At 69.8% G+C, this 57,457-nt stretch carries 55 protein-coding genes, 1 pseudogene and 1 riboswitch (1 of these 57 cut by a window edge); of the genes and pseudogenes, 36 read left to right on the forward strand and 20 right to left on the reverse strand.

Annotated elements, in window-relative coordinates; all coding sequences use genetic code 11:
* Positions 1-139 precede the first annotated feature (139 nt).
* The 6 genes from ACFWPA_RS05430 (at position 140) to ACFWPA_RS05455 (ending at position 6,755) form a co-directional block, all read left to right on the forward strand.
* A complete protein-coding gene (locus tag ACFWPA_RS05430) occupies positions 140-1,060 on the forward strand; it encodes a carbohydrate ABC transporter permease (protein ID WP_378569785.1) in 921 nt (306 codons plus the stop codon).
* Positions 1,057-2,079: a carbohydrate ABC transporter permease gene (locus ACFWPA_RS05435; RefSeq protein WP_378569865.1), complete on the forward strand. Its 1,023-nt coding sequence runs from the start codon at positions 1,057-1,059 to the stop codon at positions 2,077-2,079. The genes ACFWPA_RS05430 and ACFWPA_RS05435 overlap by 4 nt, the downstream gene beginning before the upstream one ends.
* On the forward strand, positions 2,076-2,279 hold the full coding sequence (locus tag ACFWPA_RS05440; RefSeq protein ID WP_378508729.1) for a hypothetical protein: 204 nt from the start codon (positions 2,076-2,078) through the stop codon (positions 2,277-2,279). Before ACFWPA_RS05435 ends, ACFWPA_RS05440 begins: the two co-directional genes overlap by 4 nt.
* A gap of 114 nt (positions 2,280-2,393) precedes the next feature.
* Positions 2,394-4,616, forward strand: coding sequence for a transglycosylase domain-containing protein (locus ACFWPA_RS05445; protein WP_378508721.1), 2,223 nt, complete (start codon positions 2,394-2,396; stop codon positions 4,614-4,616).
* Positions 4,617-4,644: 28 nt separating this feature from the next.
* Positions 4,645-5,925: an MFS transporter gene (locus ACFWPA_RS05450; protein WP_378569786.1), complete on the forward strand. Its 1,281-nt coding sequence runs from the start codon at positions 4,645-4,647 to the stop codon at positions 5,923-5,925.
* 68 nt (positions 5,926-5,993) lie between these two features.
* Positions 5,994-6,755 carry an SDR family oxidoreductase gene (locus ACFWPA_RS05455; protein WP_378569787.1) on the forward strand — a complete coding sequence of 254 codons (762 nt, stop codon included), beginning with the start codon at positions 5,994-5,996 and terminating at the stop codon, positions 6,753-6,755.
* A gap of 103 nt (positions 6,756-6,858) precedes the next feature.
* Here ACFWPA_RS05455 and ACFWPA_RS05460 read toward each other — a convergent pair whose 3' ends face one another.
* Positions 6,859-7,428, reverse strand: coding sequence for a TetR/AcrR family transcriptional regulator (locus ACFWPA_RS05460; RefSeq protein ID WP_378508612.1), 570 nt, complete (start codon positions 7,426-7,428; stop codon positions 6,859-6,861).
* A 94-nt stretch (positions 7,429-7,522) separates the two neighbouring features.
* Between ACFWPA_RS05460 and ACFWPA_RS05465 the strand changes: the two genes are divergently transcribed.
* Both ACFWPA_RS05465 and ACFWPA_RS05470 read left to right on the forward strand, forming a co-directional pair.
* Positions 7,523-8,392: an alpha/beta fold hydrolase gene (locus ACFWPA_RS05465; protein WP_378569788.1), complete on the forward strand. Its 870-nt coding sequence runs from the start codon at positions 7,523-7,525 to the stop codon at positions 8,390-8,392.
* 33 nt (positions 8,393-8,425) lie between these two features.
* Positions 8,426-8,968 (forward strand): hypothetical protein, encoded by a 543-nt coding sequence (locus tag ACFWPA_RS05470; RefSeq protein ID WP_378569789.1) that lies wholly within the window; start codon positions 8,426-8,428, stop codon positions 8,966-8,968.
* 119 nt (positions 8,969-9,087) lie between these two features.
* Here the strand turns inward: ACFWPA_RS05470 and ACFWPA_RS05475 are convergent, their stop codons facing one another.
* The 5 genes from ACFWPA_RS05475 to ACFWPA_RS05495 form a co-directional block, all read right to left on the reverse strand.
* Positions 9,088-10,182, reverse strand: coding sequence for an inositol-3-phosphate synthase (locus tag ACFWPA_RS05475; protein WP_378508609.1), 1,095 nt, complete (start codon positions 10,180-10,182; stop codon positions 9,088-9,090).
* Entirely contained in the window at positions 10,175-10,735 is a 561-nt protein-coding gene (locus ACFWPA_RS05480; RefSeq protein ID WP_378508608.1) for a PadR family transcriptional regulator, read from the reverse strand. Before ACFWPA_RS05480 ends, ACFWPA_RS05475 begins: the two co-directional genes overlap by 8 nt.
* Positions 10,736-10,882: 147 nt before the next feature.
* A complete protein-coding gene (locus ACFWPA_RS05485; RefSeq protein WP_378569790.1) occupies positions 10,883-11,680 on the reverse strand; it encodes a DUF1707 domain-containing protein in 798 nt (265 codons plus the stop codon).
* A gap of 8 nt (positions 11,681-11,688) precedes the next feature.
* Positions 11,689-12,546, reverse strand: coding sequence for a DUF1707 domain-containing protein (locus ACFWPA_RS05490; RefSeq protein ID WP_378569791.1), 858 nt, complete (start codon positions 12,544-12,546; stop codon positions 11,689-11,691).
* A 9-nt stretch (positions 12,547-12,555) separates the two neighbouring features.
* The gene (locus tag ACFWPA_RS05495) at positions 12,556-13,374 is read right to left on the reverse strand and encodes a DUF1707 domain-containing protein (RefSeq protein WP_378569792.1); all 819 of its coding nucleotides are present in this window, start codon (positions 13,372-13,374) and stop codon (positions 12,556-12,558) included.
* Between the two features lie 147 nt (positions 13,375-13,521).
* Here ACFWPA_RS05495 and ACFWPA_RS05500 point away from each other — a divergent pair, with 147 nt between their 5' ends.
* The 3 genes from ACFWPA_RS05500 to ACFWPA_RS05510 all read left to right on the forward strand — a co-directional run bounded on the left by ACFWPA_RS05500 (position 13,522) and on the right by ACFWPA_RS05510 (position 18,384).
* Entirely contained in the window at positions 13,522-13,941 is a 420-nt protein-coding gene (locus tag ACFWPA_RS05500; protein ID WP_378569793.1) for a DUF5318 domain-containing protein, read from the forward strand.
* Between the two features lie 613 nt (positions 13,942-14,554).
* Positions 14,555-16,750, forward strand: coding sequence for a transglycosylase domain-containing protein (locus ACFWPA_RS05505; protein WP_378569866.1), 2,196 nt, complete (start codon positions 14,555-14,557; stop codon positions 16,748-16,750).
* Between the two features lie 17 nt (positions 16,751-16,767).
* The gene (locus tag ACFWPA_RS05510; protein ID WP_378569794.1) at positions 16,768-18,384 is read left to right on the forward strand and encodes a glycosyltransferase family 87 protein; all 1,617 of its coding nucleotides are present in this window, start codon (positions 16,768-16,770) and stop codon (positions 18,382-18,384) included.
* 2 nt (positions 18,385-18,386) lie between these two features.
* Here ACFWPA_RS05510 and ACFWPA_RS05515 read toward each other — a convergent pair whose 3' ends face one another.
* Complete coding sequence (locus ACFWPA_RS05515; protein ID WP_378569795.1) at positions 18,387-19,748, reverse strand: hypothetical protein; 1,362 nt, start codon at positions 19,746-19,748, stop codon at positions 18,387-18,389.
* Between the two features lie 171 nt (positions 19,749-19,919).
* Between ACFWPA_RS05515 and rpsF the strand changes: the two genes are divergently transcribed.
* The 7 genes from rpsF (at position 19,920) to vanS-O (ending at position 25,316) form a co-directional block, all read left to right on the forward strand.
* A complete protein-coding gene (gene rpsF / locus ACFWPA_RS05520; RefSeq protein WP_378508601.1) occupies positions 19,920-20,207 on the forward strand; it encodes a 30S ribosomal protein S6 in 288 nt (95 codons plus the stop codon).
* A gap of 81 nt (positions 20,208-20,288) precedes the next feature.
* Complete coding sequence (locus tag ACFWPA_RS05525) at positions 20,289-20,804, forward strand: single-stranded DNA-binding protein (RefSeq protein WP_378508600.1); 516 nt, start codon at positions 20,289-20,291, stop codon at positions 20,802-20,804.
* Between the two features lie 50 nt (positions 20,805-20,854).
* A complete protein-coding gene (gene rpsR, locus ACFWPA_RS05530; RefSeq protein ID WP_007537290.1) occupies positions 20,855-21,097 on the forward strand; it encodes a 30S ribosomal protein S18 in 243 nt (80 codons plus the stop codon).
* A 17-nt stretch (positions 21,098-21,114) separates the two neighbouring features.
* Entirely contained in the window at positions 21,115-21,567 is a 453-nt protein-coding gene (gene rplI / locus ACFWPA_RS05535) for a 50S ribosomal protein L9 (RefSeq protein ID WP_378508599.1), read from the forward strand.
* Between the two features lie 475 nt (positions 21,568-22,042).
* Positions 22,043-23,431, forward strand: coding sequence for a replicative DNA helicase (gene dnaB, locus ACFWPA_RS05540; RefSeq protein WP_378569796.1), 1,389 nt, complete (start codon positions 22,043-22,045; stop codon positions 23,429-23,431).
* A gap of 105 nt (positions 23,432-23,536) precedes the next feature.
* Complete coding sequence (gene vanR-O, locus ACFWPA_RS05545; RefSeq protein ID WP_378507560.1) at positions 23,537-24,223, forward strand: vancomycin resistance response regulator transcription factor VanR-O; 687 nt, start codon at positions 23,537-23,539, stop codon at positions 24,221-24,223.
* The gene (gene vanS-O / locus ACFWPA_RS05550) at positions 24,216-25,316 is read left to right on the forward strand and encodes a vancomycin resistance histidine kinase VanS-O (RefSeq protein WP_378569797.1); all 1,101 of its coding nucleotides are present in this window, start codon (positions 24,216-24,218) and stop codon (positions 25,314-25,316) included. Before vanR-O ends, vanS-O begins: the two co-directional genes overlap by 8 nt.
* Here vanS-O and ACFWPA_RS05555 read toward each other — a convergent pair.
* From ACFWPA_RS05555 to ACFWPA_RS05580, 6 genes are all read right to left on the reverse strand, one after another.
* A complete protein-coding gene (locus tag ACFWPA_RS05555) occupies positions 25,249-26,400 on the reverse strand; it encodes a glycosyltransferase (RefSeq protein ID WP_378569798.1) in 1,152 nt (383 codons plus the stop codon). The two genes, vanS-O and ACFWPA_RS05555, sit on opposite strands and share 68 nt — an antisense overlap.
* A complete protein-coding gene (locus ACFWPA_RS05560; RefSeq protein WP_378569799.1) occupies positions 26,400-27,008 on the reverse strand; it encodes a hypothetical protein in 609 nt (202 codons plus the stop codon). The genes ACFWPA_RS05555 and ACFWPA_RS05560 overlap by 1 nt, the downstream gene beginning before the upstream one ends.
* A gap of 32 nt (positions 27,009-27,040) precedes the next feature.
* On the reverse strand, positions 27,041-27,649 hold the full coding sequence (gene vanX, locus ACFWPA_RS05565) for a D-Ala-D-Ala dipeptidase VanX (protein ID WP_378569800.1): 609 nt from the start codon (positions 27,647-27,649) through the stop codon (positions 27,041-27,043).
* On the reverse strand, positions 27,646-28,686 hold the full coding sequence (gene vanO, locus ACFWPA_RS05570) for a D-alanine--(R)-lactate ligase VanO (RefSeq protein WP_378569801.1): 1,041 nt from the start codon (positions 28,684-28,686) through the stop codon (positions 27,646-27,648). The genes vanX and vanO overlap by 4 nt, the downstream gene beginning before the upstream one ends.
* Positions 28,683-29,735 carry a D-lactate dehydrogenase VanH gene (gene vanH / locus ACFWPA_RS05575; protein ID WP_378507566.1) on the reverse strand — a complete coding sequence of 351 codons (1,053 nt, stop codon included), beginning with the start codon at positions 29,733-29,735 and terminating at the stop codon, positions 28,683-28,685. Before vanH ends, vanO begins: the two co-directional genes overlap by 4 nt.
* 204 nt (positions 29,736-29,939) lie before the next feature.
* Positions 29,940-30,350, reverse strand: a complete 411-nt coding sequence (locus ACFWPA_RS05580; RefSeq protein ID WP_378569802.1) for a VOC family protein — start codon at positions 30,348-30,350, stop codon at positions 29,940-29,942.
* A 36-nt stretch (positions 30,351-30,386) separates the two neighbouring features.
* On the opposite strand from ACFWPA_RS05580, the gene ACFWPA_RS05585 reads away from it, so the two are divergent.
* The 9 genes from ACFWPA_RS05585 (at position 30,387) to ACFWPA_RS05625 (ending at position 41,919) form a co-directional block, all read left to right on the forward strand.
* On the forward strand, positions 30,387-30,737 hold the full coding sequence (locus ACFWPA_RS05585; protein WP_378569867.1) for a DUF664 domain-containing protein: 351 nt from the start codon (positions 30,387-30,389) through the stop codon (positions 30,735-30,737).
* Positions 30,738-31,043: 306 nt separating this feature from the next.
* Entirely contained in the window at positions 31,044-35,762 is a 4,719-nt protein-coding gene (locus tag ACFWPA_RS05590) for a DUF5979 domain-containing protein (RefSeq protein WP_378569803.1), read from the forward strand.
* Positions 35,763-35,883: 121 nt separating this feature from the next.
* A complete protein-coding gene (locus ACFWPA_RS05595; protein ID WP_378507570.1) occupies positions 35,884-36,024 on the forward strand; it encodes a hypothetical protein in 141 nt (46 codons plus the stop codon).
* Positions 36,025-36,055: 31 nt separating this feature from the next.
* Complete coding sequence (locus ACFWPA_RS05600) at positions 36,056-36,868, forward strand: class E sortase (protein WP_378569804.1); 813 nt, start codon at positions 36,056-36,058, stop codon at positions 36,866-36,868.
* A complete protein-coding gene (locus ACFWPA_RS05605; RefSeq protein ID WP_378507572.1) occupies positions 36,869-37,021 on the forward strand; it encodes a hypothetical protein in 153 nt (50 codons plus the stop codon). It begins immediately after the preceding gene.
* Positions 37,022-37,060: 39 nt separating this feature from the next.
* Positions 37,061-37,278: riboswitch (cobalamin riboswitch) on the forward strand.
* Positions 37,279-37,401: 123 nt separating this feature from the next.
* On the forward strand, positions 37,402-38,439 hold the full coding sequence (locus ACFWPA_RS05610; RefSeq protein WP_378507735.1) for a FecCD family ABC transporter permease: 1,038 nt from the start codon (positions 37,402-37,404) through the stop codon (positions 38,437-38,439).
* Positions 38,439-39,209, forward strand: coding sequence for an ABC transporter ATP-binding protein (locus ACFWPA_RS05615; RefSeq protein WP_378507573.1), 771 nt, complete (start codon positions 38,439-38,441; stop codon positions 39,207-39,209). The genes ACFWPA_RS05610 and ACFWPA_RS05615 overlap by 1 nt, the downstream gene beginning before the upstream one ends.
* Positions 39,210-40,220, forward strand: a complete 1,011-nt coding sequence (locus ACFWPA_RS05620) for an ABC transporter substrate-binding protein (RefSeq protein WP_378569805.1) — start codon at positions 39,210-39,212, stop codon at positions 40,218-40,220.
* Positions 40,221-40,455: 235 nt separating this feature from the next.
* Complete coding sequence (locus ACFWPA_RS05625) at positions 40,456-41,919, forward strand: glyceraldehyde-3-phosphate dehydrogenase (RefSeq protein WP_378569806.1); 1,464 nt, start codon at positions 40,456-40,458, stop codon at positions 41,917-41,919.
* Positions 41,920-42,005: 86 nt separating this feature from the next.
* Here the strand turns inward: ACFWPA_RS05625 and ACFWPA_RS05630 are convergent, their stop codons facing one another.
* Together ACFWPA_RS05630 and ACFWPA_RS05635 are read right to left on the reverse strand one after the other, a co-directional pair.
* Positions 42,006-42,962 (reverse strand): DUF808 domain-containing protein, encoded by a 957-nt coding sequence (locus tag ACFWPA_RS05630; protein ID WP_378569807.1) that lies wholly within the window; start codon positions 42,960-42,962, stop codon positions 42,006-42,008.
* Between the two features lie 158 nt (positions 42,963-43,120).
* Positions 43,121-43,849: a hypothetical protein gene (locus tag ACFWPA_RS05635; protein ID WP_378507577.1), complete on the reverse strand. Its 729-nt coding sequence runs from the start codon at positions 43,847-43,849 to the stop codon at positions 43,121-43,123.
* Positions 43,850-44,028: 179 nt separating this feature from the next.
* Between ACFWPA_RS05635 and ACFWPA_RS05640 the strand changes: the two genes are divergently transcribed.
* From ACFWPA_RS05640 to ACFWPA_RS05665, 6 genes and pseudogenes are all read left to right on the forward strand, one after another.
* Positions 44,029-44,640, forward strand: a complete 612-nt coding sequence (locus ACFWPA_RS05640) for a class I SAM-dependent methyltransferase (protein ID WP_378507578.1) — start codon at positions 44,029-44,031, stop codon at positions 44,638-44,640.
* 107 nt (positions 44,641-44,747) lie between these two features.
* Positions 44,748-45,170, forward strand: a complete 423-nt coding sequence (locus ACFWPA_RS05645) for a YciI family protein (protein ID WP_378507579.1) — start codon at positions 44,748-44,750, stop codon at positions 45,168-45,170.
* Between the two features lie 65 nt (positions 45,171-45,235).
* A pseudogene (locus ACFWPA_RS05650) lies at positions 45,236-45,478 on the forward strand (sigma factor-like helix-turn-helix DNA-binding protein); the annotation flags it as partial.
* Positions 45,479-45,719: 241 nt separating this feature from the next.
* The gene (locus ACFWPA_RS05655) at positions 45,720-47,432 is read left to right on the forward strand and encodes a cutinase family protein (RefSeq protein WP_378507580.1); all 1,713 of its coding nucleotides are present in this window, start codon (positions 45,720-45,722) and stop codon (positions 47,430-47,432) included.
* Positions 47,433-47,574: 142 nt separating this feature from the next.
* Complete coding sequence (locus ACFWPA_RS05660; RefSeq protein WP_378507736.1) at positions 47,575-49,086, forward strand: FUSC family protein; 1,512 nt, start codon at positions 47,575-47,577, stop codon at positions 49,084-49,086.
* A 73-nt stretch (positions 49,087-49,159) separates the two neighbouring features.
* Complete coding sequence (locus ACFWPA_RS05665) at positions 49,160-50,287, forward strand: NDMA-dependent alcohol dehydrogenase (protein ID WP_378507581.1); 1,128 nt, start codon at positions 49,160-49,162, stop codon at positions 50,285-50,287.
* A gap of 48 nt (positions 50,288-50,335) precedes the next feature.
* Here the strand turns inward: ACFWPA_RS05665 and ACFWPA_RS05670 are convergent, their stop codons facing one another.
* Positions 50,336-50,923 (reverse strand): DUF1707 domain-containing protein, encoded by a 588-nt coding sequence (locus ACFWPA_RS05670; protein WP_378507582.1) that lies wholly within the window; start codon positions 50,921-50,923, stop codon positions 50,336-50,338.
* A 50-nt stretch (positions 50,924-50,973) separates the two neighbouring features.
* Positions 50,974-51,594, reverse strand: coding sequence for a TetR/AcrR family transcriptional regulator (locus ACFWPA_RS05675; protein WP_378507583.1), 621 nt, complete (start codon positions 51,592-51,594; stop codon positions 50,974-50,976).
* Positions 51,595-51,665: 71 nt separating this feature from the next.
* Between ACFWPA_RS05675 and ACFWPA_RS05680 the strand changes: the two genes are divergently transcribed.
* Positions 51,666-52,487: an acyl-CoA thioesterase gene (locus ACFWPA_RS05680; protein ID WP_378507584.1), complete on the forward strand. Its 822-nt coding sequence runs from the start codon at positions 51,666-51,668 to the stop codon at positions 52,485-52,487.
* 65 nt (positions 52,488-52,552) lie between these two features.
* Here ACFWPA_RS05680 and mihF read toward each other — a convergent pair whose 3' ends face one another.
* From mihF to ACFWPA_RS05695, 3 genes are all read right to left on the reverse strand, one after another.
* Positions 52,553-52,864, reverse strand: a complete 312-nt coding sequence (gene mihF / locus ACFWPA_RS05685; protein ID WP_378507585.1) for an integration host factor, actinobacterial type — start codon at positions 52,862-52,864, stop codon at positions 52,553-52,555.
* A 169-nt stretch (positions 52,865-53,033) separates the two neighbouring features.
* Positions 53,034-53,198: a hypothetical protein gene (locus tag ACFWPA_RS05690; protein WP_378507586.1), complete on the reverse strand. Its 165-nt coding sequence runs from the start codon at positions 53,196-53,198 to the stop codon at positions 53,034-53,036.
* A gap of 79 nt (positions 53,199-53,277) precedes the next feature.
* Positions 53,278-53,694: a hypothetical protein gene (locus ACFWPA_RS05695; RefSeq protein ID WP_378507587.1), complete on the reverse strand. Its 417-nt coding sequence runs from the start codon at positions 53,692-53,694 to the stop codon at positions 53,278-53,280.
* A gap of 330 nt (positions 53,695-54,024) precedes the next feature.
* Between ACFWPA_RS05695 and pepN the strand changes: the two genes are divergently transcribed.
* The gene (gene pepN / locus ACFWPA_RS05700) at positions 54,025-56,514 is read left to right on the forward strand and encodes an aminopeptidase N (RefSeq protein ID WP_378569808.1); all 2,490 of its coding nucleotides are present in this window, start codon (positions 54,025-54,027) and stop codon (positions 56,512-56,514) included.
* A 43-nt stretch (positions 56,515-56,557) separates the two neighbouring features.
* A protein-coding gene (locus tag ACFWPA_RS05705; protein ID WP_378569809.1) for a winged helix DNA-binding domain-containing protein crosses the window boundary here: on the forward strand, positions 56,558-57,457 show its 5' portion. Its footprint extends 288 nt past the window's final position; 900 of the gene's 1,188 nt are visible here — the first part of the coding sequence; the start codon lies at positions 56,558-56,560; the stop codon falls past the right edge of the window.

Raw genomic sequence — 57,457 nt, forward strand, 5'->3', positions numbered from 1 at the left:
GGGGGTTGTTTTTTTTTAATACCCCCCCCCCGCGGCCCCGCCCCCCCGGGGGGGGGCCGCCGGCCCGGGGGTCACCCCCGGGGGGCGCGCCGACCCGCCCGCCCCGGAGCCCCCGAAACGCCGCCGCGACTGGCGGCCGATGTACCTGATCGCCCCCACGATGGTGATCCTCGCGATCGTCATCGTGTACCCGGTGGTCAAGGCGCTGATCCTGTCGTTCCAACGTAATCCCGGCGTCGACCCGGACACCGGACGGTTCGTGCAGGGCGGCTTCGCCGGGCTCGACAACTACCTGCTGTGGCTCACCGGCAACTGCGGCGAGGGCCGCGGCACCTGCCCGCCGGGCACCCTCGGCGCCGACTTCTGGCCCGCGGTCGGGGTCACGGCGCTGTTCACCGTCGCGATCGTCGGGATCTCCACCGTGCTCGGGCTGTGGATGGCCACGGTCATGAGCCGCAGCTTCGTCGGCCGATCCTTCCTGCGGGCGAGTGTGCTGATCCCGTGGGCCATCCCGACCGCGGTCACCGCCAAGCTGTGGTTCTTCATCTTCGCCGAGAACGGCATCGCGAACCGCCTGCTCGGCACCGACATCGCCTGGACCACCGATCCGTGGGCGTCCCGGTTCGCGGTGATCATCGCCGACGTGTGGAAGACGACGCCGTTCATGGCGTTGCTGATCCTCGCCGGCCTGCAGATGATCCCGCAGGACGTCTACGAGGCGGCCCGGGTGGACGGGGCCTCCGCGTGGCAGCGGTTCACCCAGATCACGCTGCCCCTGGTCAAGCCGGCACTGATGGTCGCGATCCTGTTCCGCACCCTTGACGTGCTGCGGATCTACGATCTCCCCGCGATCCTCGGCGGCACCTCCGGCTCCACCCCGATCTCGACCGTCGCGATCCTCACCGTCGCGGACATTCGGCAGAACAACTATCAGAGCGCGTCCGCGCTGTCGACGCTGATCTTCCTCGGCATCTTCGCGGTGGCGTTCGTCATGGTGAAGTTCCTCGGCGCCAACGCGGTGCGCACGCAGGACGAGCAGCGCAAGGGCGGTGATCACTGATGGGCCGGCACAACGTCCCGGACGGTGACGCGGCCGGAGTCACCGAGCGTGGCCCGTCCGCCCCGTACGAACGGTTCACCGACGAGGTCCCGAACTACTCGATGGAGACGACGGTGATTCCCGCCATCGCCGTGCTCGAGGAGCCGGACCCCGAGGTCCCGGAGACCGCAGCCGCGGTGCGCAGGCGCAGGCCGCTGGGGCCCGCCGTCCGCAACTACGTCGGGGTGATCGTCATCCTGGTGTGGGGTCTCGCCCCGTTCTACTGGATGGTTGTCACCGCATTCCGGGACAGCGCGTTCACCTTCGACACCACCCCGTGGCCGACGCACCTGACGCTGGACAACTTCCGGGACGCGCTCGCCACCGACAAGGGCAACGACTTCCTCGCGGCCATCGGCAACAGCATGATCATCAGCGCGGTGACCACGGCGGTCGCGCTGCTGCTCGGCGTGTTCACCGCATACGCGTTGGCGCGCATCCAGTTCCGCGGCAAGTACGTGGTCACCGGGATCATTCTCGCCGCGTCGATGTTCCCCACTGTCGCGCTGGTGACACCGCTGTTCCAGCTGTTCAGCGACATCGGGTGGATCGGGCAGTATCAGGCGCTGATCGTGCCGAACATCTCGTTCGTGCTGCCGCTGACCGTGTACACGCTCACCTCGTTCCTGTCCGACCTGCCGTGGGAGTTGGAGGAGGCCGCGCGGATCGACGGGGCATCCCGCGGGCAGGCGTTCCGGCTGGTGATCCTGCCGCTCGCGGCGCCTGCCCTGTTCACCACCGCGATCCTCGCGTTCATCGCGACGTGGAACGAGTTCCTCCTCGCGAGCCTGCTGTCCAACGACAGCACCGAACCGGTGACCGTCGCGATCGCCCGATTCGAGGGCCCGGACGCGTTCAGTCAGCCGTACGCGGCGATCATGGCGGCGGGCACCCTGGTGACGATCCCGCTGGTCATCATGGTGCTGATCTTCCAGCGCCGCATCGTCTCCGGCCTGACCGCGGGCGGCGTGAAGTCGTGACCGAGGCCAGACAGCTGGCGCGGCGGCGGCAGCAACTGGAGATGCTGATCGGGGTGCTCGGCTTCTTCACGGTGATGGCGTTCCTCGCGGCGGCGGCGGGCATCGTCCGCGGCGATGCCGGGGCGGTGCCCTCACTCGTGCTGCTCGGCTGCGTCGCCGCGCTCGGCGTCGCCGTCCGGACCTGGCGCCGCACCCGCTGACGCCGAGGCAACACGCGGGGTGGTCTCGCGGTGATGGACCTCGGCGCCGGGTGATGCCACGATGCCCGAGGACGGATTGTTTGCTGCCCGTCTGCCGGCCGAGCCCACGGGAGCATACGTGTGAGTCCATCGCCTGGAGCCACCCCGGAATCGACGACGCCCCCGGACGACGGCGACGGCGGTGCTGAGGCGGGGCCGCCGCGCGGGCGGCGCAGGCTGCTGTGGGTGGCGCTGACCCTGGTGGTGCTGCTGATCGTGGCGCCGGTGGTGGCGTTCGCGATCGGCTACTCGAGGGCGGTGGTGCCGCGGCCGTCGGACATGCGGACCAACCAGGTGTCCACCATCGTCGCCGCCGACGGCTCCCCGATCACCACGATCGTCCCCCCGGAGGGCAACCGCACCGAGGTCGCGATCGACGCGATACCCGAGCACGTGCGGATGGCGATCCTCTCGGCGGAGGACCGCAACTTCTACACCAATCCGGGCTTCTCGATCAGCGGCTTCGTCCGCGCCGCGCGGGACAACGTGCTCGGCAAGGACAGCGCGGGCGGCGGCTCCACGATCACCCAGCAGTACGTGAAGAACACCCTGGTCGGCGCCGACCGCAACGTGGTCCGCAAGATGCGCGAGTTGGTGATCGCATCGAAGATGGCGCGACAGTGGTCGAAGGACGACATCCTCGCCGCCTATCTCAACACCATCTACTTCGGCCGCGGCGCATACGGGATCGCCGCCGCGTCGAAGGCGTTTTTCGGGAAACCGGTCGGCGAGCTGACGGTGTCCGAGGGCGCGGTGCTCGCGTCCGTGATCCGCAGCCCGTCGTCGCTGGATCCGGAGACCAATTCCGCTGCCGCGCAGTCGAGGTGGCAGTACGTCCTCGACGGCATGGTGGACATGGGGGTGCTGTCCCCCGCGGACCGGAAGGCGCAGCAGTTCCCTGCCGTCGCACCGTTGGCGCAGCTCGACGACGCGGGCGCCGCACGCGGGCCGGAGGGGCTGATCCGGGCCCGCGTCCTCGCGGAACTGGCGGCGTCCGGAATCAGTGAGCGGGAGCTGAACACCGAGGGTCTGCGGATCACCACCACCATCGACCCGGCGGCGCAGGCCGCCGCGGTCGACGCCGTCGCCGAGACGCTCGACGGGGAGCCGCCGGAGCTGCGGACCGCGGTCGTGTCGATCGACCCGAGATCCGGTGCGGTGCGGGCCTACTACGGTGGGGCGGACGGCGCCGGGTTCGACTTCGCGCAGGCACCACTGCAGACCGGGTCGGCGTTCAAGGTGTTCGGCCTCGCCGCCCTGCTCGACGAGGGCCGGGGGCTGCAGACCCCGTTCGACTCGGCACCGCTGACCGTCGGCAACGTCGAGATCGGCAATGTGGAGGGCGAGTCCTGTGGCCGGTGCACGATCGCGGAGGCACTGAAGAGGTCGCTGAACACCAGCTTCTACCGGATGACGCTGTCGCTGGACGGCGGCCCGCAGAAGATCGCCGACATCGCGCACGCCGCGGGCATTCCGCGGGAGATCCCCGGCGTCGTCGGCACCACGCTCAGTGAGGACGGAGGGCCGCCGGAGAACGGAATCGTCTTGGGCCAGTACCAGACCCGGGTGATCGACATGGCGTCCGCGTACGCGACGCTCGCGTCGTCCGGGATGTATCGGGCGCCGTTCTTCGTGCAGCACGTCGTCACCGCGGAGGGTCGCGTCCTGCTGGACCGGGCACCGGATCCGGGGCAGCAGCGGATCCCGGCGCCCGTCGCGGACAACGTGACCCAGGCGATGATGCCGATCGCGTCGTACTCGCGGGGGCACGCGCTTGCGGGTGGGCGGCCGTCGGCGTCGAAGACCGGGACCGCGCAGCTCGGGGACACCGGAATGAACAAGGACGCCTGGATGGTCGGGTACACGCCGTCACTGTCCACGGCCGTGTGGGTGGGCACCGAGCAGTCGCAGCCGATCGTGACCCGGTGGGGTGGCTCGGTGTACGGCGCCGGGCTGCCCGCCGACATCTGGAAGTCGACGATGGACGGCGCCCTCGACGGCACCGACTGGGAGGCGTTCCCGTGGCCGAAACCGATCGACGGGCAGGCCGGGGTGCCCGCCTCGTCGGGATCGACGGCCGCGACCGCAGCGACATCGGCGGCGGGCGGGCGCGCGGCGACGGGTCAGGCGCCGGTCCGGGTGCCGGTCGCGGATGTGCCTGCGCCGCAGCAGGTGCCGCAGCCCGCGTCGCCGGCGCCGCTGCAGATCGACGTGCCCGCGCCCCCCGCCCCCGTCGCTCCCCCGCTGCCGCGGTCGGTGGAAATCCTGCCCGGCGTGGTCATCCCGCTGCCCGGCTGACCCGGCGACCGCGGCTAGCCTCGACTCCGTGACCGCGACGACCCCCGACCTCCGACCGACCCAACGGCGCATCGTGCTCACGCTGTCGTTGGCGCAACTGTGCAGCGGTATCGGCAACGGTGCCGCGTTGGCGATCGGATCGCTGATGGCGGTGGAGTTGACCGGCAGCGACGCGTACGCGGGCGCGGTGACGACGGCGTTGTCGGTGGCCGCGTCCCTCGCCGCCCTGCCGCTGGCCGGACTGGCGATGCGGCGCGGCAGGCGCACCGCGTTGATGTCCGGGCTCGGGCTCGCCGCGGTGGGGGCGGTCGCGATGATCCTCGCCCCGGTGCTCGGGTCGTTCGCGGTGCTGCTGCTCGGCGGCGCGCTGCTCGGGGTCGGCAACGCGGCGAACCTGCAGTCCCGGTTCGCCGCCACCGATCTCGCGACACCCGCCCACCGCGGCCGGGACCTGTCGATCGTGGTGTGGGCGATCACCATCGGTGCGGTGGCGGGACCGAACCTGATCCGCCCCGGGGCGGCGCTCGGTGAGTTCCTCGGCCTGCCCGAGATGTCGGGGCCGTTCCTATTCTCTCTCGCGGGCATGCTGATCGGTGTCGTCGTGCTCGCGGTGGGGTTGCGACCCGACCCGCTGCTCACCGCGCGGGCGGTGGGCGGGGTCAGCGCCGGAGCGTCGCGGCCGTCGCTGGTCGACGGGCTACGCACCGCGGCCCGGTCCTGGCCAGCGACGCTGGGCATCGTCACCCTGGTCGCCGCGCACGTGGTGATGGTGGCGGTGATGTCGATGACCCCGGTGCAGCTGCGGGAACTCGATCACGCGGCGGGGGCGCAGCATTCGTCGGCGGACACGCTCGCCGTCATCGGCTTCGTGATCTCGCTGCACATCGCCGGGATGTACGCGCTCTCCCCGGTGATGGGGTGGTTGACCGACCGGTTCGGCCGGTTGCGGACCATGCTGCTCGCCCAGGTGCTGCTGGCGGCGGCCGTGCTCTGCGCCGGGGTCGGCGCCGACAGCCGCACCTGGGTGACGGTCGGTCTGGTGCTGCTCGGGCTCGGCTGGTCGGCGGCCACCGTGTCCGCGTCGACGTTCGTGGCCGAGAGCGTGCCGCCGGAGCGTGCCGTCCTGGTCCAGGGCGTGTCCGACGCGGTGATGGGCGCCGCGGGCGCGGTCGGCGCCGCAACCGCCGGGATGGTGCTCGCCGTCGGCGGCTACCTCGGGGTGAACCTGGTCGGGGCGGTGACCGTCGCGGTGGTCGCCGTGCTGATCGTCGCCACGATGACCCGGACCCGAACCCGGCCGCTGGCGTGAAATCGGCAGAAGGACCGCTACGCTCGGTCACCGGGACCAGCAGTCGGGCAGCAGCGGGAGGTCGAGCGGTGGGCGCCAACACACAGCGCAGGAACATTCTGATCACCGGCGCCAGCTCCGGGCTCGGGCGGGGCATGGCCCGCGAGTTCGCGGCGCGCGGACGCAATCTCGCCTTGGCGGCGCGGCGCACCGACCGGCTCGAGGAACTGCGCGACGAACTGCTGACCGCGCACCCGGGCATCACCGTCGCGATCCGTACCCTCGACGTCAACGACCACGACGACGTGTTCACGGCGTTCACGGAACTCGACGCCGAGCTCGGCGGCCTGGACCGGGTGATCGTCAACGCCGGACTCGGCAAGGGACAGCCGTTGGGCACCGGGTACTTCCGGGCCAATGCCGCGACCGCGTCCACCAACGTCCTCGGCGCGCTCGCCCAGGCCGAGGCGGCGCTGGAACTGTTCCGCCCGCGCCGCGCCGGGCACCTGGTGCTGGTGTCGTCGGTGAGTGCGGTGCGCGGGATGCCGCGCAACCTGACCACCTACGCGGCCTCGAAGGCCGCGGTCGCCTCGCTCGGCGAGGGCCTGCGGGCGGACCTGGCGGGCAGCGGAATCGCGGTGACCACGCTGCTGCCCGGGTTCATTCGGTCGGAGATGAACGAGAACATCAAGAAGGTGCCGCTGATCGTCGACACGGAGACGGGCTGCCGGGCAATGGTGAAGGCCATCGAACGCGAGGCGCACCGGGCCGCGGTGCCGGGCTGGCCGTGGTCGCCGCTGTCCGTCGCGATGCGGGTCCTTCCGCTGTCGGTCGTCGCGAGGATGACCTGATCCCGCGCCCCCGCACCCGGCTCCAGCATTGAATGGGGGTTCATGTGCCATCCGCCGCGGGCGAATGACACATGAACCCCCATTCATCGGAGCGGGAGGGCGACTACGGCACCGGCGGCGACTTCATCTGTCCGAGCAGGACCCGGGCCGCGTCCTTGGCCTGCGCGGCAGGGGTTGGTGACCCCGAGATCGCGGCGGTGGCCATCGCGCCGTTGGCGAGCAGCGCGAGCTGATCGGCCAGCCCCTCCGGCCGGTCTGCCGCGCGGACGAGGTCGCGCAGACAGTCGAGGAAGGCCGCCTTGTGGGTGCGGGCGATGTCGGCGACGACGGCGTTGCTGCCGCCTAGCTCACCGAAGGTATTGATGAAGGTGCATCCGCGGAAGTCGTCTCGGCGGAACCAGTCGTCCAGGTAGTCGAACACTCCGAGGATCCGCTCGCGGGGGTCGGCGTACGGCGCGAGGAAGCCGACGATCTCGTCGCGCACCGCGTGGTCGCGCCGCCGCAGCATCGCCTCGACAAGCCGCTCCTTCGACGGATACAGCTGGTAGAGCCGTTTGAGGGAGACGCCCGAGCGGGTACGGATCGCGTCCATTCCCACGGCCTGGACGCCGTGCTCGTTGAACAGCTCCTCCGCGGCGTCGAGCAGTCGCACATCGGCAGTGTCCGAATCCATTTCGCCTCACCCCTTGCATGGAGAACCAACGTTCTCTACTGTACACCCCAGCGGGAGAACGACCGTTCTCTCCTTGAGTGGTCACGGAGGGCTCATGTCCAGCTTCGACACCCGACATCGCACGACACTCGTGGACGGCCGTGAGGTCTTCTATCGCGAGGCAGGAGATCCGAGCCGGCCCACAGTGGTTCTGTTGCACGGATTTCCGACCAGCTCGCACATGTTCCGCAACCTGATGCCCGCCCTCGCGGACGAGTACCACCTGATCGCTCCGGACCACATCGGCTTCGGCCGGTCGGAGAGCCCCACGGTCGACGAGTTCGACTACAGCTTCGACCACCTCGCCGAGGTGACGGTCTCGTTGCTCGGCCAGCTCGGTGTCGACCGGTTCGCGCTGTACGTCCACGACTACGGAGCGCCGATCGGTTTGCGCATCGCCGCTGAGCACCCGGAGCGTGTCACCGCGCTGATCACCCAGAGCGGGAACGCCTACCGCGAGGGATTCACACCGTTCTGGGACGTGCTGTTCGCTCATGCGGGTGACCGGGAGGCGCACGAACCGGCGGTGCGTGAGCTCCTCGACGTTGCCGCGACGCGATGGCAGTACACCCACGGGGTCCCCGACGACCGGTTGGACCGGATCGCTCCCGAAACGTGGCTGACGGATCAAGCCGGCCTGGATCGTCCGGGTAACAAGGAGATTCAGCTTCAGCTGTTCTGGGACTACCAGTTCAACCTCGACCGGTATCCCCTGTTTCAGGAGTACTTCCGCACCCACCGGCCGCCGACCCTGGTGGCCTGGGGTCGGGACGACGAGATCTTCGGCTCGGCCGGGGCGGAGGCGTTCGCGGCGGACCTGCCGGACGCGGAGATCCACCTGCTCGACACCGGCCACTTCGCGCTGGAGACCCACCTCGACGAGATCGCCGGCCTGATGCGCGACTTCCTGCGGCGCACGGCCTGACTCGCCCCGACCCTTCCCGGAGGAATAGTGACGATGACCGTCCGCACCCGGGCCGCGGCCCTGATCGAGCAGCGGGGATCCGGCACGTCGGCGCTGTCGGCGGGCATCACGGCGCTGCTCGTCATCGTGTGCCTCGGCGCCGTCGAACGCCTGCTCGGACTGGAGGTGTTCGCCTTGCCGTTCGTGGCCTCGGCCGCGCTGATAGCGTTGGCGCCGAGCGCTCCCGCGGCCCGTCCGGGCGCCGTCCTGCGCGCCTACCCGGCCGCCGCGGTGGGAGCCATGCTGATCACCGCAGCCGTCGGAGCGTCCGAGGTGGCGGTGACCGCGTCGGCGGTGTGGGCGGTCATCGCGATGGCGATCCTGCGCGCCCCGCACGTGCCAGCCGCGCTGTGCGCTGCCGGAATCGGGCTCACCGATCCGGGATTCGGCTACCTGGCGCACACCCTTGTGCCCGCCATGGCGGTAGTGGTCGCCGCGTCGGTGGCCGCAGGTCCCGCCGCTCGTGCGTCGCTGAGTCGCTGGGTTCGGCACCCGTGGTTCGCCGGTCGGCGTCGCCCGGCGACCTTCACCGGTTGAGGCGGATCCTGGACCACACTGCCGTGGGGTCGCCGGACGTCGCGCCGAAAACGACTGTGGCGGTGGGTGAGTCCTCGGACTCACCCACCGCCACAGTCGGTGCTGCAGTGCTGTTTCGATCAGGCCTCGATGATGAAGGCCTCGAGGTCGGCACGAGCCTTGTCGTCGGCCATCTGGATCGGCGGCGACTTCATCAGGTAGGCGGAGGCGGGGTAGACCGGTCCGCCGATGCCGCGGTCCTTGGCGATCTTTGCGGCGCGGACCGCGTCGATGATGATGCCCGCCGAGTTCGGCGAATCCCACACCTCGAGCTTGTACTCAAGGTTCAGCGGGGCGTCACCGAACGCGCGACCCTCGAGGCGGACGTACGCCCACTTGCGGTCGTCGAGCCACTCCACGTAGTCCGACGGGCCGATGTGCACATTGCGGTCGTGCACCTTGCCGGACAGCGGGCCGTTCAGGTTGGAGGTGACGGCCTGGGTCTTCGACACCTTCTTCGACTCGAGGCGCTCACGCTCGAGCATGTTCTTGAAGTCCATGTTGCCGCCGACGTTGAGCTGGTAGGTGCGGTCCAGCACGACACCGCGATCCTCGAACAGCTTCGCCATCACGCGGTGGGTGATGGTGGCGCCGACCTGCGACTTGATGTCGTCGCCGACGATCGGGACGCCGGCGTCCTTGAACTTCGCGGCCCACTCCGGGTCGGAGGCGATGAAGACGGGCAGCGCGTTGACGAACGCGACGCCGGCGTCGATCGCGCACTGCGCGTAGAACTTGTCGGCCTCCTCGGAGCCCACCGGCAGGTAGGAGACGAGGACGTCGACCTTCGCGGCCTTGAGCGCGGCGACCACGTCGACCGGCTCGGCGTCGGAGACCTCGATGGTCTGCGAGTAGTACTTGCCGATGCCGTCGAGGGTCGGGCCGCGCTGGACGGGGACGTCGAGCGGCGGGACGTCCGCGATCTTGATGGTGTTGTTCTCGCTGGCGAGGATCGCCTCGGACAGGTCGAACCCGACCTTCTTGGCGTCGACGTCGAACGCGGCAACGAACTGCACGTCCCGCACGTGGTACTGCCCGAACTTCACGTGCATCAGGCCGGGGACGGTCGAGCTCTCGTCCGCATCCTTGTAGTACTGGACGCCCTGGACCAGGGACGAGGCACAGTTCCCCACGCCCACAATGGCCACGCGCACCGCGGTGCTGTTCTCACCCATGGTCGGGTTCTCCTTCTTTCTTGGGTAACGCTGTTGGTGTTTGCTCGGCCGCGATCAACTCGTTGAGCCACCGCACCTCTCGCTCGCTCGTCTCGAGTCCGAGCTGATGAAGCTGGCGGGTGTAGCGGTCGAGTGATCCGCTGGCTCGCCCGATCGCGTCGCGGAGCCCCTCGCGGCGCTCCTCGACCTGACGACGGCGCCCCTCGAGGATCCGCATCCTCGCCTCCGCAGGGGTGCGGCTGAAGAATGCGAGGTGCACCCCGAAGCCGTCGTCGGTGTAGTTCTGCGGGCCGGTGTCGGCCACCAGTTCGGTGAACCGCTGCCTGCCCGTGTCGGTCAGCTGGTAGACGCGGCGGGCGCGGCGCTTGACCGCCCCGTCCGGACCGGCGTCCTCGGCGATCAACCCGTCGGCCTGCATGCGGCGCAGCGTCGGGTAGAGCGATCCGTAGGAGAAGGCGCGAAAGGCGCCGAGCAGGCCGGTCAGCCGCTTGCGCAGCTCGTAGCCATGCATGGGTGACTCGAGGAGCAGCCCGAGAATTGCCAGCTCGAGCATTCGTGTCCACCTCCCCGGTCGTCCGAACCTAATCGCGTGATGCGACAACCAACTATATCGCAGCGATATAAACGATCGCGGGAACCGGCGCTGGTGTCTGCGACACGCCGTAGCGGATACCCGCCGATCCGGGTGGCCGGGGGGACGTCAATCGGGCGGGTACACCCGGAGGATCTCGCCGTCGAACCCGACGGTCATGAAGGTCGAGTACTCGACCGCATCGGTCACATAGATGGCGACCACGGGTTCGGCGAGCCGGTCGTTCGTGCCGAACTGGAACCGCACCTGGCTGACCTCGCCGTCCGGCAGGCGCAGCGTCTCCGGTGCACCGGCCACCAGCCGCGCGATCGCGGCGACGTCGACACCGCCGAGGTCGAGCGTCCGGGTGTCGCGTGGTCGGTCGGAATCGACTCCCCACGTATCGAATTCGCCGTCGTAGCTGTGGCCCACATACCTGCCCGGATCGGTGTCCGACCGCCGGTCGACCGCGCCGCGCTCCGGGAAGAGCAGCACCTCGTCGGCGAGCGTGTCCCCGAAGTGCGCCCGATAGTCCTCGATGAACCGCTGGATCCCGGCGCCGGTGGTGAGGTTCGGGACGTCGGGTGCGGACGACACCAGCCCGCCAGCGCAGGATCCGGCAAGCGCACCCACCCCGGCCGCTGCCGCGACCAGGCCCGCCGCGCCCGCCCACCGCCGCGGGCCACCGGGCCGCGGCTCCCGCGGCCGACGGTCCGGCCGGACCACCGCCGACCCGGCGTAGCGCACCGGAATCTGCAGGTCGCCGACCAGCATCGCGAGTTGGTCGAACGTGACGGACCGCATCGCCCGGTCGGTGCGGGTGGCGTGTTCGGTGTCGGTCAGCTGACCCTCGGCGTGCGCGGCGTCGAGCAGCCCGCACGCCTCCACGCGGTCCACGTCCCGCGCCCGGATCCCGGTCGAGGTCATTGGTGCTCCTACTGTCCGAAGGGGTAGGCGCGATGCACCTCGCCCGCGAGCGTCGCGGTGAGGTGCCCGCTCTCGTCGAACTCGTTGCCGACATAGACGCTGATGAGCGGTCCGGCATCGGCGTCGGGCTCGACGGAGAGGTGGCTGATCGTGCCGCCGGGCACATTCAGCAGGGTCGGCGCCTCGGCCAGGATCCGGTCGAGTCCGGCCCGGTCGACGTCGGCCAGGTCCACGGTCGGCGTGTCCACCCCGCGGGTCGAGGGATCGCGGTCCGGCTCGAAGCCGTACCGATAGCTGTAGCTGAGCACCCGGTTCGGTTCCCGGGGCAGTGCCAGGGTGACGCTCCCGTGCTGCTCGAACAGGGTGAGCTCGTCGACCACGGTGTCCCCGAACGCGGCGCGGTAGTCGTCGACGAACTGGGCGAAACCCGCCGCGGTCCTGAGGTCCGGCGTCGCGATCACTCGGGGCGGCAGCGCAGCAAGGTCGACCGCGGTCGCACCCGGTGCGGCAGGCAGGGCGGGTGCGTCGCCGCGGCTGGCGAACCAGAACGCGGCGATCCCGGCGACGACCGCGGCGGCCGCGGCCGCCGCGGCCGCCGTGCGGAAGCGGCGGGGCCGGGCGGCGGGATCGGGTGTCGCGCCCGCGGGCGGCAGCGAGGTGGTCGGGCGCGGCGGGGCGGCGTCCTGCAGATCCTCAACCAGGGAGTCGAGGTCGCCCAGGGTCCTGCCGTCGGTGAGCAGTTCGGCCCGCATCCGATGCTCGGCGGCGTCGAGTTGGCCGTCGGCGTAGCCAGCGTCGAGGAGCGCGAGCACGGCCGCCCGGTCGGCGTCGGTCGCGCGCGTCGACGGCGGATAGGGACGGGCCACGGCGGAATCCTAGTTCGACCGAACAGCCAGGGCGTTCCCGCCGTCGAGGCCGGCGACCAGGTAGCCGACGGCCTGGTTGCCGTCCCCGACGTAGACGGTGACGGTCGGCCGCCCCGAGTCGGCGACGAGGACGTGCCCGACGCGTCCCGCTGGCGCCCCGACCAGCGCGGGAGCCGCGGCGATCAGCCGCGCAACCCCGGCGGCGTCGATCCGCGTCAGGTCCACCACCGCGGCCCGCGGCGGCGACGGTTCGGTGCCCACCGGCCGGACGTCGCCGGCCACGTCGTGGACATCGACGCGTCCGGGGCTGTCCGCCCGGCGGGTCACCCGGGCCGCGTCGGGATACAGCGCCAGCGAGGTGGCCAGGGTGTCGTCGAATCGGGCGCGGTAGCGGGCGACCACGGCCGCGATGCCCGCCTCGGTGAACGGGTCGATCGGGGTCGCGCGATCCGGTGGGACCGTGACCGGCCGGACGGACGCGGTGTCGGCACCCGCGGCGGCCGGGGTGGATGGCGCGTCACCGGACCCGCGGACCGCGACGGTCAGCGTGGCGACCCCGGCGACCAGGGCGGCACCCGCCACCGCCGCGACGGCACCGAGGCGGCGGCCTCGGCCGATCGGATGCCGGGACGCGACCGCCGCGGGCAGCTGCAGGTCCGTGGTGAGGGACCGGAGGTCGCCGAGGGTGTCCGCGGCCGCGGCCAGCGCGAGGCGGTCGTGGAATTCGCCTGCCCCGAGCTGCCCGTCGTCGTAGGCGGTGCGGAGCAGCCCGCGGGTGCTGGTGCGGTCGGTGTCCCTGGCCCGGGTCGAATCGCGCAGCGGGGACACCCCGGAATCATAGGGGGTGCGGTCGCGGTCGATGTGTGTGGACGGTCACGCCGAGGACCGCGCCCACCTGCGTTTCCGCGGTGGGGGCCGGGATGATCGGCCGGATGACCCGCGACCGGAGGGGGTCGCCCACGTACTCTGGTCACCGTGCGATTGCAGCGGCAGGTGGTGGACTACGCCCTCCAGCGGCGATCCCTGCTGGCCGAGGTGTTCTCCGGCCGTACCGGGGTCACCGAGGTGTGCGACGCGAACCCCTACCTGCTGCGCGCGGCGAAGTTCCACGGCCAACCGTCGGAGGTGACCTGCCCCATCTGCCGGAAGGAGCAGCTCACCCTCGTGTCGTGGGTGTTCGGCGACAAGCTCGGCCCGATGTCCGGGTCGGCACGGACCGCCGACGAACTGGTCCGGCTCGCGGCGACGCAGGAGGAGTTCTCCGTCCACGTCGTCGAGGTCTGCCGCACGTGCAATTGGAACCACCTGGTGCAGTCGTACGTTCTCGGCTCGATCCCCGCACCGAAGCGGACCCGACCGACCCGGACCCCGAGCCGACGCACCGCGAGTGAGTGAGCCGCACCGACGACCGTGACCGCAGCCTGACCGGCTGAGCCCGAGTGACACAGCCGTGTCCATGCCAGTACTGGAGAGTCCCCACGTGAGTTCCCCCTACAACGATCCGCAGGGCGGTCGACCCACCGGCCCGCCGCGCCCCACCGGCCCGCAGCCCGGTGGCCGCCCGCCGGGGTACTCGCAGCCGAACCAGCCGCCGCCGGGGTACGGGCGTCCGCCGTCGGGCCCGCCGCCGCGATACCCGGGCGGGCAGCAGCCGCCGCAGGGGCAGCCACGCCAGGGGCAGCCGTACCCGCCGCAGGGGCAGCCGGGCCGGCCCTACCCGCCGCAGGGGGCGCCGCGCCAGCAGCCGCCGCAGGGCGCGCCGCGCGGTCCGCAGGGTGCTCCCCCGGTGCCGCAGCAGCGCCCCGCCACGCCGCAGCCCCGCCCCGGCCAGAACGACGCCGGTCCCACCGCCGCCGCGAAGGCGGGTGCCCAACCCCGTCCGTCCACCCCGTCGCGTCCCACCCAGGCGGGCAGCGGCGGCGGCCGTCCACCCGCCGGACCGCCCCCGACCGGTCGCTCCGGCGGTTCGGGCGGCACCGGCGGCCAACCGCCCCAACCACCGAAGAAGATGAAGTCGAAACGCTGGAAGATCGTCCGCCGTACCCTCTACAGCCTCGTCGCGATCGGCATGGTCGTGCCGTTGCTGGCGTTCATGGTCGCCTACATGGCCGAGGACGTCCCGCGCCCCGGTGACATGAAGACCAATCAGGTCGCGACGATCTACGCCAGCGACGGCAGCACCGTGCTGAGCACCATCGTCCCGCCCGAGGGCAACCGCACCGACGTCGCGATCGACGAGATCCCGGTGCACGTGCGCAACGCGGTGCTCGCGGCGGAGGACCGGGACTTCTACTCCAACCCCGGCTTCTCGATCAGCGGGTTCGCGCGCGCGGCCCGCGACCAGCTGCTCAACAAGCCCAGCGCAGGCGGCGGCTCGACGATCACCCAGCAGTACGTGAAGAACGCGATGGTCGGCTCCGAGCACTCCTACACCCGCAAGTTCAAGGAGCTGGTGATCTCCGCGAAGATGGCGCGGCAGTGGTCGAAGGACGACATCCTCGCCGCCTACCTGAACACCATCCCGTTCGGTCGGGGCGTGTTCGGCATCGCGGCGGCGTCGGAGGCGTACTTCGACAAGCCGGTCGAGCAGCTGACGGTCGAGGAGGGCGCGGTCATGGCCGCGACCATCCAGCAGCCGTACGGCCTCGACCCGTCCACCAACCCGACCGGCGCCGAGTCGCGGTGGAACTACGTGCTCGACGGGATGGTCGGGGCGAACACCCTCGACGCAGGCCAGCGGGCCGGGATGGCGTACCCGTACGTGGTCCCGCTGTCCGAGGTCGACTCCGGTGCCGTCGGCACCGGCCCGGCCGGACTGATCCGCAACCAGGTCGTCAAGGAACTCGAGGCCAACGGCATCAACGAGCAGGTCCTCAACACCGAGGGCCTGCAGATCACCACCACCATCGACGACCAGGCACAGCAGGCCGCGGTGGCCGCGGTCACCGACAACATGGAGGGTGAGGACCCGAACATCCGGACCGCGGTCGTCTCCGTCGACCCGAAGACCGGCGGCGTCAAGGCCTACTACGGCGGCACCGAGGGGTCGGGCTACGACTTCGCGCAGGCGGGCCTGCAGACCGGCTCATCGTTCAAGGTGTTCGGTCTCGCCGCCGCCCTCGACGAGGGCATCCCGCTGTCGAAGATGTACGACAGCAGCCCGCTCACCCTCGGCGGCGTCACGATCAACAACGCCGAGGGCGCGTCCTGCGGCGTGTGCACGATCGCCGAGGCGACCAAGCGCTCGCTGAACACCAGCTTCTACCGGCAGATGATGTCGATCGAGAACGGTCCCGAGAAGATCGCCGCGATCGCCCACAAGGCGGGCATCCCGGAGCAGATCCCCGGCCTCGCCGGCACCACGCTGCAGGAGTCGAACGGCAAGTCCGAGTACGGCATCGTGCTCGGCCAGTACCAGTCCCGGGTGATCGACATGGCGTCGTCGTACGCGACGCTCGCCGCGTCCGGGGTGTACCGGGCGCCGCACTTCATCCAGAAGGTCGTCACCGCCGACGGCACCGTCCTCCTCGACCGGGGCGCCAGCGTCGCCGGGGAGTCGCGCCTCGACGCGGCCGTCGCGGACAACATCACCTCCGCGCTCGAGCCGATCGCCGCGTACTCGCGCAACCACGGCCTCGCCGGTGGCCGCCCGTCGGCCGCGAAGACCGGAACCGCGCAGCTCGGCGACACCGGGGAGAACAAGGACGCCTGGATGGTCGGCTACACCCCGTCGCTGTCGACCGCGGTGTGGGTCGGCACGGAACAGGGCCTGCCGCTGCAGAATTCGTGGGGCGGCCTGATGTACGGCTCGGGGCTCCCGTCGGACATCTGGAAGGACACCATGGACGGTGCGCTGGAGGGCACCGACGTGGAGCAGTTCCCGGAGCCGGAGCCGATCGCCGGCCAGGCCGGTGTGCCCGCGTACACCGCGCCGTACACCCCGCCGAAGACCACCGCCGCTCCCCCGTCGTCGACGGCGTCCCCGCAGTTGACCATTCCGCCGATGGAGGTCACGCAGACCCCGGTCGAGATCCTGCCCGGCGTGACGATCCCGATCCCCGGGCTCAGGCCGGCCCCGACGACCCAGACACCGCCGACGACGGAGGGCCCGCTTCCCGGGCAGCCGACCACCGGTGAAGAGGACGACAGCGGGATGACGGGGCAGGACTACGGGCAGGCCGTGCCGCAGGGGCGGGGCTGGTAGTCGGTAACGTCGCACCGGTGGCCGAGGACACAGGGGACAGCACAGCCGAATCCGGCGACCGGGCGACGGTCGGCTCACCGGCCGCGCTCGCGGACGACCGCCGGTCCGCCGACCGGGACCTGCCCAGCCGCACCGACCGGCTGACCGCGGAGGCGTCATCGGTGCTCGGCGGCCCGGTGGGACGGCGGGCGCTGGTCGGTCGGCAACGGTTCTGGACCCCGCTGCGGGTGATCCTGCTGCTGGCGGTGATCTTCCTCGCGCTCGGCTGGTCCACGAAGGCCGCCTGCCTCCAGCAGGCACCGAACGGCCCGGACGGCGCCCTCGGCCTGGACTGGAGCGGCAGCCGCCAGTACACGGCGCTGTGCTACTCGGACACGGTGCCGCTGTACGGGGCCGAACGCCTCGACGAGGGCGCATTCCCGTACAAGAAGTCGTGGGAGGAACCGGCCGCCGACGGATCGGTGCAGACCCGGTACATGGAGTACCCGGTGCTCGCCGGGCTGTACCAGTACGCGTCGATGACGGTCGCGAAGGCGTGGCACGCCGCACCGTGGCTGCCCGGGGCCCTGCAGGTGGTGCTCTATTTCAACGTCGTCGCGTTCGGGCTGGCGGTGGCGTGGCTGGTGACGGTGTGGTCGACGGTGCTGCTCGCGGGCAGGCGGGTGTGGGACGCCGCGCTGGTCGCGGTGTCTCCGCTGGTCGTGGTGCACGCGTTCACCAACTTCGACCCGCTCGCCACCGCCTTCGCCGGCACCGGCCTGCTCGCCTGGGCCCGCAGGAAGCCGGTCCTGGCTGGGGTGCTGCTCGGGTTGGGCGGGGCAACCAAGCTGTACCCGCTGATGCTGCTCGGCCCGCTGCTGGTGCTGTGCCTGCGGGCGGGCCGGGTCCGGGATTGGTGGCGGGCGACGGTCGCGGCCGCCGCCGCGTGGCTGCTGGTGAATCTGCCGATCGCCCTTGCCTTCCCGGCCGGCTGGCGGGAGTTCTTCCGGCTCAACTCCGAACGCGGTGCCGACCCCGATTCGCTGTACAACGTGGTGTCCTCGTTCACCGGCTGGGCGGGCTTCGACGGGGTCCTCGCCCGCGGGGAGAGCCCGACGATCCTCAACGCGGTGTCGCTGCTGCTGTTCGTTGCGGTGTGCGTCGGGGTGGGGTGGATCGCGCTGACCGCGCAGCGCAGGCCGCGGGTCGCGCAGTTGTGCTTCCTGGTCGTTGCCGGGTTCCTGCTGACCAACAAGGTGTGGAGTCCGCAGTACTCGCTGTGGCTGGTGCCGCTGGCCGTGCTTGCGCTACCGCATCGCCGAATCCTATTGGCGTGGATGGCGATCGACGCACTGGTGTGGGTGCCGCGGATGTACTACTACCTCGGTGTCGGGAACAAGGGGCTGCCGGAGCAGTGGTTCACGGCGACCGTCGTGGTGCGCGACATCGCGGTGATCGCCCTGTGCGTCATGGTGATTCGGCAGATCTACCGACCGGCCGAGGACCTGGTGCGCGGGGCGGGGGTGGACGACCCGGTCGGCGGGGTGCTGGACGGGGCCCCGGACGCCCCGCCGGGATGGTTGCCGCGGTGGCTGCGGCCGCGGCCCGGGGCACGGGCGTGGTCGGCGGCCGGGCCGCGGGCCGTCCCGCACTGACCTCAGCCGGGCCGCGGCACCCGATCCGCGGCGCCGTCGCTGCACCCGTCGGCGCCGGCGGCGCGTGGCCGGGACCGCAGGAACAGCACGAAGAACACCACGAGCAGCGCGGCCCGACCCCACACGCCTGCCAGCACGATCGCCTCCTCGGTGCTGGCGTCCGCCCCGGACCCGAGGGCCGCGAAATACCGGAACACCCCGATCCCCAGGCAGAGGTCCGCGACGAGGTAGGCGCCGACCAGGGTCCACGGCACCCGCAGCAGCACGAAGAACGGGATCAGCCACAGCGTGTACTGCGGGGAATGCACCTTGTGCAGCAACAGGAATCCGCACAGCATCGCGGCGCTGACCGCGAGCCAGGGATAGCTGCCGTCCCTGCGGTAGCGGCGCCAACCGATCCACACCGCGAGCGCGAACGCGACGACGATCAGCAGCGGGGACGCCGCGGCGACGACGCGCGCGTAGTCGCTGCCCGGACCCTCGTCCGGGCCGAACCAGTGCCGAACCCCCCAGTACCACACCGAATTGGTGGTGATGTCCGCCTGACGATCCGACTGGAACGCGAACGAGGCGACCCAGCCGCGCCAGCCGAGCGCCGCGAACGGCAGGTTGATCGCGACGACCGTTGCGGTCGCCGCCCCCGCGACCGCCAGCGCGCCGACCGGGTCGTAGCGGCCGCGCGCCGTGGCGGGCAGCTCCCGCCCGCCCGCGCCGCCGGTGAACACGTACGCCATCAGCGGAAGCACGAACGCGCCCGGATAGATCTTCAGGCAGAAACCGATCCCCAGCAGCACCGCCGCCAGCACGGCCCGGGTCCGCAGCGACATCCGGTCGCCAGCGGCGACCACGAAGACCGCCGCCGTCGCCGCGGCGACCACCGGCAGTTCCCAGTTGTGGAAGGCGTACAGCACCAGCGGCGGTCCCACCGACCACAGCAGCGCGGGCCAGCCAGCGAGCCTGCCGAGCATCCACGCCGTCGCCAACCCGAACGGCGTCAGGATCAGCGCCGAGTGCAGCAGGAACGCGGCGTCGGTGTGCGCGCCGACGGCGCTCAGCCACATCAGCAGCCCGCTGAGCACCGGGTACTCCACCGTCCCTCCGGTGAGGGCGCCGCTGTCGGTGATCCCGCCCGACAGGTACGGGAAGACGTGGTGGTCGATGTCGCGGCCGATCCACAGGAACTGGATGTCGGAGTAGCAGACCGACGAGTCCTTGATTCGGTCGAAGATCAGGCTGCGGCCGAGCGCGTCGAACGGTTCGCCAGCGCAGCGGGCCTTGTTCAGGTACGCCAGGGCCAGGGTCAGCCCGCACAGCAGGGTCACGGCGACGGTGGTCGTGGTGCTGGCCCGCGCCGGTGTCCGCATGCGCCCCACAGTAGGTGCCGCCACGCCCCCGGCCGGGGAGCCCCTCGCACCGACCGCGATTTCGCAGGTCAGGGGCGCCTCGTGTAGCCTGCATGGGTTGCTGACGCAACGACCCTCCTGTCACGGAACGTCCGTGACCGTTTCACAGTCCATAGGAGGTGATGAGGTCTTATGCGTCATTACGAACTGATGATCATCCTGGATCCCAGCCTGGACGAGCGCACTGTCGCCCCGTCGCTGGATACGTTCCTCAATGTCGTCCGCCAGGACGGCGGCTCCGTCGACAACGTCGACATCTGGGGCAAGCGTCGTCTCGCCTACGAGATCGCCAAGCACAGCGAAGGCATCTACGCGGTCATCGACCTGAAGGCGACCCCGGACACGGTCAACGAGCTGGATCGCCAGCTCGGCCTGAACGAGTCGGTGCTGCGCACCAAGGTTCTGCGCCACAACAAGTGATCCTGTCCGCGTCGGGCCAGTTGTCGTAGCGACGACCTAGGCTCGGGGCATCTGGATTCCACACACTGCAGGAGGAACCACATGGCAGGCGACACCGTGATCACCGTCGTCGGGAACCTGACGGCCGATCCCGAGCTCCGCTTCACTCCCGCGGGTGCCGCGGTCGCGAACTTCACGGTCGCGTCCACGCCCCGCACGTTCGACCGCCAGAGCAACGAGTGGAAGGACGGCGAAGCGCTGTTCCTCCGCTGCAACATCTGGCGTGAGGCAGCGGAGAACGTCGCGGAGTCGCTGACTCGCGGTTCGCGGGTGATCGTGCAGGGCCGGCTCAAGCAGCGGTCCTACGAGACCCGTGAGGGCGAGAAGCGCACTGTCGTGGAACTCGAGGTCGACGAGATCGGCCCCTCGCTCCGTTACGCCACCGCGAAGGTCAACAAGGCCAATCGCGGAGGCGGCGGCGGGGGAGGCGGGTTCGGTGCCTCGGGCGGCGCGGGCGGTGGACGCCCGGCAGCCGGTCCGACCGACGACCCGTGGGGCAGCGCCCCGCAGTCGGCAGGCTCCTTCGGCGGCGGTGGAAACGACGAACCGCCGTTCTGATCCCGTCCGGGATCGGACGCGACGAACATTGAGAAACACGGAGAAAGACAATGCCGAAGCCGCCGTTGCGCGACAAGGTGATGAAGAAGAAGGTCTGCACCTTCTGCAAGGAAAAGAACGTGCAGATCGACTACAAGGACACGACGCTGCTGCGTAAGTACGTCAGCGACCGCGGCAAGATCCGCGCGCGCCGTGTCACCGGCAACTGCGTCCAGCATCAGCGGGACGTCGCGGTTGCCGTGAAGAACTCGCGTGAGGTGGCCCTGCTTCCTTACGTCTCTACGGCTCGCTAAGGAAAGGGAGGGAAGACATGAAGCTGATCCTCACCGCTGACGTGGACAACCTCGGTGCGCCCGGCGACACCGTGGAGGTCAAGGACGGTTACGGCCGCAACTACCTGCTGCCCCGCGGCCTGGCGATCGTCGCCACCCGTGGCGCCGAGAAGCAGGTTGAGGGCATCCGTCGGGCGCAGGAGGCCCGCGCGGTGCGCGGCCTGGACCACGCCAAGGAGCTCAAGGCCGCGATCGAGGGCGTCGAGGGCATCTCGCTCTCGGTGAAGACCTCGGACGCGGGCAAGCTGTTCGGTTCGGTCACCGCCGCCGACGTCGCAGGCGCCATCAAGGCCGCCGGCGGCCCCGTGGTCGACAAGCGGATCGTCGAGCTGCCCAAGGCCCACATCAAGGCCGTCGGCAAGCACCTGGTGCTGGTTAACCTGCACCCGGACGTGACCGCGAAGTTCCACCTGAACGTCGTCGCCGGCTAGTCCGACACACGTTCGTCGGCAGGGCCCCGCAGACTCGGTCTGCGGGGCCCTGTTCCGTGCTGGCCCGCTGTGCGCCAGGTCACGTTGCATTCGGCAGTGAAATGCGCAACACGCCCGGCGGGTGCGCGGGACCGACACGCCGAACAAGTTTCCATCCACAGCTGCGTGAACAAAGAAAAGCGGTCTGACCTGCACGGTTCGTGGGTGTGACATTCGTTTCCCCCAGGTTGTCCACAGGTGGTGAACAACCTGGTGCTGGGGATTCCACAATTCATCCACAGGTGTGTGCACAAGTCGTGTTGCTCCCGGCGACCCGGGTGCCTAACGTCGTCGCGGGCGCGTCCGCGAGGCGGCCCCGGACGGTACTCCGGGGCGGAATTTCGAACCATGTCGGTGCGGGCGCGTATCCATGTCGTATGGTGTCCGGCCGCGTCGTCGCGGCCGGACCGTGGTTAGGCGGAAGGACGGTTATCGCGTGGCGGTTGTCGACGATCGTGGGCACTCGGACTACCCGGAACCGGACGAGCCGCCCCGGGAGGACTTCGGGCGTCAGCCCCCGCAGGACATGACCGCCGAGCAGTCGGTGCTCGGCGGCATGCTGCTGAGCAAGGACGCGATCGCCGACGTCCTCGAGGTGCTCCGCCCCGGCGACTTCTACCGCCCCTCCCACCAGAGCATCTACGACGCGATCCTGGACCTGTATTCGCGCGGCGAGCCCGCCGACCCGGTGACCGTCGCCGCGGAACTCGAACGCAAGGGGGAGTTGCGGCGCGTCGGCGGTCCGCCCTACCTGGTGACGCTGACGCAGACCGTCCCCACCGCCGCGAACGCCGGCTACTACGCGGAGATCGTCGCGGAGAAGTCGATCCTGCGCCGCCTCGTCGAGGCGGGCACCCGCATCGTGCAGTACGGCTACGCCGGCTCCGACGGGCAGGACGTCGCCGAGGTCGTCGACCGCGCGCAGGCCGAGGTGTACGACGTCACCGAGCGGCGCACCACCGAGGACTACGTGATCCTTGAGGAACTGCTGCAGCCGACGATGGACGAGATCGACTCCATCGCCAGCCGCGGCGGCATCTCCCTCGGCGTGCCCACCGGCTTCTCCGAGCTCGACGAGATCACCAACGGCCTGCACCCCGGGCAGATGATCATCGTCGCGGCACGTCCCGGTGTGGGTAAGTCGACCATTGGCATGGATTTCATGCGGTCGTGCTCCGTGAAGCACGGCATGGCCAGCGTTCTGTTCTCGCTGGAGATGAGCAAGACCGAGATCGTGATGCGTCTGCTGTCGGCGGAGGCGAAGATCAAGCTGTCGGACATGCGCTCGGGCAAGATGACCGACGACGACTGGACCCGGCTGGCGCGGCGGATGAGCGAGATCAGCGAGGCCCCGCTGTACATCGACGATTCGCCGAACCTGACGATGATGGAGATCCGCGCGAAGGCGCGGCGGCTCAAGCAGAAGCACGACATCAAGCTCGTCGTCCTCGACTACCTGCAGCTGATGACGTCCGGCAAGAAGGTCGAGTCCCGGCAGCAGGAGGTCTCCGAGTTCTCCCGGTCGCTGAAGCTGCTCGCGAAGGAACTCGAGGTGCCCGTCGTCGCGATCTGTCAGCTCAACCGTGGCCCCGAGCAGCGCACCGACAAGCGCCCGCAGGTCTCTGATCTGCGCGAATCTGGATCTTTGGAGCAGGACGCCGACATGGTGATGCTGCTGCACCGCCCCGACGCGTTCGAACGCGACGACCCGCGCGGGGGAGAGGCCGACATCATCCTCGGCAAGCACCGCGGCGGCCCCACCGCCACCATCACCGTCGCGCACCAGCTGCACTACTCGCGGTTCGTGGACATGGCGCGGGGATAGTTTGATGATGATGATGATGCCGCCGCCGCTGCGGTAAGGCGCTGTGCCGGCCCGACGGCGATTTTGATACGCCGGCGATATGCGCGGCCGCCTACCATGGCGAGCATGCGGGTGTTGGTCGTCGAGGACGAGCGGTTCATGGCGGAAGCGATCCGTGATGGGCTGCGCCTGGAAGCGATCGCGGCCGACATCGCCGGTGATGGGGACACGGCCCTGGATCTGTTGGGCGTCAACACCTACGACATCGCCGTCCTCGACCGCGATATCCCCGGCCCGTCCGGTGACGAGATCGCCCAGCGCATCGTCGCTTCCGGTGGCGGCATGCCCATCCTGATGCTCACCGCCGCGGACCGGTTGGACGACAAGGCCTCCGGGTTCGAGCTCGGTGCCGACGACTACCTCACCAAGCCGTTTGAGCTGCAAGAGCTCGTGCTCCGTCTCCGGGCACTCGACCGCAGGCGCGCGCACAGCAGGCCGCCGGTGCGGGAGATCGCTGGTCTGCAGCTGGACCCGTTCCGTCGCGAAGTCTACCGGGACAGCCGGTACGTGGCGCTGACCCGGAAGCAGTTCGCGGTGCTCGAGGTTCTCGTCGCCGCCGAGGGCGGGGTGATCAGCGCCGAGGAGCTGCTGGAGCGGGCGTGGGACGAGAACGCCGACCCGTTCACGAATGCGGTGCGCATCACGGTCTCGACGTTGCGCAAGCGGCTCGGCGAACCGTGGCTGATCGCCACGGTGCCGGGGGTCGGGTACCGCATCGATACCGAACCGGACGCCAGAGGCGACGGTGGCTAGAGCACCCGGGTTGGGCGTTCGCCTCAAGCTCACGCTCAGCTATGCCGGGTTCCTCATGCTCGCCGGTGTTTTGCTCCTTGCGGCGGTGTGGGTCTTCCTGCTGAGAGGGCGGTCCACGAACTTCCAATTCCCTGATCTGGCCGACTTTGCCCGGGTCTTCGACCCGAGCAACTTCGGCCCCGTGGTGTTTGTCCCGGCGGCGATCTTGGCGCTCGGGTTCTTGCTGGTGTTCGGCCTTATCGGTGGTTGGATTCTCGCGGGCCGCATGCTTGCCCCGTTGACGCGCATCACCCGCGCCGCGCGGGAGGCGGGGAGCGGCTCGCTGTCGTACCGGATCGAGCTGGAGGGACGCAACGACGAGTTCCGTGAGCTTGCCGATGCTTTCGACGCCATGCTCGCGCAGCTCGAAGCACGCGACGCCGCGCAGCAGCGATTCGCCGCCAACGCCTCCCACGAGCTGCGCACCCCGCTGGCGATCACCCAAACCCTTCTCGATGTCGCCCGCAACGATCCGAACCGCGACGGCGGCGAACTCGACGAACGCCTCCGCGCGGTCAACACCCGAGCGATCGAGCTCACCGAGGCATTGCTCCTGCTCAGCCGCACCGACCAACGGTCCTTCAGCCGCGAAGACGTCGACCTGTCGCTCATCGCGGAAGAGGCCGCCGAGACGCTCCTCCCGTTCGCGGAGAAGCGCGGCGTCAGCATCGAGACCTCCGGGGACATCGCGCCGGTCAGCGGCTCACACGCACTCCTGCTGCAGTTGACGACGAACCTGCTGCACAATGCGATCGTCCACAACCTCCCCGAGCACGGCAGCGTGCAGATCAGCACCGCCGCCGGCCCCGAGTCCGTCCTGCTCACGGTCGAGAACACCGGCGACAAGCTCAGTCCACAGTTGGTCTCGACACTCACCGAGCCGTTTCAGCGGGGCACCGGTCGCACCCGCGGGGACGAGGCGAGGGTGGGCCTTGGCCTGGCGATCGTCAAGAGCATCACCCAGGCACACGACGGATCCCTCACGCTCAGCCCCCGAGCCGCAGGCGGGCTCGCCGTCGCGGTGCGCCTGCCCGCCGCTCCGCGACGACCGTAAGCACGTGCCGGGCCAGCCGCGAACCCACATCGGGTGCGCCGGCTGCCAACGCATGCGCCGACATCGTCGCTCTCCGTTCGGTATCGGCGAGCAGCGGGATCACGGTGGTTTCGATCCATGCCGCGGTGAGATCGGCATCGTCGACGATCACCGCCCCGCCGGCAGCAACGACCGCCTCCGCGTTCCAGCGCTGCTCACCGCCGCGCAGCGGCAGCGGCACATAGACGGCAGGTAAGCCGACAGCGGCGAGTTCGGCGCACGTCATCGCCCCCGCGCGGCAGATCGCGACGTCGGCCGCGGCGTAGGCGTACTGCATCTCCTCGACGTACGGGACGACGACGTAGGCCGGGTCGCCGGGGTCGGCGTCGGGAGGCTCGACAATGCGCTGGGGCCCGGTGATGTGCAGCACCTGCACGCCGGCCGCCCGCAACGCTGTTGCCGCGTCGGCCACGGCGGCGTTGATCGTGTTGGCTCCCTGCGAACCGCCGGTGACCAGCAGGACCGGCTCGTCCGGGCGCAGGCCGAACCGTTGCCGGGCCGCCTCGCGCAGCGCGGCCCGGTCGAGCCCGGTGATCGCCGGCCGCAGCGGGATGCCGATCGCGCTGGCGTGCGCCAGGTGGACACGGGGCGCGGCGGTGAAGACGTGGGTCGTCATCCGGGCCGCCAGTCGGTTCGCCACCCCAGGCCGGGCGTTCGCCTCGTGGACGACGATCGGCATCCCCCGCCGGCGGGCGGCGAGATACGCGGGCAGCGCCACGTAGCCCCCGAAGCCCACCACGACCTCGGCCCGCACGCGGTCGAGTACGGCCCCGGTCGCCCGGACGGAGTCGCGCAGTCTGCCCGGCGTGTGCAGCAGGTCGCGGCTCAGCGTGCGCGGCAGCGGCACGGGCGGGATCAATTCGAGCGAATAGCCGCGGGCGCGGATGAGCGTGATGTCCAGGCCACGGACGGTGCCGAGCGCGGTGATCTCGGCCGTGGGCTCCAGCAGGCTCAGCGCGTCGGCGAAATTCATCGCGGGCTCGATGTGCCCGGCCGAATGGCCGCCAGCGACGACGACGCGCGGGGCGGGTTCGCCGGCCGGCATCACGATGCCCCTCGGAGCAAGATTCCCCGGTTGGCATGAAACCGCTCGAATACCTGCAGGGGCAGGGCCGCAGAGTCTGAATTGTGGGAGTAGCCCGACGGATTATGAAACCGCACCACCCCATCATTGATGGCATAGATCAGCACAAGGTGGCCTCCTCGTCGCGGCTCGTGGGTGTCGGGATCGCGAATCTCGGGGGATACCGAGGCGATCATGACCTGGCCGGGCTGCAGCTCCCGGGCCGATACCTGAATCGGGGTGTGCTCGACCAGTTGGCAGTCGAATCCGAATTGGGTGCTGACCCACGCCATGAATGGCCTGTAGAGCAGGCCGTGGACCTTGCCCGAAGACTCCACCTCGTAGCAGCCCCACTCGACGGCCAGCGCAAGGAGTTCGCCTATCGACAGTCGGACGTCAGTCCAGCCGTGGAGCAGCGACTGGAGGCACGCCAAGCCGCAGACCTTGCGGGACCAGAACAGGTATTCCTCGCGCGAGCGATATCCGTCGGAGGCCCAGTCGTGCAGTTTCGATGGGTCGGTGTGTCGCAGGAAGACCTCCAGCCCCGATGGGCCGGTCCGCCGCATCACGACCTCGTCGTTGTTCGCCACATGTCCCCACTGCGAAACACAATGGAGACCCATCAGGTGATCGGAAAGTCGAAGTAGACATCGGGATAGGGTTCGCGTTTTAGCGTGTAGTGCCACCACTCGCAGTCGTACCGATCAAATCCGCAGTCCTCCATGAGGGAACGAAGAAGCGCACGATTCTTGGACTCGATGGGCGTGATTCCTCGCGCTCGATGACCCGAGATCGGGTCCATGAGGTCGTGGCCGCCACCCATTGGCGCAAGTTCACCGGTCGCGAGATGATAGAGCGTCAGGTCAACGGCGCCGCCCCTACTGTGGCCCGACTGGGTTGCCACGTATCCCTTTTCGAGGATCTCGGGTCGGGCGATATTGGGATAGTGGCGCTGCTTCGTCTGGCCATCCTCCGGCTGCTGCGACCAGCGTAGGAAGCTGTCGACGGCGCGTCGAGGACGATAACAGTCCCAGAGAAGCAATCCGAAGCCGAGGGACGCAGCCTTCTCGCGTACCTGCGCGAGGGCAACGCACAGAGCCCGGGTGCCGACGATCCGATTCGCGAGGTAGCCGTCTACCGGCTTGCCGGTGAAATTGTCCCAGGTGGCGTACTTCGCATCCCAGCGGACCCCGGGCACGAGCGCGTCGACGTAGACGAAATCGTCGTTCATCGCTTCGTCCCGCGCATTGTCATCGAGATGAGCCGGTCGATCATGTCGGAGATCGGCAGTCCCGCGGCGGCCATCATCCGCGGGTACCGGCTGTACGACGTCATGCCGGGCATGGTGTTGACCTCGTTGAGGACCACCCGCCCGTCGTCGGTGAGGAACATGTCAACGCGGGCAAGTCCCGTGCAACCCAGGGTTCGGTAGATGACCTTGGCGGTCTCTTGGACGAGCCAGCGCGATTCGTCGGAAATGTCGGCGGGAACAATGAACGTCGAGTTCTCCGATCCGGTTTCGGGCGATTCCTCCTGGTGGATCCGGAAGAATCCGTGCGAGAGGTCGACGCGGTCCACCTCCCCAGTGATCAGGCCGAATCGTTCACCCAGGACCGCGCAGCCGATCTCGCTGCCGGCCACGGCTTCTTCGATCAGGACCTTCGAGTCGTACTGTCGCGCCGCGCTCAGCGCCTTCGGCAGCTCGTCTTCACGGGTGACCTTGCTGACGCCGAACGATGAACCCGAACGGGCCGGCTTCACGAAGACCGGATAGCGAAGTCGATCGGCGTCGACCTTCTCGTTTGCCGCGACAACCCGAAAGGTCGGCGTGGCGATTCCCGCGCTGGTGGCGACGGTGTAGGCCAGGGCCTTGTCCATGCACACGGCCGAGGCTTGGATGTCGCAGCCGATGTAGGGGATGCCAGCGAGCTCCAATAGGCCTTGGATCGCGCCGTCTTCGCCGAGCGTGCCGTGCAGTACCGGGAAGACGACGTCGAGGCGCACGGTTTCGTAGCGACCCTGCTCCATGAGCAGCAGGCCGTGCACCCTTCGATCGGGTGACAGCACGGCGGGACGCGCGCCGTGGTTTTCCCAATCCGCATCGGGGCCGTCGCAGAGCTTCCACTCGCCGTCGGTCGAGATGCCGATCCAGAACGGTTCGTACTTCTCCGTGTCGAGATTTCTTGCAACCTCTCGCGCCGACTTGATGGAGACGGGATGTTCTTCGGAAGCCCCTCCGAAGATGACCCCAACCTTCAATCTGTTCATGCTGTTCTCCCACGTGCAAAGTTGAGGCAGTTGATGAGGCTGTTTTCGACGGTGTCGTTCAAGGCGTGGTCCGTGTAGTAGGCGGAGTGCGGACTGATCAGCACATTCGGCAGGCGCTGAAGCCGCACCAGGGCCTTGTTCTCCATCACCGTGTTTCGGCAGTCGGCGTAGAAGATCCCTTCCTCGCCTTCGATGACATCGAGCGCCGCGCCGCCCAACCGGCCGCTCTCCAACGCGGAGAGGAGGGCCTCGGTATCGAGCAGCGGTCCGCGACCCGTGTTGACGAGGTACGCGCCGTACTTCATCTGGTCGATGCGTTGGCGGTCGAGGAGATGGTGTGTGTCCGCGGTGAGTGGAGTGTGGAGCGTGACAATGTCGCTCTGCCGCAGCAGTTCATCGAGCGGAACGTAGTCGGCGGAGGCGTGAGGCCTGCTGTCATGTGCCAGCACGTGGCAGCCAAATCCCCGCAGCCGGTCGATGACCGCTGTGCCGATGCGCCCCGTTCCGATCACCCCGACGGTCAGGTCGCGCAGCTCCCTGCCGCGCCTGTCATTCAACCGGTAATCATGCGTATCGGCGTGGCGAACAATGGTTTTCGCGTGGCGCACGGCCATCAGCATCAACATCAGTGTGTAGTCGGCCACGCTGTCGGGCGAGTAGTCGACGTTGCCGACCGAGATGCCGATGCTCGCCGCGAATTCCACGTCGATGTGGTTGTACCCGACGCTTCTGGTGGAGATGTACTCGACGCCGACTCGGCTCAGCGCCAGCAGCGTGGCATGGTCGATCGGCGTCTTGTGGCTCACGCTGATGCATCGGTTGCCCCGCGCCAGTGCGGCATTGGCTTCACCGACCGCTTCCTCGGTGATGCTTGGCGCAAGCCCGAGGCGGGTTCCCATCTCGCGGAACACCACGGCTTCGTCGTGACCGCATCCGAAGACGGTGACCCCGGTGGTCGGGACCGCCGGGGGTGACGAATCGTCGGGCCCTCGGGCGCGCCGCACCGCGATCGCGTCGCTGTCGATCAAACCCAGGTCGTTGTAGGACATGCCGACAGTCAAGACAACGCGGAGTTGCCAGCGCGTATGCATTTTTCGATATCCCGGCGATATGCCGTCCGTGGGGTTGCGACGACCTCACCGATGCAGCGCGCCCGCCCGCCAAACGACTCGACATCGCCACCACCAACGACCGGACCACTAGCTCCGTCGTTCAGCCCGTTCCGGGCCCGCCGGACGGACAGACCAATGCGCTCAGGGTTCGACGCTGAGCTGCCACACGTGACCGTCCGGGTCGGCGCACAGTGCCGTGTATCCCCACGGCTGGTGCTCGGGTGCGGCGAGCACCGTGCCGCCGGCGCTCCTGATTCGCTCGACCAGGACGAGGAGCTCCCGCTCGGTGGCAACGCCCATGCCGAGGAGGCACTCGCTGGTGCCATCGGGAGCCAGTGGGCGGTCCTCGCCGAGGACCCAGTCGAGGCCGTCGACCGGGATGAGCGCCAACATCGTGCGCTGGTCGATGCGGAACGACAACGGTTCCGGGACGCCGTCCTCGGCGGGTTCGCCGACGAGGTCGAATCCGAAGGCGCTGCGGTAGAACCGCATCGAATTCACGCGATCGGCAATCGGCAGGCTGATCTGGACGCCGCGGGCACTGGTCGACATCACCACTCCGTTTCGGTCGGCTACACGGTCCCAGTACTGACCTTCCCGGACGGTAGAAGTCATCGCCGGGGGTGGCGGGAGGAGTGGGTCACGCTACGCCGGGTCCTGCTGCACATGACGATCGAAACGGCCCGGCACGCCGGGCGCGCCGACATCCTGCGGGAGACGATCGACGGGGCCGCGGTCCGAACCGAGGGGTGCCGGCGCGACGGTGACGCCGCCGGACTGCGCGCGACCGCAGGCAACCGTACCCTCCAACGGCTCCGGGATGGTGGGATTCCTCACATTCCTGCCGGAATCGTTGTGATGTTCGCTGAGTATTTCCCCGTTCGTCAGGTCGCCCGTCGCCGCCGTGTTACCGCAGGCCGAGACGCTGTCGATCGATGACGTCGCGGCCTGTCGTGTCGCGCGACACGCCGCAGCGACGTCGATGCACGACCTGGGTCGATTGGGCTCGGGTATATGTACCATTACGAACTCATTACCGGAGTGAGTCGGAGAGTGGCGCCGCCAGGGTTGGCCCAGGCGGCGCCACTCTGAGCAATTGCAGTCTGTTTGCTGTCCTCGCGTCCGCGGTATGAACGTGCGTATCGAACGAAGGGTGCCGTCTTGCGTAACCATGTCTTCCGACGTCGTGGCGGAACGGAGGTGGTGTCTCGGTGGGCTGCGCTGGGGATGGTTCTGACTGTCCTGATGCTGGTCATGACCTCGTTCTCGCTCGCCCCGGTTGCTTCGGCAACCGAAACCGAGACCACGACCTCCCCGCCGACCACCACGACCACGACGCCGCCGCCTGAGCTCACGACGACGACGCCGCCCGCGGTGACGACGACGCCTCCCGCGGTCACCACCACGACGCCTCCCGCGGTCACCACCACGAAGGCGCCCGCGGTCACGACCGCGCCGACCACGACCACGCCGGAGGAGTCGGAGTCGGAGGAGCCCACGTCCGAGAAGCCGACGGTCACGACGACGGCGCCGACGACGACCACCCCCGCAGTGGAAAAGCGGCAGGTCGCGCGCGGACTTAACCCCGGCATCGTCGTCGAGATCACCGACATCCAGGTCGAGGGCGGAACCAACGACGAGCAGATCACCGTCGGTGACGCCGTCACGGTGTCCGGCACCTGGGACGCCTCCGCCGCCGATCCGAAGGCAGGCGACGAGTTCACGGTCAAGTTCCCCGACGAGCTGAAGCTCGACGCAAACCCAAACCTGCAGCTCAAGGGTGAGGACGGCACGGTCTGGGGCAACTGCGTGCTCGACGGCAGCACCAACCTCATGAACTGCGTGCTCACCGACGCGGTGACGGCCAACCCCGAGCTGGTGCACGGCACCTTCACCGTCTTCACCAAGGCGGTCGAATACACCACCTCCGAGGAGGTGGAGTTCGAGATCAACGGCGAGGGCACGCTGGTCGACCTGCCCGGCGAGGGCGGCATCAGCGACGGCAAGGACCTCGGTGACGCCACCAAGTCCGGCAAGCTCCAGCCGGACAAGCAGGCTGTGCGCTGGACCATCGACATCCCTGGCTCCGATCTCATCGCCCTGGATGCGGGTAATACCGGTTCGGTGCAGCTGAGTGACGAACTCTCGGCCAACATGAAGCTGTGCGACGACGGCCGGCTCAACGCCAAGCTGTTTTCCGGACGTCCGGGCGCACTGACCGAGGTCCCGGGCGGCGTCACCATCACCCAGAACGCGGCGGGCGACCCGGTCATCATCGACATCAACACCGGCGCGCCGTTCGAGAAGGACCAGCTGTACCGCATCGAGTACACCTCGTGCACCACCAGCGGCACCGTGGATCCCAAGGACACCCAGTACGACAACTCGATCACCATCGGTGACGAGACCGTCGGTGCCGGGGTCGGGCAGGACTGGGAGCCGACGACCGTGCCGAGCAAGTCCGGCAAGCTCCTCAACAGCAACGGTGAGCGTTACCGGGTCGCGGAGTGGACAGTCATGGTCCCCGGCACGTTCATCGAATCCAGCCCGGGCAAGAAGGTCACCATCGCGGACACGCTCACCGGCGGTCATGCCGTGTGCGACACCGGGCTTGCGCTGAAGATCGAGAAGGCGAACTACCTGCCGGGACCGGGCGGCGGAGGGGTCGGGCGCACCGACGTCACCGACCAGTTCGCCATCACCGAGGCGGCCACTCCCGGTGCGGAGGACTTCACCGTGTCCTTCACGCCGAACGATCCGTTCGACGTGGAGCAGTACTACTACGTGACCTACCGGTCCTGCCTGACCGGGGACGAGGTTCCGGATAACTCCGACGTGTTCACGAACACGGCGCTCGTCAACGGCTCCGAGGTCACCGCCTCGGTGAAGGGCCCCGAGTTCAAGGGCAACAAGAAGGGCGGCCTCAACACCGAGCCGACCGAGGTCGGCGGCGAGATGCAGCCGGCAGGCACGACGGTCGACTGGGACGCCGAGGTTCCCGGACGCAACCTGGAGGCGCTCACCGAGCGGGCGGTCATCACCGACACCTTCTCCGACACGTTGACCGTGTGCGATGTCAGCGGTGATCTCAAGGAGGACCTCAACTTCCGAGTCGTCGCGAAGGACGCCATCGGTGGCAGCGGCGCCGCCCCGGATCGCGACCTGACTGCCGACACCATCGTCACCCGCACCGCCAACGGGATCGAGATCACGCTCCCGAAGGACGACGCGGCAGGCGACTACAGCCGCGAGACGAAGTACGTCATCGAGTACACCCTCTGCACCGCGAGCGGCGGACTGGACGACCGTGGGACGGTGTACGGAAACTCGCTCGCCTACGAGGGCGCCGAGTTGACGAGCAGCGTCACGCAGACGTGGGGCGGCAGCGGCACCGGCGAGGGCGTGTCGCGAGGCTCGTTCTCGCTGCTGAAGCAGATCGACTCCGCCTCCGAGAAGTTCCCGGAGGGCACCGAGTTCACGGTCAAGGTCGAGGAGTTCGCTCCCGGCGTGGATCCGGCTGTCGGTCCCGCGTCGAGCACCTATGAGATCAAGGTGAAGGCAGACGGGACCCCGGTCAGCGGGCTCAACCCCCGCGGCACCGGGTGGACGATCCGGCTGTCCGAGGTCAACCTGCCGCAGGTCGACGGCGTCTACTTCGAGCAGGGCAAGTTCCGCCCGGCGGACGGCGTGACGCTCAGCGACGGTGACACCGTGGCGCTGGTCGAGATCGAGCCGAAGACCAATGTCGAGGTCAGCCTGGTCAACAAGGCGGTCCTCGGGGCGACGACGATCACCAAGACCGTCCTCAACCCGGAGAACGCGGCGATCACCGGCGACGAGTCCTTCGTCATCAAGGCGGAGATCGCCTACGGTGACGGCGGAAGCGAGCTGCGGGAGTTCACGCTCAAGGGCGGCCAGTCCTATGAGCTGAAGGACCTGCCGATCGGGGCGAAGGTCACGTTCACCGAGGTCAAGCCGGTGAACACCGACCTCGTGACGTGGTCGGAGCCGGTGATCACTCCGCAGACGATCACCATCGGCACCGACGCGGCCGCCAACACGATCGCCGTCACCAACGAGGCCAAGATCACTCAGGGCACCTTCGAGCTGAGCAAGAAGCTCACGGGCCCGGAGGCGTCCAACGGCGCGGTTCCCGAGACGTTCGACGTGATCGCCACCTGGACGGACGCGGCGGGGGTCGAGCAGTCCAAGACGCTCACGCTGCCCTCCGACGGCACTCCGGTCCCGTTCGGGGAGAACCTGCCCGGCGGCACCAAGGTCACGCTGACCGAGGTGGTTCCAGACGACGGCAACGGTCTCGCCTGGGGCGTGCCGGCCTTCACCGGTGACGTCACGATCGACGGCGACTCCGGAGTGGTGACGATTGGCAAGGATCCGGGCACGGTCGAGGTGACGAACTTCGTCGACAAGAACGACGGCACCCTGCGCATCCTCAAGCAGGTCGCCGGCGAAGCGGCGGAGTCCGTCGGTGATGACGCGGAGTTCAAGGTCGAGGCCCGTTGGAAGGACGGTACGGAGTACCGGACCACGGTGTTGACCGTCAAGAACGGTGTCGCGACACCGCTCGGCGTCGATCTACCGATCGGCACTGAGGTGACGTTCACCGAGATCGGTCGCCCCGACATCGAGGGCGTCGAGTGGGGCACGATCACCTGGGGCACCGACCCGAGCGGTGAATCGTGGATCGTCTCCCACGCCGACGGCACCGCGACCGGCATCGTCTCGGATGACCCCACCGAGGGTCGCCTGATCACGCTGACGAACGAGGCGCTGTGGGAGTTCGGCTCGGTCGAGTTCACGAAGTACATCCTCGACGGTGACGAGCGCATCCCGGCCACCGACGCCGACCTGCCCGATGGCGCGGAGTTCGAGGTTCGGATCGACAACATCGATCCGCCGCTTCCCGCGGATGTCGAGTTCCCGGCAGTGGGCGAGACCATCACGCTGAACGCGGAGAACGGGTTCAGCTGGACGTCCGGCGATGTGCTGCCGCGGGGCACCGTGGTCACCTTCTCCGAGGTCGATCCCAAGGACCTGCCCGGCTTCGACTGGGCGCGGCCGTACTACTGGGTGGCCGAGGACGCCGGTGACGCGGACTACCGCAACACCGTCGGGATCGTGCCGGGTGAGCAGGCCGTGGTCGAGATCCACAACCGGATCATCCCGACCACCGACCTCGACATCGAGAAGATCGTGACCGGGCCCAAGGGCAATCAGGTCATGAAGGACCCGGCCGCGACCTTCCAGGTCACGGCGACCTGGACGGACGCAGACGGCGAGGCGCGCTCCTGCATCCTCGACGTCAAGCCCGGCGGATCGGTCACCCCGACCGCCCAGTGCGACGCGGCCGTCGTTGACGGCAAGGTCCAGTTCCCGCTCGACACCGAGATCAGCTTCGTCGAGACCGGCGCTCACACCGACGTGCCCAACGTTAAGTGGGGCGAGGTCGTGTGGGATGTGAAGGAGGGCGATGCGGAGGCGACCGCGCTCGACGGCGAGTCGACTGGCACCACCGTCACGCTCACCGGTGACGCGAACGGTTCGGTGGTGCTTGGTCTGGAGAACAAGACCAGCAGCAACGGTCTGATCATCATCCCGATCCCGATTCCGCTGCCGCCGTGGGGTGGAATTGTGATCCCGCCGTGGGGTGGCGGATCCTCGGTGCCGCCGTGGGGTGGTGGATCGTCGGTTCCGCCGGGGCCGGGAACGGGGACTCCCCCGGGGCCCAGCGTTCCGGGTGGACCCGGTTCGCCGGGGAACCCGGGCGGCTCCGGACACAACGGTGCCCCTGGCAAGCCGGCTCCGAGCAAGCCGGGCCAGTCGTCGTCGCTTCCCGTCACCGGAGCGAACGTCATCTGGCTCACCGGTGGCGCGCTGGCGCTGATCGCTGGTGGTGCCTGGCTGGCGCTGCGTAACCGCAGGAAGATGACCGGCGAGGAGTAGTCCTCCAGGTCGAAACACGGTAGTGCGGGGCGGGTACGACCCCCGGGTCGCCCGCCCCGCACCACCGCACCCCCCATGTCGCGGCCGATCGCTCGGCCGCTCATCGAAGGAGATTCCTCTCGTGCTGATCCTCCCGCTCTCGGTCGAATTCGACGTCCACACCACCGGTTCCGCCGTGATCGACGGCCTCGGTCAGCTGTCCGTTCTCCTCTACGATCTTGTCGGTGGCAGCGGAAGCGCCACGATCGACGCGAACAGCTAGCTCGACCCGGCCGCAAAGGAGGGCCCGCCCCATGCGTGATGCCGTCGTTCCGGTGCGGGCCCGGCCCCGGCCGGGCGCAGGCCAGGTCACCGGTGAGCTGCTGCTCACGGCGGGGGTCGTCGTCCTGCTGTTCGTGATCTACGAGGCGTTCTGGACCAACATCGTCTCGGGTCGGTTGCAGGACGAGGTCGACAACGGCCTCGCGCAATCGTGGGCGCAGGGTTCCGGGGCCGCCGGTGACGCGCCGGTGGCCCCGCCGGTCCCGACGCCCGGAGAAGGGTTCGCGCGCCTGCACTTTCCGACGCTCGGCGCCGCGTACGCGGTCGTCGAGGGCACCAGCAACGAGGACCTGAAGGCGGGCCCCGGCCACTACACCGACACGCAACTGCCCGGCGAGCCGGGGAATGTTGCGATCGCCGGGCATCGCAACGGATCCGGTGCGGTGTTCGAACACCTGGACCGGCTCGGCGCCTGCGACGCCGTCGTCGTGGAGACCAGGACCGAATGGATGACGTACCGGCTGCTGCCGCTCGCCGCCGCCGCACCCGAGCGGCGTGCTGCGGCCGCGGACTGCCTGCCCCCCGAGCAGATCGACCGGGTCGCGGGCGGCGACTATGCGCACGTGCTTGGTCGACACATCACCGTGCCCGGCGACGTCGCCGTCGTCAATCCGCTGCCCGGAGCCGAGTGGGTCGAGCCGGGCCCCTGGCTGGAGAGCGTGTTGACGCTCACCACCTGCCATCCGCTGTTCTCGAACGCCGAACGGATGATCGTGCACGCCGTTCTCGTCGAGACGACCCCGAAGTTCGCGGGCACCCTGCCCGCGGCATTGCAGGAGCACTAGATGTACGGCTACTTCTGGGGTGTTCTCCCCGGACCCCGACCGGTGAAGGTCCTGCTGGCGACCGTTCTCGCCGCCGCGGTGTTCCTGCTGCTCATGGAGGTCGTGTTTCCGTGGGTGTCCGAGCAGATGCCCTACTCGGACGTCACCGTCTGACGGCCCGCCCTGGCCGGTTCGCGGTGCCGACCCTGAGTGCTACTGTGGCCGCGCGTTGGTTACCGCCCGGCTCGTGCCGGGTGGTTCGTAAGAGGGAATCCGGTGGGAAACCGGAGCTGCCCCGCAGCGGTGTGTGGAAACGACCGCGGCCATCAGCACTGGGTGTGAGCCCGGGAAGCGGCCGCCAGTAGGAGAATTCGGGTTCGCCCGATCCGTGTCCACGAGCCCGAAGACCTGCCAGCGCGGCCATGCCGCCGGCGTGGTCGCCTGTCGACTCCGAGGGAGCGGTCGACGAGGATGCGGGCACCGCTGTGCCCGCACGTCGTTGCGCGCACCGCCCGGTGAGGCTGGCACCTGCATCCAGGTGAAAGTGGTCGATGATGCGCCGACTGCCCGTGGCCCCGTTGGCCATCGGCCTGGTGGCCGCGCTCGCGGTCGTCTCCGTCCTGGCGTTGATGCTCGGCACCGCACCCGTTCCCTGGCGTGACACCACCGGATTCCTGTGGGCCGAACTGACCGGCGGGCCGGTCCTCGCGCCGGACCTCCCGAACTATCGGATCGTGACCGACTCCCGACTGCCGCGAGTGTTGTTGGCCGCGTTGGTCGGTGCCGGATTGAGCGGGGTCGGGCTGATCGTGCAGGCGATGGTGCGCAACGCGCTGGCCGACCCGTACGTGCTGGGCATCTCCTCGGGTGCCTCGGTGGGCGCCACGTCGGTGGTGCTGTTCGGCACCTTCGGCGCGCTCGGCCTGTACGCGCTGTCGACCGCCGCGTTCCTTGGCGCGCTCGGGGCCACGATCCTGGTGTACCTGATGGCCCGGTCCTCGGCGGGGCTGGTTCCGCTGCGCCTGGTCCTCACCGGGACCGCCCTCGGGTACGGGTTTTCCGCTGCCACAACGGTGTTGGTGTTCATGGCACCGCACGGGGACGCGGCGCGGTCGGTGATGTTCTGGCTGCTCGGCAGCCTCGCCGGTGCCACCTGGCAGGCGGTGCCGCTGGCGGCGGCGGTGACCGTGATCGGGTTGGCGGTCATCGCGGCCTGTGCGCGCCGGCTGAACGCGCTGTCGATGGGTGACGAGGTCAGCGCGGCGCTCGGGATCGACGCGAGCCGCTTCCGGCTGTTGCTGTTCGTTGTCGCCGCGGTCATGACCGGATGTTTCGTGTCGATCTGCGGCGCCGTTGGTTTCGTCGGGCTGGTGGTACCGCACGTGGCCAGGCTGCTGGTCGGCGCCGACCATCGCCGGCTGATCGTGGTGACGCCGTTGCTCGGCGCGGTGTTCCTGGTCACCGCGGACCTGCTGGCCCGCACCCTGATTCCGCCGCAGGAACTTCCGCTGGGCGCGATCACCGCCGCGGTCGGGGTCCCGCTGTTCGTACTGCTGATGCGGCGCCGCGGCGCCCTGGTGGGGGTCGGCTGATGCGGGTCGACTATCGGGACGTCACGGTCGAGATCGGCGGCACCCGGATCCTCGAGGCGGTGACCCTCGCAGCCGAGGAGGGCACCTTCGTCGGCGTCGTCGGGGCGAACGGTAGCGGCAAGTCCACCCTGCTGCGCTGCCTGTATCGGGCGTTGTCGCCCGCGGCGGGCCGGATCCTGGTCGGCGGCACGGACATCGCCGCGATCAGCATGCGCGAGAACGCACGTCAGGTCGCGGCCCTGACCCAGGACAGCCTGATGCAGTTCGACTTCACCGCGGCCGAGGTCGTGGCCACCGGCCGCCTGCCGCATCAGTCGGCGTTGCGCAGAGCCGACCGCCGCGACGTCGGCCTGTGCCGCGACGCGCTGGCGACCGCCGACGCGTCGCACCTCGAGCACCGCAGCTTCCTGTCCCTATCCGGCGGGGAGCGGCAACGCGTCCTGATCGCCCGCGCGCTGGCGCAGCAGCCGCGGGTGCTGGTGCTGGACGAGCCGACCAACCACCTCGACGTCCACCACCAGTACAGCGTCCTGACCGCGGCCCGGAACCTGGGCATCACCGTGATCGCGGCGCTGCACGACCTGAACCTGGCCGCGCAGTACTGCGATCGGCTGTTCGTCCTCAGCGGTGGCCGGCTCGTGTGCACGGGGACACCGGACGAGGTCGTGACGGCCGACGTGCTGCGGCGGTGGTTCGCGATCGGCGGGCACGTCGTCACCCATCCCCGGCTGGGTGTTCCCCAGATCATCTTCGACGAGAAGGAGTACTAGATGAGGTCCCGACCCTGGACGGTCGCGATGGCAGCGGCGAGCGTGTTCGCGTTGACGGCGTGCGGCGCCGACGTGCAGGACGCGGCCGCCGAACCCACCGGAGAGTCGGTGACCGTCACCAACTGCGGCGCACCCCTGACCGTCGACGGCGTCCCGCAGCGGGTGGTCACCAACGACACCGCGATCACCGAGATGATGTTCGCGCTCGGCCTCACCGAACACCTGGCGGGCTACACCAGCTACCCGGGCAAGGAGCGGGACATCGCCACCTCGCCGTGGCGGGCCGACTTCGAGACGGCCCCGCAACTCGGGGATGCGTTCACCCGGGAGGTGGTGCAGGCGGCGAACCCCGACTTCGTCTTCGCGGGCTGGAACTACGGGTTCAAGGAGTCGACGGGCCTGACCCCGGACTGGGTGCGCTCGATCGGCGCCGTCCCCTACCAGCTGACCGAGGCCTGCAGGCAGCCCGACACGGACCGCCGCGGGGTGATGGAACCGCTCGACGCGCTGTACGCGGACCTGGCGAACCTCGGGGACATCTTCGGTGTCCGGGACCGGGCCGACGACCTGGTCGCCGGGTACCGCGAGCAGGTGGCCGCGGCGACGGCGTCGGCGCCGGCCGGGCAGGAGCCGGCCCGGGTGTTCCTGTTCGACAGCGCAACCCCGGAACCGTTCACCTCCGGCCGGACCGCGGCGCCGTCGCAGATCATCCGCGAGGCGGGCGGCAGCAACATCTTCGACGACCTGAACGACTCGTGGACCACCACCTCGTGGGAGGCGGCGGCGCAACGCGACCCGCAGGCGATCGTGATCGTCGACTACGGGGCCGGGCCGGACGAGTCGGTGGACGCGAAGATCCGGCTGCTGCGTCAGCAGCCGCTGATGGCGGGCACCACCGCGGTGCGCGAAGGCAACATCATCGCGCTGCCGTACGCGGCCCTGGTGGAGGGCCCCCGCAATCCCGACGCGATCGTCACCGTCGCCGAGTTCCTGCGGTCGAAGGGTTACTGACCACGGCGCGGGCCGGCAGGCCGGTGATCGCGGCGCCCCGACCGGGCACCCCCGAGAACGCCCTTTGGGTCGCGTGCAGGTCGTTACCTATGCTGGTAGCGCGTGCACCGTTTTCGCCGGTCGTGGCCCGGTTCGACCGAACCGGATCGCGGCCGGCGAAGTGACGTGCGTCTCATCCAGTTCGGCGTCCAACCCACGGGCACGCCACACAGAGTCAGAAAGACAGAGGATCGCAGTGACCACAGCGGAACTGACCCAGTGGAACTCCGAGGAAGCGCTCGCCGAAGCGATGATCCCGATCATCGGCGGCCTGCACCGCAGGCACTCGGTGACCATTCTGCTTCACAGCCGCTCGCTGGTGAACAAGTCGGTCATCAGCATCCTGCGCACCCACCGCTTCGCCAGGCAGATCCGTGGTGACGAGCTGTCCGTCGAGGAGACGTTCCCGTTTCTCGAGGCGCTGACCGAGCTCGACCTGCGCCCGTCGAAGATCGACCTCGGCCTGCTGGTGTCGGCCTACCGCGCCACCGGCAACGGCGGCTCGATCCCCGAGTTCGTCGCGCAGAGCCTCGCCGACCTGGTCGGCGGCGCCAAGACGAGCCCCGCGCAGCCGCAGGACGTGGTGCTCTACGGCTTCGGGCGCATCGGCCGTCTCGTCGCCCGCCTGCTCATCGAGAAGGCGGGCTCCGGCAACGGCCTCAACCTGCGCGCCGTCGTGGTCCGCAAGGGCGGCGAGGACGACCTGGTCAAGCGCGCCTCGCTGCTGCGCCGCGACTCCGTGCACGGGCAGTTCAACGGCACGATCAAGGTCGACGCCGAGAACAGCGCACTGATCGCCAACGGCAACGTCATCAAGTTCATCTACAGCAACGACCCGACCGCCGTCGACTACACCGAGTACGGCATCGAGAACGCGATCCTGATCGACAACACCGGCATCTGGCGGGACCGCGACGGCCTGTCGAAGCACCTGCGCCCCGGCATCGCGAAGGTGGTGCTCACCGCGCCCGGCAAGGGCGACGTCCCGAACATCGTGCACGGCGTCAACCACCGCGGCGTCAGCCTGGACGAGACGATCGTGTCCTGCGCGTCCTGCACCACCAACGCGATCGTGCCGCCGCTGAAGACGATGGACGACGCGTTCGGGGTGTCCCGCGGTCACGTCGAGACGGTGCACTCGTTCACCAACGACCAGAACCTGCTGGACAACTACCACAAGGCCGACCGCCGCGGCCGTTCGGCGCCGACCAACCTGGTGCTCACCGAGACCGGTGCCGCCTCGGCCGTCGCGAAGGCGCTGCCGGACCTGAAGGCCAAGATCACCGGCAACTCGATCCGCGTCCCCACGCCGGACGTGTCCATCGCGATCCTGCACCTGCAGCTGAACCGCGAGACCACCAAGGAGGAGGTGCTCGAGCGGCTGCGGCAGGAGTCGCTGACCGGCGCGCTGAGCCGCAACCTCGACTACACCGCCGCCACCGACGCCGTCTCCAGCGACTTCATCGGCTCCCGCGCGGCGTCGATCGTCGACGCGAACGCGACGATCGTCGAGGGCGACACCGCGATCCTCTACGTCTGGTACGACAACGAGTTCGGCTACTCCTGCCAGGTCGTGCGCACCGTGCAGTACCTGTCCGGTGTCGAGTACCCGATCTACCCCGAGGTCGACGCCGCCGCGCTGGCGCCCACCGCGGGCTGACACCGCACCGCAGCACCGGAACGCACGCCGCCCGTCGGGGCGGCGTGCGTTTTCCGTTGCGGCCGGCGCCGTGGGGTTCGGGTGACCTAGTGCGCGGCGGCGTCCTTGTTCCGCTTCGGAATCAGGTGCATCACCAGGACGAGGATCGCGCCGACGATCAGTCCGACGACGGCGGAGGTCACGGTGCCCGCGGTCCAGGACAGCACCCCGCCGAACCCGCCGTGCACGAGCCCGCCGAACCAGTGCTCGACGTCGTGGAGGCGGTCGGCGGGCCAGTGGAACCCGGCCTCGCCGACGTTGACGAGCAGGATGTGGCCGCCGACCCACAGCATCGCGGCGATCCCGACGACGGTGAGCACCGACATCACCTTCGGCATTGCGGCGACGAGGCCGCGGCCGACCCGCTGACTGAACGCGGACCTGCGCTGCGCGAGCGCGAGGCCCATGTCGTCCATCTTCACGATCACCGCGACCACGCCGTACACCAGCGCGGTGATGAGGAACGCGACGACGATCAGCACCATCAGTCGGGTGACGAACGGTTCGTCCTCCACCGACGACAGCGAGATCACCATGATCTCGGCGGACAGGATCAGGTCGGTACGGATCGCGCCGCTGACCATCGTCTTCTCGTGCTCGGGCCCGGCGAGGGCGGCGGGGGCATCGGTTTCCTCGCCGTGGTGGCCGCCGGTGAGCGCCTCGTAGACCTTCTCGGCGCCCTCGTAGCAGAGGAACCCGCCACCGGCGATCAGCAGATAGGGCAGCGCCTGCGGCAGGAACTGGCTCAGGATCATCGCCACCGGGAGGATGATCAGCAGCTTGTTGCGGATCGACCCGATCGCGATCTTGCGGATGATCGGCAGCTCCCGCTTCGGGGAGAAGCCGTGCACGTAGCGGGGCGTCACCGCGGTGTCGTCGACGACCACGCCCGCCGCCTTGATGCTGGCCTTGCCCGCCGCCGCCCCGATGTCGTCGATGGACGCCGCCGCCACCTTCGCGATCGCCGCGACGTCGTCCAGCAGGGCGACGAGACCACCAGCCACGGGAACCTCCAAGTCGAATGGGCCGATCCGGTCGACGCCGGTACCGAACCCGACGCCATCGATATCCAACCACCGAACGGGCGGTTGCCGGGACCCGCTCCCGCGCGACGCCCCGGCAACCGCCGGTTCACGGGACGCCGCCGACCGCGGGCGGACGGTCAGAGCGCGTCGTCGGAGATCCCGCTCGTGTACGTGTCGACGTCGCCGACCGCGCCGGGGATGTCGGCGCCGGTGGCGTACGCGTCCTGGTCGCCGTCGTTGTCGCTGTCGACGGTGTAGAGGTCGAAGTCGCCGTCCCCGTCGGTGTCGATCATCGTCGCGTCGGTGACCGCGTCGGCGTCGCTGTCCAGGATGACGGTGTCGACCTGACCGTCGCGGTCGGTGTCCATCAGGATGGTGTCCGGCAGCCCGTCACCGTCGGTGTCGAGGCGGGTCTCGGTGACCACGCCGTCCTCGTAGGAGTCCTGGCGCACCGGCTGCCCGGTGTTGTCGTCGAGGTAGGTGGCGAGGTCGATGACGCCGTCGCCGTCCAGGTCCTGCCGCACCGGGCCCGCGTCGGCCTGGGCCGGGGCCGGGGCGGCGGAGCCCGTGCCGGCCGCCGAGGAGGAGGCGGTCTCGGTGGTGTCGGTGGCGGTGGTGGCCCCGGTCGCGGAGGTGGCCGAGGCAGAGGAGGCGGCGGAGGTCGAGGTGTCGGCGGGTGCCGTGTCGAGGTTGACCTCGGCGTTGACGCTGTTCGCGGACAGGATCTCCTCCTGCTCGGCCTCCGCCCGCGCCTCCATCGCGTCGAGCTTCTCGTTCACCGTCATCGTGGGGTCGTCGGCGATGGCGGCCATGTCGCTCTCGTACTCGGCGACGTCGGCGTCGGTGTATGCGTCGTTGCTGCTCATCGTGTCGTCCTTTGCGTCGGCTGGCGTGTCGGTTCCGCTTACGGACATTCGATGCACCGGCGGGGCGGAAAGGTTCCCGGTGGCTCGAGGTTTTTTCGCGGCGCGCGGCGGCGGCACCTTTCGGCGCCGATGGCGCATGCTGGAGAGGACCGCATTCTCCGAGCGCACGAGGGGTCGACATGGGGTTCTACGCGAATCAGGTCGTGCCGCGGCTGGTCGACGTGAGCTGTGGGATGTCGCTGACCGGACCCGCACGGGAACGGGTGTGCGCCGGGCTGCGGGGCCGGGTCATCGAGATCGGGTTCGGGTCCGGGCTCAACGTCCGCTACTACCCGGACGCCGTCGACTCCGTCAGCGCGGTCGAACCCGCCGACGTGGGCTGGAAGCTGGCGGCGCCGCGGCGCGCGGCGTCGCGGGTTCCGATCGAGCGGTCCGGCCTGGACGGGCAGGCGTTGCCGTTCCCCGACGACGTGTTCGACACCGCGCTGTCCACGTGGACGATGTGCACGATCCCGGACGCGGTCGCCGCGCTGCGCGAGCTGCGGCGGGTCCTCGCCCCCGGAGGGACGCTGCACTTCGTCGAGCACGGCCTCGCACCGGACGAGAAGGTGCGGCGCTGGCAGCGTCGATTCGAGCCGATCCAGAAGACCGTCGCCGGCGGCTGCCACCTCACCCGCGACATCCCCGCCCTGGTGCGGGCGGCGGGGTTCGAGATTCGGGACCTCGACTCCTTCTATCAGGAGGGCGCCCCGAAGATCATGGGGGCGCTGTCGCTCGGCGTTGCCAGGTAGCCGTCCTGCCCGAAGAATTTCTCGGGGCGGTGTCGATCCGCGGCCTTCTCGTTCGACGTCCCGGATGAGAGGGTCGATGCGCGACCCGACGACGAAGGAGCCCGACAATGCGGTACATGCTGATTATGCGCGCGACCGACGAGGCGATCGCGGCATCGAAGGACATCCCGTTCGAGCAGATCATCGAGGACATGGGCCGGTACAACGAGTCCATGATGAAGGCGGGTGTGCTGCTCGGCGGGGAGGGCCTGACCGAGGCGGAGGAGGGCTGCGTCGTCGATTTCAGCTCCGATCCGCCGCTGGTCACCGACGGCCCGTACGGCGAGACGAAGGAACTGTTCAACGGCTACTGGATCCTGGACGTCGCGTCCAGGGAGGAGGCTGTCGAGTGGGCGCGGCGCGCGCCGCTCGGCGCCGGCTCGAAACTGGAGATCCGCCGGGTGCACGGACCCGAGGACTTCCCGCAGGACAACGAGTGGGTGCAGAAGGAAGAGGGCTGGCGCGAGGAACTGGAGACCCGCAACGGCTGACCCGTGCCCGACCCCGCCGCGCGGCGCCGCCCGGACCCCGCCGAGTCCGCGCGACGGATCCGGTCGACGTGCCGTGGGACCCCGACCGGATCGATGACGACGTGCTGCGGCTGGTGTTCGTCTCGTGCCATCCGGTGCTGTCCAGGGAGGCGCGAGTGGCGTTGACCCTCAAGGTGGTCGGCGGCCTGTCCAGCGACGAGATCGCGCGTGCGTTCCTGGTCCCGACGTCGACGGTGCAGCAGCGGATCGTCCGCGCCAAGAAGACCCTTGCCGCGGCCCTTGGCCGGCTGGACCGGCCCGCGGAGGCACGCGCCGAGTTCGAGTCGGCGGCCCGGCTCACCGGCAACGAGCGGGAACGAAAACTGTTGCTGAACCGGGCCGCACACCTGACCGACGAACCGTGACGGGCGCCGTCCTGCCGCGCGCGCCACCGTCCGCTGTGTAACGCTTGCCGTCGACGCGGCGACACCCCTGACATGACGTGACGTGAGCGCACGGCACCGGGATGGTCTGCGCGTCGTCCGAGAGCGACGGATTGAGGAGCGGGACATGACTCTTCGCGGCTACTTCGCGCGGCATCGCCTCATCTCGATGGTGGCGGCACCGGCCGCCCTCGGTGTCGCGGTCGCCGCGACGGCCTGGGTGGCGTACGCACCGCCCGCCACGATCGACACCGAACTGACGGCGTCCACCACGGAATGCCACGACATGGTGACCGTGTCCATCGCTGGCCGCAACGACACCCCGCCGGACACCGTTCCCCGCCTCGTCGACGAGAACGGAAAGCCGTTGCCCGCGGCGCTGTCCGACGACTACAGCAGCCACTGGGTCGACCCGGTCGCCAACGCGCCCGGTGTCGTCAACACGCTCAAGCCGGGCTCCTACGCCAACCTCTACATCGCGTACCCCGCGAACATGGACAGCTACGAGCAGGCCGTCACCACCGGCGTCGACAACACCCAGCAGGTGATGCGGAAGATCCGCGAGGCCTGCCCGAACACCCGCTTCTCCGTCGTCGGCTACAGCGAGGGCGCCGACGTCGCCCGGCGGGTCGCGCAGAACATCGGCCACCAGGACGGCACCGACGGGTACGCGATCGTCGACCCCGCGAACGTGGTCGGGGTGGTGATCCTCGCCGACGCGGGCCGCGCGCTCGGGCAGGGACCGTTCCCCGGCGCGAAGAACCCCTTCCGCAATCCCGACGGCTTCGACACGCCCTACCAGACCGGGGAGAACACGGCGGGCGGCGCCGGTGCGGTCACCGGCATCGGGGGCGACGACTTCGGCGCCCTCGGCGGCAAGATCGCCGCGTTCTGCTCCGACGGCGACCTCACCTGCGCGGTGCCGGAGAACATCTCGCTGCTGCAACTGGTGGTGAACGTCGGCAGGCAGATGAACATCGACTCCCTGGAGAAGGACGGCCTGACCGCGGACAACGGCATCGGCGTCGCGATGGTGCTCGGCCGCATCGCCTCCGACGCGTTCGCGGTGATCCAGTCCACGCCCGGCTGGATGCAGTCCGACCAGACCTTCATGGACGTGCTGCTGGAGGTGTCGGATCCGGCGTACGACCCGACCGCGGTCGGCACCGCCGCGTTGCCGGTCACCCCGGTCGCCGACTCCATTGAGACCGAGAGCATGTCGCCGCTGGCGTACCTGCCGAGAAAGTTCTTCAACGAGGTCGTGAACCTGATCGTCACCAACCAGAACACGATCCCGGTGGTGCTCAGCGACCCGTATCAGCTGACCCTCGGCCCCGACACCGGCCACCACTTCGACTACTGGCGGGACACCGCCGACGGCAAGCCGCTTTCGTCCGCCGAGTACGCGGCCCAATGGCTCACCCGGCTCGCGGAGGACGCGCGGGACGGCATCCCGCTGCCCACCACGACGACGGTGGCCCCGACCACCACGACCTCCACCACGTCGACGACCGGCACCTCGACAACCACAACGACGGCCGACCCGACCACACGGCCGGGCACCGAGCCGCCCGTCGACCCGGGTACCGAGCCGCCCGTCGACCCGGACGCGAACGCGGACGCGGACGCGCGGATGCTCGCCGAGCCGGGCGCCGCCGCGCCGGCACCGGCACCCGCACCCGTCGACACCCGATCCCCGGCGGTGACGACGGACGTCGCCGAGCCGACCACCCCGGTGCAGGACCCGCCGTCGTCCACGGTGGCGCCGACCACCACCGCGGCCCCGACCAGCACCGCCGCGCCGAGCAGTTCGGCGGGGAGCGCCCCCGGCGCCGCGTGAGCTGCGCCTCACCGGCCGTCGCGGATTCGGGGATCGGCCCGCATCTTTCCTAACCTGAACGGTTGTGACGGGCAGCGGGGGACATCAGCGGACGGCGGTCGTCGACCTGCCGCTCCCCACCCCGGCCTCCCCGTGGTCGGCGATGGTGTCGGTGCCGCGGCGGGGCCGCCGCTGGCCGGGCGTGGTGCGCGGCGGGGTCGCGGTCGCGCTCCCCGGACTGGTCGGCGTCGCGGCCGGTGCGGGCGCGGTGTCCGCGATCGCCACCCTCGGCGCGTTCGCCGTCGTCTACGGCGAGACCCGGCCGTACCGGGTGCGGTGGCGGGTTGTCGGGCTGATCGGCGTGGTCCTCGTTGCCCTCGCCGGGATCGGTGCGGCCGTCGGGTCGGTGGTGTCCGCCGCTGACGGTTCCGCGTTGTCGCCGATGCTGATCGTGCTCGTGATGACGGCGGTGGTGGCCTGCTGCGCGTTCGTCGTCGATGCGCTGCGGCTCGGCGCACCCGGCGCGTTCCTGATGGTGCTGACGCTGGAGATCGCGTCGGTGCTGCCCGCGGCGGGGGTCACCGTCGCCGCCGTCGTTGCCTGGACGGCGATCGGTGCGGGCACCGCGCTGGTGATTGCGATGGCCGGCGCCCCGGTGCGCCCGCGGACCCCCGAGCGGGCTGCGGTCGCCGCCGCGGTCGCCGCCGTCGACGCGGTGCTCCGGGACAACTCGCCCACCCATCGGCGGGCGGTGGTGCACGACCTGCACGTGGCGTGGCAGTGCCTGCACGACGCCGGGCTGGTGACGCCGGGGCATCCGCTGACCGAGGCGCTGCGGGGCGCGCACCTGCGGTGCGCGGCGGTCCTGCACGGCGTCGACCACGACGAGGCCGCGCCGGAGGACGACCTGCAGCCGCAGATCCCGCTGCGCAGGCCGTCGATCCGGTACCGGCTGGCGCGGGCCGCGCATCCCCGCGGCCGGTCGATGACGATCGTGGTCCGGTTGCTCGTCGCGTGCCCAACCGCCGGCGCGATCGCCGTGGTGGCCGGGGTCGGGCGACCGGACTGGGCGGTGATCACGGCCGCGATGATCCTGCACCAGGGCCCGGACCGGATCCTCGGCACGTACCGGGCCGCGCACCGGTTCCTCGGCACCCTGATCGGCCTCGCGGTGCTCGCCGGCCTGGCACTGTTCGACCTGCACGGCGCCGCCCTGGTCGTCGCCCTCGCGCTGTCGATGGCCGGGATCGAGGCGTACCTGGTGCGCAACTACGGGCTCGCGATGGTGTTCATCACCCCGCTCGCGATGATCCTCGGCGGGCTCGGCGCGCCGGGCGACCTGGTCGCGGTGTCCCGGGACCGCTTCCTCGAGACCGTGATCGGCGTCGTCGCCGCGGTCGCGGTGCTGTGGTGCGTGCTGCCCCGCGCGCACCGCCGGATCCTGTCCGACGCGGACCTGCAGGTGGCGGACACCATCGCCCGGATCACCCACACCGGCGACGCAGACAGACTGGCGGAACTGCGGCGGGACCTCGAGTTCGACCTGCACGCCTCGACGTCCGCGGCGATCACCGCCGCGCACTCCGACCCGGCGTGGACGCGCGAGCGCTGGCCCGAGCACCGCCGCCTGCACGAGTTCGGCTACCGGATCCTCACCGCGCCACCACCGCAATGACCGGACACCTGTCCACCCGCATGTCTAGGCTGATGCCTGAACCATGTCGCCGGACGAGAGTAGGTGTGTGCAGGTGAAGACCAAGGGCGCGCTGATCTGGGAGTTCAACCAGCCGTGGTCGATCGAGGAGATCGAGATCGGTGACCCGCACCGGGGTGAGGTCAAGGTGCAGATGGAGGCGTCGGGGATGTGCCACTCCGACCACCATCTGGTCACCGGGGGCATTCCGATGGGAGGCTTCCCGGTGCTGGGCGGCCACGAGGGTGCGGGCATCGTGACCGAGGTCGGGGAGGGCGTCGAGGACATCGCGCCCGGCGACCACGTCGTGCTGTCGTTCATCCCGTCGTGCGGCAAGTGCCCGTCCTGCCAGGCCGGGCTGCGCAACCTCTGCGACCTGGGGGCGTACCTGCTCGGCGGCGCCTCGGTCAGTGACGGCTCGTTCCGCGTCACGGCCAAGGGGCAGAACGTCTTTCCGATGACGCTGCTCGGCACCTTCTCGCCGTACCTGGTGGTGCACCAGAGTTCGGTGGTGAAGATCGACCCGTCGATCCCGTTCGAGGTGGCCTGCCTCGTCGGGTGCGGCGTCACCACCGGATACGGGTCGGCGACCCACACCGCGCAGGTCAGGCCGGGGGAGGACGTCACGATCGTCGGGATCGGCGGCGTCGGGATCTCGGCACTGCAGGGCGCGGTGAACTCCGGCGCCCGCTACGTGTTCGCGATCGACCCCGTCGAGTGGAAGCGGGAGCAGGCGTTGAAGTTCGGTGCCACGCATGCCTTCCCGTCCGTCGACGAGGCGGCCGGTGCGATCGCGGAGATCACCGCGGGCGGCATGTCGAAGAAGACGATCGTCACCGTCGGCGAGGTGCACGGCGAGGACGTCGACCTGTGGATGGGCATCACCGCGAAGGCGGGCACCGTGGTGCTGACCGCGATGGGCAGCCTCGTCGACAACCAGGTCACGCTGAACCTGTCGATGCTGACGCTGCTGCAGAAGAACCTGCAGGGCACCGTCTTCGGCGGCGCCAACCCGCACTACGACATCCCGCACCTGCTGTCGATGTACAAGGCGGGCAAGCTCAACCTCGACGACATGGTCACCCGGCAGTACCGGCTCGAGCAGATCAACGACGGCTACCGGGACATGCTGGAGGGACGCAACATTCGCGGGATCATCCGCTACACCGACGCGGATCGCTGACCGGGTCGGGTGCCGCCGCGCCGGTGGGCGGCACCCGGGCGGGGCGGATCACCCGTTCCTGCCGTCCCCGTCCTCCAGTTCGCGGATGCGCCGGGCGGCCTGCTCGAGTCGCTTCCTGCGCGCCTTGGCGTCGGACTCCTTCAGCTTCTCGTACACCTCCTCGTCGTCGTCGCTGTAGTTCAGGATCATCCGCGGCACGCTCAGGGTGACGATCAGGGACGGCCACACCAGCCAGGCGTAGTCCCAGTCGACGACGATCTGCAGGACCAGGAACGTGACCAGGGTGATGCCGATGATGACCCAGTCGAGCGATTCGACGATGCCGCCGCGGGAGCGCAGCGAGGTGAGTTCGGCCTCGGCCGCCGCCGCGGGACTGCTGTCGCGGATCGCGGGGGCGTCGTCGAACGGCACCTTCCGCACCCGGCCGTCGACGGCGGCCAGCGGCATCCCGCCCGGAAGCCCCTGGAATGCTCCGCCGAGCGCGCCGACGGTCCGCGCCTCGGCGATCACCCCCGAGCGCTCGTAGAACTCGGCGCTGTCCAGCCGGCCGTCGGCGTAGTGCCTGCTAATGGCGTCGAGCGCGTGCATCCGTTCGTCGTCGCTGAGCAGCAGGTCGGGGTCGGGCTCGGTGGGCATGGCGGCGGCGCTTTCTTGAGGAGGCTTCCGGACCGGTGTCGCTGCCGAGTCTAGGGGTGCGGGTCCGCCCCGCCGGGCAGGTGCGGCGGGCGCGGAGACAGCGCCGCCCGGCAGGCGTGCTCGAGTTCGACGACGACCGCGTCCAGCGGTCCCGACCCGCCCTGCGCCTGCGCCACGATCACTGCGCCCTCGAGGGAGCTGATGATCAGCACCGCGAGCGAGCGGGCCCGGCCGGGGGCGACGCCCTCGGCGACCAGCTTCCCGGTGATCGCCGCGCACCAGGTGTCGAAGGCGACCCCGGCGATCTCCCTGGCCCCCGGTTCGGTGCCCAACGCCGCCGCCGCGATCGGGCACCCCGACACGTAGTCGCTGGTCTGCAGGCGGCGCCCCCAGATGTCGACCAGGGTGCGGATCGTCCCGACGGTGTCGTTGGCGGCCAGGATCCGGCCGATGCTGGCGTCGAGCTGCTCGGCGGCGGACCGGGTCGCGTCCTCGATCAGTTGCGCCTTGCCGCGCGGGAAGTGGTGATAGATCGAGCCGCGGGGGGCGCCGCTGCGGGCGAGAACATCGGCGAACGAGGTTGCCGCGACGCCCCGTTCGCGCATCAGGGCCACCGCGCTGCCGATCATCGCCGCCCGGGGTCCGGCTGTCGGGTCCTGTCGCCTCGGCACTGCTCGCCCTTCCACTCGAATCACTTCTATGTAGAGTGTCATACATAGTTGCCGATCGCCAGGAGATTGACGTGACCCGGACCGCCACCCCGACCCATCAGCTGGACGCCGCACTCGACCTCATCGCCGAGGCCGACGGCAGGTTCACCGGGCGCACCACCGCCGAGTACGCCAACATGGTCGGCCCGTTCGGCGGCGTCACCGCGGCCACCCTGCTCGCCGCGGTGCTGCGGCACCCGGAACGGCTCGGTGATCCCGTCTCGCTGACCGTCAACTTCGCCGGGCCCGTTGCGGACGGGGAGTTCTCGATCGACGCGCGCCCGAGCCGGACGAACAGGTCGACCCAGCACTGGTCGATCGAGATGACCCAGGGCGGCGACGTCGTCACCACCGCGACGGCGGTGTTCGCGGTCCGCCGCGACACCTGGTCCGCCACCGAGATCGAGCCGCCCGCCGTGCCGCCCGCCGCCGAGGTCGAACCCTCCACCGCCGCATCCGCGTTCACCCGCTGGGTCGGCAACTACGAGATGCGGTTCGTCGAGGGCGGACTCGACTCGTTCGGCACCGAACGGGCGCAATCGACGTCGACGCTGTGGATCCGCGACGAGCCCGCGCGCCCGCTGGACTTCCCCGCGCTCACCGCGCTGTGCGATTCGTTCTTCCCTCGCGTGTTCCTTCGCCTCGGCCAGCCGTGCCCGATCGGCACCGTCTCGCTGACCGTGTACTTCCACGCCGACCAGGCCACCCTCGCCGCGCACGGTACGGACTCGGTGCTCGCCACCGCCCGTGCCCAGCGCTTCGGCAAGGGCTACTTCGACCAGTCGGGCGCCCTGTGGGGGTCGGCTGGCGCGCTGCTGGCCACCACCCACCAGGTGGTGTACTACAAGGCCTGACCCCGGCCCCGAACACGCCGATGCCCGGCGTCCCGTCGGGGACGCCGGGCATCCGGCATAACGTGTCAGGCCAGCTTGGCCAGCAGATCGGCGCGCTGGCGCGCACCGAGGCCCGCGACGCGGCGGGTCTCGGCGATGCCGACGGACTCCGCGATGTCGCGGGCCTTCACCTTGCCGACCTTCGGCAGGGATTCGAGCAGGTACAGCACCTTCGTCTTGCCGACGAGTTCGTCGGACTCGGCCTTGTCGAGCACCTCGACGAGGGTGACCTTGCCGGACTTGAGGTCCTCCCTCAGTTCGGCCCGTGCCTTCCGGGACGCTGCCGCCTTTTCGAGGGCGGCGGCGCGCTGTTCGGGGGTCAGGGTGGGCAATGCCATGAGATGTGCCTTTCTCGCGGTTCCCGGGGGAGAAACCCAGGCTAGAGCGGCGACGACCGTGAATCACGGTACCGCGCTCCCCGCGTGTCGTCACCGGGTCGCCGCGCGCCCGCCCCGCGTCACCGGGGTCTCTAGCTGCGCGAACGCCGCCGTCCCTGGCGATCGCCGATCAGCGGCCGAACAGGGACCGCAGGAAGCCGCCGCTCGACGCGGTGGGGTGCTCGCAGGTGCAGCGCCGGTCGGTGGGGACGTGGCGCATCACCTCGTCCACGTGGTTGCCGCAGCCCTTCCAGGTCGTCTTGCCGCAGGTCGTGCAGGGGGTGGGTTGGCACATGATGGGTCCTCTCGGTCGGCACTTCCGGCTCCCAATATACCCATAGGGGTATACCGCGCCCCGGTGTCCGCATGATGAGTCAGGAACGAGGCGAACTGGGCGCGATCCATCGGACGCCGGGCCCGCGCTTGGGACCATTCGGATCCTTGACCGCGCGTCCCGACTGGCGCAGAGAGGTCAACAGGCCGGTGACCTCCCGGCCGTCGGCGCCGGTGGCGACGACGTCACGATTGGTAACCACCTCCCCTGCGCGCAGGCGCTCCTCGATCCATTCCTGGACCGACACGGCGGCAACGTCCGTCGCCAGCGCTCCACCAAGCGCCCTCCGCGCCGCCGAGGTCAGTACCCATTCGTCACCACGTTCGGTGAGGGTCTGTACGACACCGACCTCGTTGAGCCACTCCATGATCTGTGTTGCTTCGGCGGTGCCGGTTTGTGTCTGGGCGCAGACCTGCCGGAGCGTCATCAGTGGTGCACGCGAGAGGTACCGAAGCACGATGAGAGTGTTGACGGCGTCAATAGTCTCGGATCCGAACCGGCCTCGCAGGACAGCCAGGCCCGCTACGAAGGCGGTGTCGGGATCGCATCCAGGGCCACGCGGACGGCGCGGGGGCAGGTGTTGTCCTGCGGCACAGGCTACCGACAAACCCGAGAGTTGTTGGAAAGCTATTGCAACAACTCTCCAACAACTAGGTCCTTCGCAGGGCATGCCGCGCCCCGCTCGGGCGGGGGACAGGGGACGGAAACCGCAGGTCGGCGAGCGGGGAACGGGTAGTTCCCGAGTTGTGGAGGGTTCTTCATTACTCGGCCTGGCAGGATCGATCGGGTGAGCACCGCGAACCTGACCCGTGCCGAGACCGCAGCCCGTGCCGCCGCGATCACCGTCCGTTCCTACCGGGTCGAGCTGGACCTGACGTCCGCGCCCGACGCCGGCGTCCCCGGCTTCCCGACCGTCACCACCGTGGAGTTCGATGCCGCCGCCGACGCGACCTGGCTCGACTTTCTCGGCGGCTCGGTGCAGGCGGTCACCGTCAACGGCGTGTCGGCCGACGTCGACTACGACGGCGCCCGCATCGCGCTGCGCGGGTTGGCCGCATCCAACACCGTCGAGGTCCGCGGGACCGCCGTCTACAGCCGGTCGGGGGAGGGGCTGCACCGGTTTGTCGACCCCGTCGACGGGCAGACATACCTGTACAGCCAGTACGAGCCCGCCGACGCCCGCCGCGTCTTCGCCTGCTTCGAGCAGCCGAACATGAAGGCGCCGTTCACCTTCGCGGTGACCGCGCCGCTCGGCTGGGAGGTGATCTCCAACCGTCCGGCGGAAACCAGGGAGGAGACGGGCGACCGCCAGCGCGTGGAATTCTCTCCGACGCTGCCGATCTCGACGTACCTCACCGCGATTGTCGCCGGGCCGTACCACCGCGTCGACTCGTCGTGGACCTCCGGCGATCTCACGGTCCCGCTGGGTGTGCTGTGCCGCGCGTCGCTGGCACAGCACCTCGACGCCGACACCATCCTCGAGGTGACCGGGCAGGGCCTCGACTTCTTTCACGATCAGTTCGAATTCCCTTACCCGTGGGGCAAATACGACCAGGTCTTTGTTCCCGAGTACAACCTCGGTGCGATGGAGAACCCGGGGTGCGTCACGTTCACCGAGGCCTACGTCTTCCGCGGTGCTGCCACCGCCGCCCAGTACGAGGCCCGCGCGAACACGATCCTCCACGAGATGGCGCACATGTGGTTCGGCGATCTCGTCACGATGCAGTGGTGGGACGACCTGTGGCTCAAGGAATCCTTCGCCGACTACATGGGTGCGCTCGCGAGCGCGGAGGCCACCGAGTGGACCGACGCCTGGGTGGCGTTCGCGAACCGCCGCAAGGCGTGGGCGTACTCGCAGGACCAGCTGCCGACCACGCACCCGATCGTCGCGGACATCGTCGACCTGGAGGCCGCGAAGCTGAACTTCGACGGCATCACCTACGCGAAGGGCGCGAGCGTGCTCAAGCAGCTCGTCGCCCACGTCGGACGGGACGCCTTCTTCGCCGCGTCCCGCCGCTACTTCCGCGACCACGCCTACGGCAACACCACCCTCGCCGACCTGCTGGAAGCGCTGTCGGCCGAGTCCGGGCGCGACCTGCAGGCGTGGGCGGACGCATGGTTGCGGACCAGTGGCGTCTCCACCATCACCCTGGAGCGGCGTCGCAAGCGCTACGAGATCGTGCAGACCGATCCGCGGCCGCACACCCTCGGTGTCGGCCTGTACGACTTCGACGAGTCCGGCGCGCTGGTGCGCACCGAACTCCTGGCCGTCGACCTCGCGGGCCCGCGCACCCCGATCGACCTCACCGAGACGCCGCTGGTGTTGCTCAACGACGGCGACCAGACCTACGCGAAGGTCCGGCTCGGTGGGTTCTCGGTCCGCACCGTCGAGGCGTCGCTGAACCGGATCGTTGATCCGCTGGCCCGCGGGCTGGTGTGGTCCGCGCTGTGGAACGCCACTCGCGACGGGGAGCTCGACCCGCACCGCTACCTCGCGACCGCGCGCCGCTTCGCTCCCACCGAACCGAACATGGCGTTGCTGACCGCGACGACGGCCAACGCGGCGTTCGCGATCGGTCACTATGTTCCCGACGGGGACCGTGCCGCCGCGCGCCGCGAATGGCTCGACACCTGTTGGGCCGCACTGCACTCCGCGGCCGCCGAGTCGGACTCGCTGCTGGTGCTGGCGCGGGCGACGGCCGCAGCAGCGGTGACCGACGACACGTATGCCGGGGAGATCCGCGCGATGCTCGACGGCACCGCCCCGGCGCCCGACGGGCTCGCCCTCGATCCCGACCTGCGCTGGTCGCTGTGGACCGCGCTCGCCGCGACCGGGCACGCCGATGCGGCGGACCTCGACTCCGAACTCGCCTGCGACGACACCGCATCCGGGCGCACCGCCCACCGGCGCGCGCTGGCCGCCCGACCGGACGCCGCCGTCAAGGCGGCCGCCGTGACGGCCGCGCTGACCGACACCACGCTGACCAACGACCACCTGGACGCGACCATCGCCGGCTTCCGGGCGGGGGAGCGGCGGGACCTGATCGCGGACCACGACGACCGCTACTTCGCCGTGCTCGCCGACGTCTGGGCGGAGCGGAGCATCGAGATCGCCCGACGCATCGTCGTCGGGCTCTTCCCTGCCGCCGACACCCTCGACGCGGTGGACGGCTGGCTCGACGCCAACGCCGCCGCGCCAGCCGCGCTGCGCCGACTCGTCGTCGAGCAGCGCGATCACCTCGCGCGGGACCTGCGGGTGCGGGCGCGGTCCTGGTGACCTGGAGCGGCTGGTGATGCGGAGTGCAGCGAGGGGAGTGCGGATGCCGGAGACCGTGCGGCGGGTCGACGCCGCGGAGCGGCGGGCCCGGTTGGCCCGCCGACATCACCTGGCGCCGGGGGAGCGGGCCGCGACGGTGACCGACGCGGCCCGCGGCCTGGTGTGCCTGCACGCCACCGACCCGGCCACCGTCTACCTGTCCGCGCGGGCCCGGGTGGACGGGATGACGGTCGGTGACCTGGATCGGGCGCTGTACGAGGAGCGGTCGCTGGTCCGGCACCTCGCGATGCGCCGCACCCAATTCGTCTTCCCGCGCGAGACGCTGCCCGCCGCGCAGGCCGGGGCGAGCGGCCGGGTCGCCGACCGGGAACGCCGCAGCCTCGTCCGCGATGTGGAGAAGGCGGGGCTGTTCGGCGACGGCGCCCGATGGTTGGACGAGGCGGGTGCCGCGGTGCTCGGCGCGCTCGCCGACGGCGCCGGGCCGGTGTCCTACCGCGAGCTCAAGGCGGCGATTCCGGTGCTCGCCGGGGCCATCGTGCACGGGGAGGGCAAGAGCTGGGGCGGGAAGATGTCGATCGGGCCGCGCGTCCTGACCGTGCTGTCCGCGGAGGGCCTCGTCGTGCGCGCCGGCAACGACGGGTCCTGGTGGACGTCCCGAAACCGCTGGGCAACAACGGAATCGTGGCTCGGGTCGCGGATCGCGTCGGTCCCCGAGGGGGACGGCACCGCGCGCCTGGTCGCCGAATGGCTGCGCGCGTTCGGGCCGGGCACCGAGGCCGACCTGAAGTGGTGGCTGGGTTCGACCCTGACGGCCGTGCGGCAGGCGCTGTCGGTGCTGGACGTCGCCCGGGTGGACCTCGACGGCGGGGTGGGCTACCTGCTCGCGGACGACCTGGCGCCCGTCGGGGCGGTCGAGCCGTGGGCCGCGCTGCTGCCGGGTCTG

Origin of the sequence: Rhodococcus sp. NPDC058505, from assembly GCF_042720095.1 — a bacterium.
Classification (GTDB): Bacteria; Actinomycetota; Actinomycetes; order Mycobacteriales; family Mycobacteriaceae; genus Rhodococcus_G.

Bases quoted from the DNA above. Each gene is read 5' to 3' on its own strand.
- ACFWPA_RS05430 (WP_378569785.1), top strand. From the start codon at position 140: ATGTACCTGATCGCCCCCACGATGGTGATCCTCGCGATCGTCATCGTG.
- ACFWPA_RS05635 (WP_378507577.1), bottom strand. From the start codon at position 43,849: ATGAGCAGCAACGACGCATACACCGACGCCGACGTCGCCGAGTACGAG.
- ACFWPA_RS05485 (WP_378569790.1), bottom strand. From the start codon at position 11,680: ATGACCTCGACCGGGATCCGGGCGCGGGACGTGGACCGCGTGGAGGCG.
- ACFWPA_RS05610 (WP_378507735.1), top strand. From the start codon at position 37,402: ATGCGCCGACTGCCCGTGGCCCCGTTGGCCATCGGCCTGGTGGCCGCG.
- ACFWPA_RS05470 (WP_378569789.1), top strand. From the start codon at position 8,426: ATGACCGTCCGCACCCGGGCCGCGGCCCTGATCGAGCAGCGGGGATCC.
- ACFWPA_RS05640 (WP_378507578.1), top strand. From the start codon at position 44,029: ATGGGGTTCTACGCGAATCAGGTCGTGCCGCGGCTGGTCGACGTGAGC.
- ACFWPA_RS05465 (WP_378569788.1), top strand. From the start codon at position 7,523: ATGTCCAGCTTCGACACCCGACATCGCACGACACTCGTGGACGGCCGT.
- rpsR (WP_007537290.1), top strand. From the start codon at position 20,855: ATGCCGAAGCCGCCGTTGCGCGACAAGGTGATGAAGAAGAAGGTCTGC.
- vanX (WP_378569800.1), bottom strand. From the start codon at position 27,649: ATGAACGACGATTTCGTCTACGTCGACGCGCTCGTGCCCGGGGTCCGC.
- ACFWPA_RS05660 (WP_378507736.1), top strand. From the start codon at position 47,575: ATGGTGTCGGTGCCGCGGCGGGGCCGCCGCTGGCCGGGCGTGGTGCGC.
- ACFWPA_RS05475 (WP_378508609.1), bottom strand. From the start codon at position 10,182: ATGGGTGAGAACAGCACCGCGGTGCGCGTGGCCATTGTGGGCGTGGGG.
- vanR-O (WP_378507560.1), top strand. From the start codon at position 23,537: ATGCGGGTGTTGGTCGTCGAGGACGAGCGGTTCATGGCGGAAGCGATC.
- ACFWPA_RS05460 (WP_378508612.1), bottom strand. From the start codon at position 7,428: ATGGATTCGGACACTGCCGATGTGCGACTGCTCGACGCCGCGGAGGAG.
- ACFWPA_RS05525 (WP_378508600.1), top strand. From the start codon at position 20,289: ATGGCAGGCGACACCGTGATCACCGTCGTCGGGAACCTGACGGCCGAT.
- ACFWPA_RS05615 (WP_378507573.1), top strand. From the start codon at position 38,439: ATGCGGGTCGACTATCGGGACGTCACGGTCGAGATCGGCGGCACCCGG.
- ACFWPA_RS05655 (WP_378507580.1), top strand. From the start codon at position 45,720: ATGACTCTTCGCGGCTACTTCGCGCGGCATCGCCTCATCTCGATGGTG.
- rplI (WP_378508599.1), top strand. From the start codon at position 21,115: ATGAAGCTGATCCTCACCGCTGACGTGGACAACCTCGGTGCGCCCGGC.
- ACFWPA_RS05605 (WP_378507572.1), top strand. From the start codon at position 36,869: ATGTACGGCTACTTCTGGGGTGTTCTCCCCGGACCCCGACCGGTGAAG.
- mihF (WP_378507585.1), bottom strand. From the start codon at position 52,864: ATGGCATTGCCCACCCTGACCCCCGAACAGCGCGCCGCCGCCCTCGAA.
- ACFWPA_RS05480 (WP_378508608.1), bottom strand. From the start codon at position 10,735: ATGCTCGAGCTGGCAATTCTCGGGCTGCTCCTCGAGTCACCCATGCAT.
- ACFWPA_RS05670 (WP_378507582.1), bottom strand. From the start codon at position 50,923: ATGCCCACCGAGCCCGACCCCGACCTGCTGCTCAGCGACGACGAACGG.
- ACFWPA_RS05555 (WP_378569798.1), bottom strand. From the start codon at position 26,400: ATGCCGGCCGGCGAACCCGCCCCGCGCGTCGTCGTCGCTGGCGGCCAT.
- ACFWPA_RS05590 (WP_378569803.1), top strand. From the start codon at position 31,044: ATGCTGGTCATGACCTCGTTCTCGCTCGCCCCGGTTGCTTCGGCAACC.
- ACFWPA_RS05600 (WP_378569804.1), top strand. From the start codon at position 36,056: ATGCGTGATGCCGTCGTTCCGGTGCGGGCCCGGCCCCGGCCGGGCGCA.
- ACFWPA_RS05515 (WP_378569795.1), bottom strand. From the start codon at position 19,748: ATGCGGACACCGGCGCGGGCCAGCACCACGACCACCGTCGCCGTGACC.
- ACFWPA_RS05505 (WP_378569866.1), top strand. From the start codon at position 14,555: ATGAAGTCGAAACGCTGGAAGATCGTCCGCCGTACCCTCTACAGCCTC.
- ACFWPA_RS05580 (WP_378569802.1), bottom strand. From the start codon at position 30,350: ATGTCGACCAGTGCCCGCGGCGTCCAGATCAGCCTGCCGATTGCCGAT.
- rpsF (WP_378508601.1), top strand. From the start codon at position 19,920: ATGCGTCATTACGAACTGATGATCATCCTGGATCCCAGCCTGGACGAG.
- vanO (WP_378569801.1), bottom strand. From the start codon at position 28,686: ATGAACAGATTGAAGGTTGGGGTCATCTTCGGAGGGGCTTCCGAAGAA.
- ACFWPA_RS05690 (WP_378507586.1), bottom strand. From the start codon at position 53,198: ATGTGCCAACCCACCCCCTGCACGACCTGCGGCAAGACGACCTGGAAG.
- ACFWPA_RS05645 (WP_378507579.1), top strand. From the start codon at position 44,748: ATGCGGTACATGCTGATTATGCGCGCGACCGACGAGGCGATCGCGGCA.
- ACFWPA_RS05620 (WP_378569805.1), top strand. From the start codon at position 39,210: ATGAGGTCCCGACCCTGGACGGTCGCGATGGCAGCGGCGAGCGTGTTC.
- vanH (WP_378507566.1), bottom strand. From the start codon at position 29,735: ATGTCCTACAACGACCTGGGTTTGATCGACAGCGACGCGATCGCGGTG.